Origin of the sequence: Amycolatopsis kentuckyensis (assembly GCF_041679295.1) — a bacterium.
Lineage (GTDB): Bacteria > Actinomycetota > Actinomycetes > Mycobacteriales > Pseudonocardiaceae > Amycolatopsis > Amycolatopsis kentuckyensis_A.
Genome location: NZ_JBGDMD010000006.1, coordinates 672187 through 726860, shown reverse-complemented (window position 1 = coordinate 726860; position 54674 = coordinate 672187). Strand labels below are relative to the sequence as shown.

58 protein-coding genes and 2 tRNA genes (1 of these 60 running past the window's edge) are annotated in these 54674 nt (G+C 71.2%); 36 read left to right on the top strand and 24 right to left on the bottom strand.

Annotated features, from left to right (window positions below; translation table 11 throughout):
• Both ACERZO_RS28690 and ACERZO_RS28685 read left to right on the top strand, forming a co-directional pair.
• Nucleotides 1-933 carry the 3' portion of an MFS transporter gene (locus ACERZO_RS28690; RefSeq protein WP_372667854.1) on the top strand. 267 nt of this gene lie to the left of the window's left edge, so the window shows 933 of its 1200 coding nt (coding positions 268-1200); the start codon falls outside the window, past its left edge; the stop codon is at nt 931-933.
• A gap of 9 nt (nt 934-942) precedes the next feature.
• A complete protein-coding gene (locus ACERZO_RS28685; protein ID WP_372667853.1) occupies nt 943-2259 on the top strand; it encodes a LuxR C-terminal-related transcriptional regulator in 1317 nt (438 codons plus the stop codon).
• Here ACERZO_RS28685 and ACERZO_RS28680 read toward each other — a convergent pair.
• The gene (locus ACERZO_RS28680; RefSeq protein WP_372667852.1) at nt 2233-2793 is read right to left on the bottom strand and encodes a TetR/AcrR family transcriptional regulator; all 561 of its coding nucleotides are present in this window, start codon (nt 2791-2793) and stop codon (nt 2233-2235) included. The genes ACERZO_RS28685 and ACERZO_RS28680 overlap by 27 nt on opposite strands.
• Nucleotides 2794-2889: 96 nt before the next feature.
• On the opposite strand from ACERZO_RS28680, the gene ACERZO_RS28675 reads away from it, so the two are divergent.
• The gene (locus ACERZO_RS28675) at nt 2890-3321 is read left to right on the top strand and encodes a nuclear transport factor 2 family protein (protein WP_372667851.1); all 432 of its coding nucleotides are present in this window, start codon (nt 2890-2892) and stop codon (nt 3319-3321) included.
• Here the strand turns inward: ACERZO_RS28675 and ACERZO_RS28670 are convergent.
• The 3 genes from ACERZO_RS28670 to ACERZO_RS28660 all read right to left on the bottom strand — a co-directional run bounded on the left by ACERZO_RS28670 (nt 3284) and on the right by ACERZO_RS28660 (nt 4999).
• The gene (locus ACERZO_RS28670) at nt 3284-4072 is read right to left on the bottom strand and encodes a metal-dependent hydrolase (RefSeq protein ID WP_372667912.1); all 789 of its coding nucleotides are present in this window, start codon (nt 4070-4072) and stop codon (nt 3284-3286) included. The genes ACERZO_RS28675 and ACERZO_RS28670 overlap by 38 nt on opposite strands.
• Before the next feature lie 58 nt (nt 4073-4130).
• Complete coding sequence (locus ACERZO_RS28665) at nt 4131-4484, bottom strand: STAS domain-containing protein (protein ID WP_086673555.1); 354 nt, start codon at nt 4482-4484, stop codon at nt 4131-4133.
• 206 nt (nt 4485-4690) lie between these two features.
• Nucleotides 4691-4999: a WhiB family transcriptional regulator gene (locus ACERZO_RS28660; RefSeq protein ID WP_372667850.1), complete on the bottom strand. Its 309-nt coding sequence runs from the start codon at nt 4997-4999 to the stop codon at nt 4691-4693.
• Between the two features lie 163 nt (nt 5000-5162).
• On the opposite strand from ACERZO_RS28660, the gene ACERZO_RS28655 reads away from it, so the two are divergent.
• The 3 genes from ACERZO_RS28655 to ACERZO_RS28645 all read left to right on the top strand — a co-directional run bounded on the left by ACERZO_RS28655 (nt 5163) and on the right by ACERZO_RS28645 (nt 6831).
• Complete coding sequence (locus ACERZO_RS28655; protein WP_086673552.1) at nt 5163-5579, top strand: anti-sigma factor; 417 nt, start codon at nt 5163-5165, stop codon at nt 5577-5579.
• On the top strand, nt 5576-6349 hold the full coding sequence (locus ACERZO_RS28650) for a SigB/SigF/SigG family RNA polymerase sigma factor (RefSeq protein WP_372667849.1): 774 nt from the start codon (nt 5576-5578) through the stop codon (nt 6347-6349). Before ACERZO_RS28655 ends, ACERZO_RS28650 begins: the two co-directional genes overlap by 4 nt.
• Nucleotides 6350-6411: 62 nt before the next feature.
• Nucleotides 6412-6831, top strand: a complete 420-nt coding sequence (locus tag ACERZO_RS28645; RefSeq protein WP_372667848.1) for an ATP-binding protein — start codon at nt 6412-6414, stop codon at nt 6829-6831.
• On the opposite strand, the gene ACERZO_RS28640 is transcribed toward ACERZO_RS28645, so the two are convergent.
• Nucleotides 6832-7323 carry a MarR family winged helix-turn-helix transcriptional regulator gene (locus ACERZO_RS28640; protein WP_372667847.1) on the bottom strand — a complete coding sequence of 164 codons (492 nt, stop codon included), beginning with the start codon at nt 7321-7323 and terminating at the stop codon, nt 6832-6834. It lies immediately after the preceding gene.
• 33 nt (nt 7324-7356) lie between these two features.
• Between ACERZO_RS28640 and ACERZO_RS28635 the strand changes: the two genes are divergently transcribed.
• Nucleotides 7357-8334 (top strand): aldo/keto reductase, encoded by a 978-nt coding sequence (locus tag ACERZO_RS28635; protein ID WP_372667846.1) that lies wholly within the window; start codon nt 7357-7359, stop codon nt 8332-8334.
• An 18-nt stretch (nt 8335-8352) separates the two neighbouring features.
• Complete coding sequence (locus tag ACERZO_RS28630) at nt 8353-8991, top strand: nitroreductase family protein (RefSeq protein ID WP_372667845.1); 639 nt, start codon at nt 8353-8355, stop codon at nt 8989-8991.
• 69 nt (nt 8992-9060) lie between these two features.
• On the opposite strand, the gene ACERZO_RS28625 is transcribed toward ACERZO_RS28630, so the two are convergent.
• The 3 genes from ACERZO_RS28625 to ACERZO_RS28615 form a co-directional block, all read right to left on the bottom strand.
• Nucleotides 9061-9804, bottom strand: coding sequence for a 3D domain-containing protein (locus ACERZO_RS28625; protein ID WP_372667844.1), 744 nt, complete (start codon nt 9802-9804; stop codon nt 9061-9063).
• 149 nt (nt 9805-9953) lie between these two features.
• Complete coding sequence (locus tag ACERZO_RS28620; RefSeq protein ID WP_372667843.1) at nt 9954-10592, bottom strand: alpha/beta fold hydrolase; 639 nt, start codon at nt 10590-10592, stop codon at nt 9954-9956.
• Between the two features lie 10 nt (nt 10593-10602).
• Nucleotides 10603-11283: an HNH endonuclease family protein gene (locus tag ACERZO_RS28615; RefSeq protein ID WP_372667842.1), complete on the bottom strand. Its 681-nt coding sequence runs from the start codon at nt 11281-11283 to the stop codon at nt 10603-10605.
• 178 nt (nt 11284-11461) lie between these two features.
• Here ACERZO_RS28615 and ACERZO_RS28610 point away from each other — a divergent pair, with 178 nt between their 5' ends.
• The 16 genes from ACERZO_RS28610 (at nt 11462) to hypB (ending at nt 23801) form a co-directional block, all read left to right on the top strand.
• Nucleotides 11462-12505, top strand: a complete 1044-nt coding sequence (locus tag ACERZO_RS28610; protein ID WP_372667841.1) for an SEL1-like repeat protein — start codon at nt 11462-11464, stop codon at nt 12503-12505.
• Nucleotides 12506-12584: 79 nt separating this feature from the next.
• The gene (locus tag ACERZO_RS28605; protein ID WP_372667840.1) at nt 12585-13205 is read left to right on the top strand and encodes a D-sedoheptulose-7-phosphate isomerase; all 621 of its coding nucleotides are present in this window, start codon (nt 12585-12587) and stop codon (nt 13203-13205) included.
• A gap of 47 nt (nt 13206-13252) precedes the next feature.
• Nucleotides 13253-13438 (top strand): HypC/HybG/HupF family hydrogenase formation chaperone, encoded by a 186-nt coding sequence (locus ACERZO_RS28600; protein WP_013225649.1) that lies wholly within the window; start codon nt 13253-13255, stop codon nt 13436-13438.
• A 16-nt stretch (nt 13439-13454) separates the two neighbouring features.
• Entirely contained in the window at nt 13455-14141 is a 687-nt protein-coding gene (locus ACERZO_RS28595; protein ID WP_372667839.1) for a D-sedoheptulose-7-phosphate isomerase, read from the top strand.
• Nucleotides 14138-15193, top strand: a complete 1056-nt coding sequence (locus tag ACERZO_RS28590; RefSeq protein WP_372667838.1) for a hydrogenase expression protein HypE — start codon at nt 14138-14140, stop codon at nt 15191-15193. The genes ACERZO_RS28595 and ACERZO_RS28590 overlap by 4 nt, the downstream gene beginning before the upstream one ends.
• A complete protein-coding gene (locus ACERZO_RS28585) occupies nt 15190-16962 on the top strand; it encodes a nickel-dependent hydrogenase large subunit (protein ID WP_372667837.1) in 1773 nt (590 codons plus the stop codon). The genes ACERZO_RS28590 and ACERZO_RS28585 overlap by 4 nt, the downstream gene beginning before the upstream one ends.
• Nucleotides 16959-17474: a NifU family protein gene (locus tag ACERZO_RS28580; protein ID WP_372667836.1), complete on the top strand. Its 516-nt coding sequence runs from the start codon at nt 16959-16961 to the stop codon at nt 17472-17474. The genes ACERZO_RS28585 and ACERZO_RS28580 overlap by 4 nt, the downstream gene beginning before the upstream one ends.
• Nucleotides 17471-18058 (top strand): DUF5947 family protein, encoded by a 588-nt coding sequence (locus ACERZO_RS28575; RefSeq protein ID WP_372667835.1) that lies wholly within the window; start codon nt 17471-17473, stop codon nt 18056-18058. Before ACERZO_RS28580 ends, ACERZO_RS28575 begins: the two co-directional genes overlap by 4 nt.
• Nucleotides 18051-18680 (top strand): DUF6084 family protein, encoded by a 630-nt coding sequence (locus ACERZO_RS28570; protein ID WP_372667834.1) that lies wholly within the window; start codon nt 18051-18053, stop codon nt 18678-18680. Before ACERZO_RS28575 ends, ACERZO_RS28570 begins: the two co-directional genes overlap by 8 nt.
• A complete protein-coding gene (locus tag ACERZO_RS28565; protein WP_372667833.1) occupies nt 18677-19810 on the top strand; it encodes a hypothetical protein in 1134 nt (377 codons plus the stop codon). The genes ACERZO_RS28570 and ACERZO_RS28565 overlap by 4 nt, the downstream gene beginning before the upstream one ends.
• Nucleotides 19807-20292 carry a hydrogenase maturation protease gene (locus ACERZO_RS28560; protein ID WP_372667832.1) on the top strand — a complete coding sequence of 162 codons (486 nt, stop codon included), beginning with the start codon at nt 19807-19809 and terminating at the stop codon, nt 20290-20292. The genes ACERZO_RS28565 and ACERZO_RS28560 overlap by 4 nt, the downstream gene beginning before the upstream one ends.
• 4 nt (nt 20293-20296) lie before the next feature.
• Nucleotides 20297-20569, top strand: a complete 273-nt coding sequence (locus ACERZO_RS28555) for a HypC/HybG/HupF family hydrogenase formation chaperone (RefSeq protein WP_372667831.1) — start codon at nt 20297-20299, stop codon at nt 20567-20569.
• 8 nt (nt 20570-20577) lie between these two features.
• Nucleotides 20578-21705: a hydrogenase formation protein HypD gene (gene hypD, locus ACERZO_RS28550; RefSeq protein ID WP_086684747.1), complete on the top strand. Its 1128-nt coding sequence runs from the start codon at nt 20578-20580 to the stop codon at nt 21703-21705.
• Nucleotides 21702-22778: a hydrogenase expression/formation protein HypE gene (hypE, locus tag ACERZO_RS28545; RefSeq protein WP_372667830.1), complete on the top strand. Its 1077-nt coding sequence runs from the start codon at nt 21702-21704 to the stop codon at nt 22776-22778. The genes hypD and hypE overlap by 4 nt, the downstream gene beginning before the upstream one ends.
• On the top strand, nt 22778-23113 hold the full coding sequence (locus tag ACERZO_RS28540) for a hydrogenase maturation nickel metallochaperone HypA/HybF (RefSeq protein ID WP_372667829.1): 336 nt from the start codon (nt 22778-22780) through the stop codon (nt 23111-23113). The genes hypE and ACERZO_RS28540 overlap by 1 nt, the downstream gene beginning before the upstream one ends.
• The gene (gene hypB, locus ACERZO_RS28535; protein ID WP_372667828.1) at nt 23106-23801 is read left to right on the top strand and encodes a hydrogenase nickel incorporation protein HypB; all 696 of its coding nucleotides are present in this window, start codon (nt 23106-23108) and stop codon (nt 23799-23801) included. The genes ACERZO_RS28540 and hypB overlap by 8 nt, the downstream gene beginning before the upstream one ends.
• Here hypB and hypF read toward each other — a convergent pair.
• Complete coding sequence (gene hypF, locus ACERZO_RS28530) at nt 23758-25908, bottom strand: carbamoyltransferase HypF (protein WP_372667911.1); 2151 nt, start codon at nt 25906-25908, stop codon at nt 23758-23760. The two genes, hypB and hypF, sit on opposite strands and share 44 nt — an antisense overlap.
• Before the next feature lie 155 nt (nt 25909-26063).
• On the opposite strand from hypF, the gene ACERZO_RS28525 reads away from it, so the two are divergent.
• The 3 genes from ACERZO_RS28525 to ACERZO_RS28515 are packed head-to-tail and all read left to right on the top strand — an operon-like array spanning nt 26064 to nt 32346.
• On the top strand, nt 26064-27968 hold the full coding sequence (locus ACERZO_RS28525; RefSeq protein ID WP_372667827.1) for a hypothetical protein: 1905 nt from the start codon (nt 26064-26066) through the stop codon (nt 27966-27968).
• Nucleotides 27968-30793, top strand: coding sequence for an ATP-binding protein (locus tag ACERZO_RS28520; protein ID WP_372667826.1), 2826 nt, complete (start codon nt 27968-27970; stop codon nt 30791-30793). The genes ACERZO_RS28525 and ACERZO_RS28520 overlap by 1 nt, the downstream gene beginning before the upstream one ends.
• On the top strand, nt 30790-32346 hold the full coding sequence (locus tag ACERZO_RS28515) for a hypothetical protein (RefSeq protein ID WP_372667825.1): 1557 nt from the start codon (nt 30790-30792) through the stop codon (nt 32344-32346). The genes ACERZO_RS28520 and ACERZO_RS28515 overlap by 4 nt, the downstream gene beginning before the upstream one ends.
• On the opposite strand, the gene ACERZO_RS28510 is transcribed toward ACERZO_RS28515, so the two are convergent.
• Complete coding sequence (locus tag ACERZO_RS28510; protein ID WP_372667824.1) at nt 32343-33257, bottom strand: LysR family transcriptional regulator; 915 nt, start codon at nt 33255-33257, stop codon at nt 32343-32345. The two genes, ACERZO_RS28515 and ACERZO_RS28510, sit on opposite strands and share 4 nt — an antisense overlap.
• 87 nt (nt 33258-33344) lie before the next feature.
• On the opposite strand from ACERZO_RS28510, the gene ACERZO_RS28505 reads away from it, so the two are divergent.
• From ACERZO_RS28505 to ACERZO_RS28490, 4 genes are all read left to right on the top strand, one after another.
• Complete coding sequence (locus tag ACERZO_RS28505; RefSeq protein ID WP_372667823.1) at nt 33345-34670, top strand: aspartate aminotransferase family protein; 1326 nt, start codon at nt 33345-33347, stop codon at nt 34668-34670.
• A 74-nt stretch (nt 34671-34744) separates the two neighbouring features.
• Nucleotides 34745-35314, top strand: coding sequence for a hypothetical protein (locus tag ACERZO_RS28500; RefSeq protein WP_372667822.1), 570 nt, complete (start codon nt 34745-34747; stop codon nt 35312-35314).
• Nucleotides 35311-35514, top strand: coding sequence for a DUF6186 family protein (locus ACERZO_RS28495; protein ID WP_364463248.1), 204 nt, complete (start codon nt 35311-35313; stop codon nt 35512-35514). Before ACERZO_RS28500 ends, ACERZO_RS28495 begins: the two co-directional genes overlap by 4 nt.
• Nucleotides 35515-35518: 4 nt before the next feature.
• A complete protein-coding gene (locus ACERZO_RS28490) occupies nt 35519-35974 on the top strand; it encodes a hypothetical protein (RefSeq protein WP_372667821.1) in 456 nt (151 codons plus the stop codon).
• Here the strand turns inward: ACERZO_RS28490 and ACERZO_RS28485 are convergent.
• The 8 genes from ACERZO_RS28485 to ACERZO_RS28450 form a co-directional block, all read right to left on the bottom strand.
• Entirely contained in the window at nt 35949-37298 is a 1350-nt protein-coding gene (locus tag ACERZO_RS28485; protein ID WP_372667820.1) for a cellulose binding domain-containing protein, read from the bottom strand. The genes ACERZO_RS28490 and ACERZO_RS28485 overlap by 26 nt on opposite strands.
• Nucleotides 37295-38926: a glycosyl hydrolase family 18 protein gene (locus ACERZO_RS28480; protein ID WP_372667819.1), complete on the bottom strand. Its 1632-nt coding sequence runs from the start codon at nt 38924-38926 to the stop codon at nt 37295-37297. The genes ACERZO_RS28485 and ACERZO_RS28480 overlap by 4 nt, the downstream gene beginning before the upstream one ends.
• Before the next feature lie 101 nt (nt 38927-39027).
• Nucleotides 39028-40512: a T3SS effector HopA1 family protein gene (locus tag ACERZO_RS28475; protein WP_372667818.1), complete on the bottom strand. Its 1485-nt coding sequence runs from the start codon at nt 40510-40512 to the stop codon at nt 39028-39030.
• A 265-nt stretch (nt 40513-40777) separates the two neighbouring features.
• Nucleotides 40778-40851 (bottom strand) — tRNA-Arg (locus ACERZO_RS28470).
• 41 nt (nt 40852-40892) lie between these two features.
• Nucleotides 40893-40982, bottom strand: a tRNA-Ser gene (locus ACERZO_RS28465).
• Between the two features lie 65 nt (nt 40983-41047).
• Complete coding sequence (locus ACERZO_RS28460; RefSeq protein ID WP_372667817.1) at nt 41048-42763, bottom strand: phosphatidylglycerol lysyltransferase domain-containing protein; 1716 nt, start codon at nt 42761-42763, stop codon at nt 41048-41050.
• Nucleotides 42764-42800: 37 nt separating this feature from the next.
• Nucleotides 42801-44780: an acetoacetate--CoA ligase gene (locus ACERZO_RS28455; RefSeq protein ID WP_372667816.1), complete on the bottom strand. Its 1980-nt coding sequence runs from the start codon at nt 44778-44780 to the stop codon at nt 42801-42803.
• Between the two features lie 19 nt (nt 44781-44799).
• Nucleotides 44800-45429, bottom strand: coding sequence for a dienelactone hydrolase family protein (locus ACERZO_RS28450; protein ID WP_372667815.1), 630 nt, complete (start codon nt 45427-45429; stop codon nt 44800-44802).
• 146 nt (nt 45430-45575) lie between these two features.
• On the opposite strand from ACERZO_RS28450, the gene hisC reads away from it, so the two are divergent.
• Nucleotides 45576-46631 carry a histidinol-phosphate transaminase gene (gene hisC / locus ACERZO_RS28445; RefSeq protein ID WP_372667814.1) on the top strand — a complete coding sequence of 352 codons (1056 nt, stop codon included), beginning with the start codon at nt 45576-45578 and terminating at the stop codon, nt 46629-46631.
• Here the strand turns inward: hisC and ACERZO_RS28440 are convergent.
• The 3 genes from ACERZO_RS28440 to ACERZO_RS28430 all read right to left on the bottom strand — a co-directional run bounded on the left by ACERZO_RS28440 (nt 46621) and on the right by ACERZO_RS28430 (nt 48447).
• Complete coding sequence (locus ACERZO_RS28440; protein WP_372667813.1) at nt 46621-47394, bottom strand: sulfite exporter TauE/SafE family protein; 774 nt, start codon at nt 47392-47394, stop codon at nt 46621-46623. The genes hisC and ACERZO_RS28440 overlap by 11 nt on opposite strands.
• Nucleotides 47395-47473: 79 nt before the next feature.
• A complete protein-coding gene (locus tag ACERZO_RS28435) occupies nt 47474-47827 on the bottom strand; it encodes a VOC family protein (RefSeq protein WP_372667812.1) in 354 nt (117 codons plus the stop codon).
• Nucleotides 47824-48447, bottom strand: coding sequence for a GNAT family N-acetyltransferase (locus ACERZO_RS28430; RefSeq protein ID WP_372667811.1), 624 nt, complete (start codon nt 48445-48447; stop codon nt 47824-47826). Before ACERZO_RS28430 ends, ACERZO_RS28435 begins: the two co-directional genes overlap by 4 nt.
• 44 nt (nt 48448-48491) lie before the next feature.
• On the opposite strand from ACERZO_RS28430, the gene ACERZO_RS28425 reads away from it, so the two are divergent.
• From ACERZO_RS28425 to ACERZO_RS28415, 3 genes are read left to right on the top strand one after another with little or no spacing between them, the layout of a single operon-like run.
• Nucleotides 48492-49175: a FadR/GntR family transcriptional regulator gene (locus tag ACERZO_RS28425; RefSeq protein WP_372667810.1), complete on the top strand. Its 684-nt coding sequence runs from the start codon at nt 48492-48494 to the stop codon at nt 49173-49175.
• Complete coding sequence (locus ACERZO_RS28420; RefSeq protein WP_372667809.1) at nt 49175-49987, top strand: class I SAM-dependent methyltransferase; 813 nt, start codon at nt 49175-49177, stop codon at nt 49985-49987. The genes ACERZO_RS28425 and ACERZO_RS28420 overlap by 1 nt, the downstream gene beginning before the upstream one ends.
• Before the next feature lie 28 nt (nt 49988-50015).
• Nucleotides 50016-51515: an adenylate/guanylate cyclase domain-containing protein gene (locus ACERZO_RS28415; RefSeq protein WP_372667808.1), complete on the top strand. Its 1500-nt coding sequence runs from the start codon at nt 50016-50018 to the stop codon at nt 51513-51515.
• Here the strand turns inward: ACERZO_RS28415 and ACERZO_RS28410 are convergent.
• Entirely contained in the window at nt 51503-52492 is a 990-nt protein-coding gene (locus ACERZO_RS28410; protein WP_372667807.1) for a beta-ketoacyl-ACP synthase III, read from the bottom strand. The genes ACERZO_RS28415 and ACERZO_RS28410 overlap by 13 nt on opposite strands.
• 213 nt (nt 52493-52705) lie before the next feature.
• Here ACERZO_RS28410 and ACERZO_RS28405 point away from each other — a divergent pair, with 213 nt between their 5' ends.
• On the top strand, nt 52706-53179 hold the full coding sequence (locus ACERZO_RS28405; RefSeq protein ID WP_372667806.1) for an Lrp/AsnC family transcriptional regulator: 474 nt from the start codon (nt 52706-52708) through the stop codon (nt 53177-53179).
• Here the strand turns inward: ACERZO_RS28405 and ACERZO_RS28400 are convergent.
• Nucleotides 53157-54236: an FAD-dependent monooxygenase gene (locus tag ACERZO_RS28400; RefSeq protein ID WP_372667805.1), complete on the bottom strand. Its 1080-nt coding sequence runs from the start codon at nt 54234-54236 to the stop codon at nt 53157-53159. The two genes, ACERZO_RS28405 and ACERZO_RS28400, sit on opposite strands and share 23 nt — an antisense overlap.
• Nucleotides 54233-54661 (bottom strand): GbsR/MarR family transcriptional regulator, encoded by a 429-nt coding sequence (locus ACERZO_RS28395; protein WP_372667804.1) that lies wholly within the window; start codon nt 54659-54661, stop codon nt 54233-54235. The genes ACERZO_RS28400 and ACERZO_RS28395 overlap by 4 nt, the downstream gene beginning before the upstream one ends.
• Between the last annotated feature and the right edge of the window lie 13 nt (nt 54662-54674).

Below are 54674 nucleotides of genomic sequence, written 5' to 3'. Positions count from 1 at the left end.
GGACAGCTCGGCGCGTCGGTCTTCGAGGTCGCGCTCTTGCTGAAGGGGAGAACCGGCCGTACCTGGTGCTCGGCCTGCAGGTCGGCGCGCGGATGCCCGGATGCGCCATCGCCCGGTGCTGATCGCCGCCGACATCGGCCGCCGCTGCTGCTCGCGCCGATCCCGGTCGCCGGGCTGGTGGTGCAGGCGCTCGGTATCGCCGCGGCCCTGGCCGTCGACGCCGTCAGCTACCTGTGGTCCGCCCTGTGGCTGCGCCGGATCGAAACGCCCGACCTGCGGCCCGAACCCCGGCCACGGCGGCTGCTCCGCGAGATCGGCGACGGCCTCCGGGTCGTCCGCGGCGACCGGATCCTGCTGGCCGTCAGCGTGCACGGTGCCGTGTCGAGCTTCTTCCAGTCGGTGCACCTGGCCATCGTCGTCGTGTTCCTCGCCCGCGACGTCGGCCTGTCGGCGTGGGCGATCGGGCTGCTCGGCACGGTCACGCTGGCCGGCGCCCTCACCGCCGGGCTCACCGCGCGGCGGATCGGCGCGCGCATCGGCGGCGCGCGGGCGCTCTGGGGCGCGGCCGTGCTGTACGGCCTGGCCTACCAGCTCTACCCGTTCACCGGGCCCGGCTGGGGGCTCACCTGCTACGTCGTCGCCGGGTTCTTCGCCTGCTTCGGCGTCATCGTGCTGAACGTGTTCGGCATGAGCTACCAGCAAGCCGCCGCGCCGCCGGAGCTGCTGGGCCGGGTCAACTCGATCACGCACACGCTGGTCTTCGGCGCCGTCCCGCTCGGCAGCCTGCTCGGCGGCGCGCTGGCGAGCGCGTTCGGGATGCGGGTGACCCTGCACATCGCGGCGGCCGGGGTGCTCGCGTCGGCCGCGATCCTGCTCTGGTCGCCGCTGCGGCAGCTGCGGGACCTGAACGGCGTCTCAGCCGGGCACCCCTAGCTTCGAAGCATGGACGAGACCGCGCGGGCCCACGGCCTTTGCGAAGCCGCCCACACCGCGTGGAAAGCCGGTGATCCCGCGCGGGCCCGGCGGCTGCTCGAAGTCATGGCCGCGGAGGTGCGCGAGCCCGTCGCGCGGCCGTTCACCGGGCGGCTGCGCGGGCTCATCGAGCTCTACAGCGGGAACCTCGCCGCCGCGCAGGAGCACCTGACCGCCGTCGCCGGCCAGACCGATCCCAGCCACGCCGCCCGGCTGCTGTTCCTCGCCATCGACGCCGCCCACCACCGCGACCGCTGGGACGACGTCGTCGCGCTGGCGGGGCGGATCCGCACGCTGCCGTGCGAACCCGGCTTCCACGTCCTGGCCGAACTGCTCGTCGGCGAGGGGGAGACGCCGGACCCGTGGCAGATCGTCGACGCCGTGCCGGAGACGCTCACCGAGCGGCACGCGCACCGCTGGCTCGTCACGATGGCGATCAGCCGCCGCGGCCCGCACCGGCAGGCGACGCGGGAGTTCGGGCTCGTCGCCGCGGAGCGTTTGCGCGCCAACGGAATCCTCGCCCTCTACGCAGTCCTGCTGGTCTGGCTGGCCGAGCTCGAACTGGACCTGGGCCGCTGGGCCGACGCCCAGGCGCACGCGGAAGAAGCGCTGCGAACCGCGGCCGAACAGCGCGTGACGGTGGCCGACGCCCACGCCGTTTTGGCGCGTCTCGCGGCTCTGCGCGGCGACGGCCCCGAGTGTCGCCGGTACGCGGGCCTCGTGCTGCGCGACGCGCCCGCCCAGGACAACGCGCTCGCGGCGGCCCACGCCCGGTGGGCCTTGGGCGCGCTGCACCTCTCGCGCGGCGAGCTCACCGAAGCGGCGGAACGGCTTTCGGCGCTCGGCCACCGGGACGTCGACGCGGCGGCCACGCTCGACCGCGCCGAAGCGGTGTCGGAGTGGGTGACCGTTCCCGATCTGCCGTTCGAGCAGGCGCGGGGCCGGCTTCGGCTGGGCCGGCGGCTGCGGCGGGAGCGGCGGATCACCGAGGCGAAGGTCGAGCTGCGGGCGGCGTTGGAGACGTTCGAAAGCCTCGGCGCGGCCGAGTGGGCCGCCACTGCCGGCGGGGAACTGCGCGCGGCCGGGTCGTCCGCGCCGGGCACCGGGCAGCTGACCGCGCAGGAGCGTCAGGTCGCGGAGCTGGCCGCGGCCGGGCTGTCCAACCGCGAGATCGGCGCGCGGCTGTTCCTCAGCCCGCGGACCGTCGGGTACCACCTGTACAAGCTGTTCCCGAAGCTCGGCGTCGCCAGCCGGGCGCAGCTACGCGACGTCGCTCTCCCCGGCTGACGCCCGCAGCCCGTCGACGACGATCCGGACGAGGTGCCGGCTGCCCGGCGAGTACCGCTCGACGGCGAGGCAGCCGACGATGAGCGCGCGCAGGTCGTCGCCGTCGATGTCGCGCCGGACGGTCCCGGCGTCCTGCGCCCGCTTCAGCAGTGTGCCGAGCGCGGAGCGGAAGTCGTCGCCGGCGCCGGCCTTGAAGGCGTGCCCGCCGGACTCGGCGAGGGCGTCGCAGATGGCCCGGTTGAGCGACGCCTGCTTGATGACCCGGACGAAGTAGTCGAGGAAGACCTCACCGGGGTCGTCGGCGGCGGCGAGCCCGCGGGCCTCCTCGGCGAACTGCTCGATCCGCTCGAGGACGACGGCCTGGAAAAGCGCCTCCTTGCTGGGGAAGTGCCGGTAGACGGTGCCGGCGCCGACACCGGCCAGCCGCGCGATGTCGTCGAGCGGCACGGCGAGCCCGTCGGCGGCGAACGCCTCTTCGGCGGCAGCCAGGACCTTGGCCCGGTTGCGCCGCGCGTCCGCGCGCATCTTCTCCATGTTCGTCTCCTCGTTGACAACCGGAACGCAGGCTCCGTATCGTCGTAAGCGGGTGCACCGTTCCGATTCAACGTCCAGTGTTCCAGGAGAATTCCGATGCCCAGCACCGTGTCCCCGGCGCGTTCCGTCTTCGATCGCTTCCTGGCCGCCTCCGTCGAGAACCGCTGGGACGACCTCGCCGACTGCTACGCCGAAGACGTCACCCTCGAAATGCCGTTCACCCTGCCCGGCGCGCCGCGGGTGTCCCACGGCCGCGAGGAACTGCGCCGCCGGTTCCGCCGCGCGGGCGAGGCACGCCGGATCACGAAAGCCGCCAACGTGGTGGTCCACGAGACCGCCGACCCCGCGGTGCTGGTCGCCGAGTTCGACCTCCACCAGGAAATGGGCGGCGAGAGCTTCGTCGCCACGTACGTGATGGTGATGACGATCAAAGACGGCCTGATCGCGCACACCCGCGACTACACCGACACCGCCGCGGCGGCGGAACGCATCAAGGCGTGGTCGCCTGCTGGCTCGCCGGCGGGATGAACAGCCGCTCGAACGTGCTCACCGACCAATCCCACACGCCGGGCACCAGTAGCACGCCGACCACCACGAACACCGGGAAGATGAGCCGCTTCTCGACCTTCTTGCCCGTTTTGAACCGCAGCGCCTTCGGGGGTCCCAGCTCGTACCAGGTCTCGCCGGCGATCGGGATCGGGAAGAGGAACGGGCAGCCGGACTCGGTCAGCGCGTCGCCCAGGCAGTGGGTCAGGCAGCCCGCGGCCACCGCGATCCCCAGCCAGCCGGTGATGGCCTCGAGCTCGCCGGCCCGGTCGGGCGGCGCGGTGAAGAACCACCAGGCCACCGCGGAACCGCTCACCGGCAGCAGCCAGTCGCCCAGCGCGCCTTCCGCCAGCATCAAGCCGAAGATCACCACGCCGACGACCGCCCAGGGACCGCCGGCCTCGGTACCCCACGACGTCAGCGCGCCCACGCCGGCCGCGAACAGGACCGTGTGGGACAGGTGGCGGTGCTGGCCCGTCACCTTCTCGTCGCGAGGCCCTTTCGTCAGCGCGTAGAACGCCGCCGAGACGCGGCGAAGCAGCCACGACAACGCGCCCGTCAGCCAGCCGAGCAGCCGGGACGCGCTCGCTCCGGGGTGGTCGAGGTCGGGCAGCAGGGCGAACCCCGCCGTGGTGGCCGCGAAGACCACCGCCTGGTGCACCGAACCGGCCCCGACCGCGGGCGCCAGGGCCAAGCCCGCGCACCAGCCGGTCAGGGCGTGCGTCCGCCCCATCATCGTGCCGCCCCCAGGTCACCGCGGAAAAATCACTCCGCGGAACCGTAGCGGGCGGTCAGGCTTGGGGGTCCTCCGACACGCTCAGGTGTTCGGCCACGCCGGTGAGCTCGATCACGCGGCTCACGGCGGGACTCGGGACGACCTCGAGCTCGACTTCCTGCTCGCCGGCCTGGCGTTGTGCGCGGAGCACCACGTTCAGCGCGGAGGAATCGAAGAAGGTCACCCCGGTCAGATCGGCCACGACCCGCTGCGCGCGCTTGTCCGCGATCAGCCCCGCCAGGGCCTCCTGCAGCTGCGGGCTGGTGAGCAGATCGAGCTCGCCGGTGACCACCACCCGGGGCTCCGTCGCGTCGGTGTCCAGCGTGATGCCGAACCCGGGCGGGGTGGCGTTCTGGTCGGCTGCGGGCATGCAGTTTCTCCTCGTCAGGCGCTGCTCCTGCGCCGGGTACGCGCCTGCTGTCTCAAGCGGCAACCGTGTCACCGTGCCTTCCTGAAGCTCGCGCCGGCACGGTCAAAGGCAACTCCGGGGCCAACCCTAACCCAGGATGCGACCGAGCCCGCCACGGCCGCCGCCCTTTCGCTCGCACTGTTCACGTGTGATCGGATCCTGCCTGGTCAGTGCGCGCCGACGGCCTTGCGCGCCGCCCTGCGCTGGCGGAGGAACAGCTGCCGCCGTTCGATCTCGCCGAGGCCACCCCAGATGCCGTACGGCTCCTGCACGGTCATCGCGTGCTGGCGGCACTGCGCCAGCACCGGGCAGGTCTGGCAGATGGCCTTGGCCCGGGACTCGCGCCGCTCGCGCGCGGAACCCCGCTCGTTGTCCGTGTGGAAGAACAGGCTGCTGTCCGCACCGCGGCAAGAACCGCGCAGCTGCCACTCCCACTCTTCAGCAACCACGTTGGGCAGCCGGCTGACGTCAGCCATCTCGTCCCTGCCTTTCCCCGGAAGAGCATGTCGACCGCTACATGCCCGCCGGTGGAGCGGATCAAACGCGGGTTTGGTTTGCTCACCCCACGGGCATCTCGCGACCGGGCGTGAAGAGGACACCGCGACCCGTTGGAGCGCGAGTGCGGAGAAAGGAACAAACGTGGAGGACAACGCCCCGCTCGTCCCGGAAGGCGCGCAGGTCATCGAGGTGCGGACGGCCGCGATCCCGCACGTCGTGCCGACGCTGCGCACGATCGTGGCGGACATCGCCATGCGCCAGGACTTCGACCTCGACGCCGTCGAGGACCTCCGGATGGCGGTGGACGAAGCCTGCTCACTGCTGCTCCCCGCCGCCTCGGACGGCCGGCTCACCTGTGTCTTCTCGTGGAGCGGGCCGCGCATCGAGGTCTCGGTGTCGGTGCTTTCGGACACGCCCGACCACGAAGACGACTCGGGTCTGTCGTGGCAGCTGCTGACCGCGCTCGCGACGTCGGCCGAGCGCACGGTGACCCCGGAGGACGGGCGCTACCTGTCCCGGGTCGACCTCGTCCGGGAGAGCCAGGCGGCGGACTCGTGACCGATCCCGCCGGGGGCAGCGGGGACGACGTCGCCGCGCTGTTCACCCAACTCGCCGGGCTGCCGGCGGACTCCCCGGAGCGGGAGCGCATCCGCGACACGCTGGTGCGCACGCACCTGGAGCTCGCGCGCAACCTCGCCCGGAAGTTCCGCAACCGCGACGAGGCGATGGAGGACCTGGTCCAGATCGCCACGGTCGGGCTGATCCACGCCGTCGACCGGTTCGACCCCGAGCAGGGGACGGACTTCCTGGCCTTCGCCGTCCCCACGATCTCCGGGGAGCTGCGCCACCACTTCCGCGACAACAGCTGGTCGGTGCGGGTGCCGCGGCGGCTCAAGGAGCTGAACGCGAACATCTCCGCCGCGCGTGAGGAGCTCACGGTGCAGCTTTCGCGCGCGCCGAAGCCCAGTGAAATCGCGTCGCGGCTCGGTGTGCCGATCGAGGACGTCTACGAGGGCCTTCGCGCCGGTCAGGGCCGGTACGGCGCTTCGCTGGACCACCTGCTGGAGAACGCCGCGCACACGCGGTTCGGGGCGCCGGACGCCGAGCTCGGCCAGGCCGAGCTGCGCGAGGCCCTGCGGCCGATGCTGGAGAGCTTGCCCGAGCGGGAGCGCAAGATCGTCGCGCTGCGGTTCGGGTCCGGGATGAGCCAGTCGGACATCGCCCGCCGCGTCGGGGTCTCCCAGATGCAGGTGTCGCGGTTGCTCGCCGCGACCTTGAAGAAGCTGCGTTCGGGCCTGGACGAATCCGAGCTGGCCGACGGCACCTGATTAGCCGCTCAGCCGCTTGGGTACCAAGCGGACGGTACCGGAACTCACTGGGAGGGGGACCGATGACGACGTCGAGGCTGCCGCAGCGCCCGGCTGTTCAGGCCGCGCCGCTGACGGTGCCCCTCCCGGACGACGTGACGGCCCCGGCCCGGGCGCGGCACGAGGTGCGCTCGGCCCTGCTCGCGGCCGGCCTGCGCGAGGCGCAGCTGGACGACGTCCTGCTGGCCACGTCCGAGCTGGTCACCAACGCGTTCGAGCACGGTGAACGGCCGCGATGCCTGGAGTTCGACTACGCCGACGGGCGGTTGGCCCTGCGCGTGTACGACGCCGGGCAGCTGCTGCCGGAGCTGCGGGCCCCGTCGCCGGCCGAGGCGCGCAGCCGCGGGCTCGTGTTGGTCCAGGCGCTGTCGGAGGACTGGGGCTTCGAGCGCTGCCCCGGCGGCAAGCTCGTCTGGGCCGTCTTCCGCATCCCCGGTGTCTGATCAGGGCTTCAGGAGCTCCCGCCCGGCGGCGGTCTCCGCGATCCGCTGCCGGAACGGCTTCCGGTCCAGCGCCTCGACGATCGCCGCGAGCACCCCGCGCAACGGGTAGGGCAGCTCGGCTTCCAGCGCCTCCGACGCCTCGGTCGTCGCCGTCCACTCCGCCTCGATGAGCGGCAGCAGGCCGCGCGTCTTCTCGGTGAGCGACACGATGCGCTGGCGGGCGTCCGCGCCCGGTTCGAGGCTGACGAGCCCGGCGCGGTTCATCTGCGCGACGGTCTGGCTGGCCGCCGAGTGCGTCACGCCCATTTCGGCGGCGAGGTCGCGGATGGCCAGCGGGCCGCGCGCGAGCAGCGCCCGCACCACCCCCGAGTACCGCGGGCGGTAGTCGTCGAGGCCGATGTCGGCGAGGAACCGGGCGACGTCGCCCTCGAGGATTTCGAGGACGTGCCGCATCCGGGTCCCGAGCCCGTCCGGACCCGATGTCATGGCCATGACCGCCGATCATAGGTGTGCTTGGATCGCGGCATGGAGAACCGGAAGATCGCCCGGCTGGGCCGCGAGGTGTCCGTCGTCGGGCTCGGCTGCTGGCAGCTCGGCGCGGACTGGGGCGAAGTCGACGAAACGGACGCACTGGCGGTGCTGCACGCGGCGGCCGACGCCGGCGTCACCTTCTTCGACACCGCGGACGTCTACGGCGACGGGCGCAGCGAGCGGCTGGTGGGCCGGTTCGCCGCTTCGCGTTCCGGTGTGTTCGTGGCGACCAAGATGGGCCGCCGGGTCGAACAGGTGCCGGAGAACTACGTCGCCGCGAACTTCCGCGAGTGGAACGACCGCTCGCGCCGCAACCTCGGCGTCGACACGATCGACCTGGTCCAGCTGCACTGCCCGCCGACCGCGGTGTACTCGTCCGACGCGGTGTACGACGCGCTCGACTCGATGGTCGACGAAGGCCGGATCAAGGCGTACGGCGTGAGCGTCGAGACGTGTGAAGAAGCCCTGACGGCGTTGGCGCGGCCGAACGTCGCTTCGGTGCAGATCATCCTGAACTGCCTGCGGCTGAAGCCCTTGGAGCGGGTGCTGCCCGCGGCGGCCGAGGCGGGCGCGGGGATCATCGCGCGGGTGCCGCTGGCGTCGGGCCTGCTGTCCGGGCGCTACACGGCCTCGACGACGTTCGCCGCGGACGACCACCGGAACTTCAACCGCCACGGCGAGGCGTTCGACGTCGGCGAGACGTTCTCGGGCGTGCCGTACGAGGTCGGGCTGGAGGCGGTCGAGCGGCTGCGCGGGCTGGTGCCCGAGGGGCAGACGGTGGCGCAGTTCGCGCTGCGCTGGATCATCGACCAGCCGGGCGTGAGCACGGTGATCCCGGGCGCGCGCAACGCTTCCCAGGCCACGGCGAACACCGCGGCGGCTTCGCTTCCGGCGTTGTCTTCGGACGCGTTGGCGGGCGTGCGGGAGACGTACGACGAGCTGGTGCGTCCGCTCGTGCACGATCGCTGGTAGTCCCGGCATGATGGGCCGATGATGACGCCCGAAGAGCTCCTGACGACCACCAGGACCGTCCGCAAGCGGCTCGACCTCGACCGGCCCGTGCCGCTCGACCTGGTGAAACACTGCGTACAGGTGGCGCTGCAGGCGCCGAGCGGCTCGAACACCCAGCGCTGGCAGTGGCTGGTGGTCACGGACGCGGACCAGCGCGCGGCGCTCGGGAGCATCTACGGCCGGGCGTGCCGCGAGTACCTGGCTTCCGACCGCGCGGCCGGGAAGCTGTTCGCGGACGACCCGGCGCGGGCCGCGGTGCAGCAGCGGGTCGGCAGCAGCGTCGAGTACCTGGCCGACCGGATGGGTGACGTGCCGGTGCTGGTGGTGCCGTGCCTGGAGACGCCGTCGGCTGAGCTCCCGGCGGGCAACCAGGCGGGCCTGTGGGCATCGTTGTTGCCGGCGGTGTGGAGCTACATGCTGGCGGCCCGGTCGGTGACGCTGGGGACGGCGTGGACGACGTTGCACCTGGCGTACGAGCAGGAGGCGGCGGAGGTGCTGGGGCTGCCGAAGAACGTCCACCAGGCGGCGCTGATCCCGACGGCGTTCTACACGGGCGAGACGTTCAAGCCGGCCGCGCGGCAGCCCCTCGAGGAGGTCCTGCACCTCGAGCGCTGGTAAGGGGCGGCCTCCTTGCCGGGGCGTTGGGGACGTCGGCAAGGAGGCCCGGCCTTCCGGCCGTCGGGGAGCTCAGCGCACCGTCAGCGTGAGCCGCTGGATGCCCCAGGCGTCGGCCTGTGAGCCGGGCAGCCAGACGTCGACGATGTCGTCCTTGATCCAGCTGCCGATGTCCGCCGCGTAGCACTCGCCGTAGCCCGGGACGGAGAACCTCGTGCCCCACGGGATGATCCGGGCGTCGACCGCGCAGAAGCCCGGCCCGGCGTTGTAGCCCAGCGCGGTCTGGGCGACGTCGTTGTAGGACGTGACGCGGTAGTTCAGCGTGGTGCCGGCCGGGATGCGGTAGGCGGCGAGCCGGCTGGTGCCGTCGAGGCGGTACGCGGTGGAGATCTGGCCGAGCGAGCCGGGCGAGTTGTCCTCCGCCGTCATCGCGTAGAGCTGGTAGTTCGCGTTCTGGCACGGGCTCGCGTCGGTGACGGTGAGCGTCGGCTGGCCCCAGTCGCTGATCCACTGCAGGGCCTGGCCGTTGCGGAACGCGCGGTAGGCCTTCGCGCCGGAGACGCGGGCGAAGGTGAAGGTGACCTTGCCGTCCGCGCCGAGGCCGCCGCTGACCGAGCCGGGCGCGGGCAGGCGGTTGGTGACGTCGACGGCGCCGACGAGCGTGCCGGGGCCGTGGCCGCCGGTGACCGGGCGATCCGGGATGGTGCCGGTGTAGAAGTGCTGGCAGGCGGGCAAAGTGGCCGCGGAAGCGGCGGGAGCGACGAGCAGGCTGCCGGCGGCGAAGGCCGCCAGCGCGAGGACCCTGGCGAAGCGCATGACGAGGAGACCTCCATGGTGGGGACCGGGGTGGAGGTGACGCAGGTGGGGAGGTGCGGGTTCGCCGCGCAACCGACGTTAAGTGGCCTGGACCACCCAGTCAATAGGTCTAGACCTTTAAGGTTTGACGCTCCCCCGAACGGCGCAGGCTAGAGGTAGCCGACCAAGCGGTCGGCGATCTGCGCGGGGTGGCTCAGCGGGGCGCAGTGCGGCCCGTCGACTTCGTCCGGCGTCAAGCCCAGGCGTTCCCGGGCCACCCGCCGCTGGAAGTCCGGCGTGAAGAACCGGTCGTCCCGGCACAGCAGCACCCGCGTCGGGACGTCCGGGTGCGCCGGCAACGGCCACGGCTCGTCCCACTCCTTGCTCACCTGGTCGCGCCCGTGCGCCTGGCACTCCGCGGCCAGCTCCGGCGAGACGCCGTTGAAGAACTGCTCGGTCTCGCTCAAGCCCTCGGGCGACGAAAAGCCCGTGTTGCCCCACCACTGCCCGGGCGGCTCCCCCGGCGCCGGGATCATCCCGGCCAGGTAGACCAGCAGCCGCGCCCGCACCTTGGCCGCGACCAGCGAGGCCGTGAACCCGCCGTAGGAATGCCCGACGACGGCGACGTCCGAAGCGTCACCCAGCGCCGCCAAGACGGTGTCCACGAACGAAGACAGCCCCGCCGCAGGGTCCGTGATCGGCAGGTCCGGCGCGACGAAGCGGTGGCCGCGCGCCTCCAGCTCCGGGCCGAGCAGGTGGAAGTCCCACCCGCTGCCGCCGCCCCCGTGGATCAGCGCGAAGGTCGTCATGCCGGCCAGCTCAGCAGCGGCGCAGCATGTCCGTCAAGGCGGTTTTCTCGCCTTCGGTGATCGTCAGGCCGTAGTAGTGCTTCACGACGATCCAGTCGGTCGCGTAGGTGCACCAGAACGCCACGAGCGGCGGCTTCCACTGGTCCGGCGCCTTGTCGCTCTTCTGCTGGTTGAGGTTGTCGGTGACGGCGAACAGCTGCGGCCGGGTCAGGTCGTTGGCGAACTGCTCGCGCTTCTCGGTCGTCCACGTCTTCGCGCCGCTGGCCCACGCCTGCCCGAGCGGGACCATGTGGTCGATGTCGAGGTCGGTCGCCTTGGTCCACGTCTCGTCGTCGTAGACGCTCGTCCACGTCCCGGACGTCGCCTTGCAGTCCTTGTCGGTCTTGACGTCCTTGCCGGCCCGCTTGAGGACGACTTCGCGGGTGTCACAACCTGACCCTTGGCTGTCCCAGTGCGGGAACTTCTCACGCGAGTAGCCGTCCATGGACGTCCGCGCGGCGATCGTCAGCTCGCCGAGCTGCTTCTGCGCGTCGGCCGCGGTGGCCGGAACCGGTGCCGATGACGTCGACGGTGCCGCCGGGGTCGCGCCGGAGCTTCTCGTCGCCCAGTACCCGAAGAAGGCGATCGCGAGGATCGCGACTACCAGCAGAGATCGTTGGGTCACGCTGAGCCGAAAGCCGCGGGCCGCCACGAATTTCTCCTCTCGAATTCACCTGAGCGCGGCGTAGTCTCACCCCTGCCGGCCTGGGAAAACCGCGCCGACACGACGACCTGGCGCGAATGTGACCTCGCCCACCCACGGCAGGGGTGTCACACCGAGCCGATCATCTGCGACTACCGGAGCAGGACCCATCCGGAGGGAGCAGCCGATGCCCGGCCGGCTCAAGAAGTTCGACGAGTTCTTCCAGCGCAAAGCCGCGGAAGGCGGCAACGTCATCGCCATGGCGAGGATGGGCTCCGCCATGCGCGAGCAGGGGAACCTCGCCGAGGCCGAGTCGTGGTTCCGCAAGGCGGCGATGGGCGGCGACCGCGTCTCGATGACGTCGCTGGCACACCTGCTCGCCGAACGCGGGGCGCAGGAAGAAGCCGAGCGCTGGTACCACGAGGCCGCCCTGGCCGGCGAGCCGCACGGGATGCTGAACCTCGCCCGCTCCTACGAGCGGCGCGGCAAGCGCGAAGACGCCCAGCACTGGTACAGCGAAGCCGCCCGCACCGGCGACCTGCCCTCGATCGCCGCGCTCGGGCACATGCTGCGTGAGCAGGGGCGGACCGACGAGGCCGAGACGTGGCTGAGGCAGGCCGCCGACGCCGGGATCACGAGCGCGATGATCGACCTCGGGGTCGTGCTGCGCGACCGCGGCCAGGCCGCCGAAGCCTCCCGCTGGTGGCGCTCGGCCGTGCAGGCCGGCGACCTCGCCGCCACCTGCCAGCTGGGCCGGCAGGCCGAACGGCTCGGCCGGCCCGCCGACGCCGAGAACTGGTACCGCCAGGGTGCGACCGGCGGGCACGTCGAGGCGGTCGTCCGGCTCGGGCTGCTGCTGCACCGCCGCGGCGACCTCGAAGAAGCCGAGAACTGGTACCTCGACGCGGCCGAGCGCGGCGACCCGGCCGCGATGACCAACCTCGGCGTGCTGGCCCGCAACCGCGGCGACGAGGGCGAGGCGGCGGCCTGGTACCGCAAGGCCGCCGAGCACGGCAGCGTCCCCGCGCTCACCAACCTCGGGCACCTCGCCGAGCACCGGGAGGACTTCGGCGAGGCCGAGCGGTGGTTCCGCCGGGCCGCCGACACCGGCGACGTCCAGGGCATGCTCAGCCTGGCCCGGATGCTGCGGTCGCGCGGTGCCGCCCATGAGGCGGAGCAGTGGCTCGCCCGTGCGGAGCAGTTCCAAGACGACCGGGAGCACCACTTCTGACCGTTCGATCTATTGTGTGATCCAACTCACAGTTCTAACCTGGTGTGCGGCTCACTCCACTGAGCGAGGAAGTGCCGCGATGCCGTGGTCACCGAATCAGCCGGCCTCCGTCGACGCGCTCTTCGAGCGCCGCGAGGCCCCGGTGCTCGCCCTGGCCGACGACGCCGGGACGGTGGCCGAGGCGTGCCACGGCATGGCCCGGCGCTTCCACCGCGGCGGCAAGCTCGTGGTGTTCGGCAACGGCGGCCCCAGCACCGACGCCCAGCACGTGGCGGTCGAGTTCGTCCACCCGGTGATCGTCGGCAAGCGCGCGCTGCCCGCGCTCTCGCTGACCGCCGACGTCGCGACGGTCACCGGCGTCGCCAACCGCGTGGGCCTCGAGGACGTCTTCGCCCACCAGCTGCGGATCATCGGCGAGCCGGCCGACATCGCGCTCGGCATCTCCACCGACGGCGAGTGCGCGAACGTCCGCCGCGCCCTCGAGACCGCCCGCGACCTCGGCATGCTCACCGTCGCGCTGACCGGCGGCGACGGCGGCGCGCTCGCGCGGACGCCCGGCCTCGACCACGTCCTGGTCGCCCGGTCGAGCGACCCGCGGGTCGTCAAGGAGGTCCACGTGACCACCTACCACGTGCTGTGGGAGCTGGTGCACGTCTTCTTCGAGCAACCCGGCGTGCTGACCCCGGAGGTGGCGTCGTGAACGCCGATGGCGCCGACAGACCAGCCGGCCCCGTCTGCCACGACGGGGTGTGCATCACCTGCTCCGACACCGCGGTCGAGGTGACCGTGGTCGAGCTCCTCGAAGACGAGCTCGCTGTCGTGGACACCGGATCCACCCGGGAAGAGGTCAGTGTCGCGCTGGTCGAGGCCGGCGTCGGCGACCGGATCCTGGTGCACGCCGGAGAAGCCATCGCACGCTTGGAGAACTCCTAGCCGCGGGAGAACCGCAATGACGCGGGAACGCCCCGTCACCGACGGCCTCGAAGCGCTGTACCCGTTCCTGTACTCGGGTGAAAGCGACCTCGACGCCGTCCTCCGCCAGGTCGAGCAGTCCACTGTGGACAAGGTGCGCGAGATCGTCGCCCTGCGCGCCGACGTCCTCGCGGCCGACCGCGACCGCCTGTTCGCGTGCGCGCAGGACCTGGCGCGCGCGTTCCGCGGTGGCGGCCGGTTGCTCGCCTTCGGCAACGGCGGCAGCTCGACCGACGCCCAGGACCTCGCCAGCCTGTTCCTCAGCCCGGCGGGCGACGCGGAACCGTTGCCCGCCTTCGGGTTGACGAACGACATCGCGGTGGTGACCGCCCTGTCCAACGACATCGGGTTCGACGTCGTGTTCGCCCGGCAGATCGGCGCGTTCGGGCGGCCCGGCGACATCGCGGTGGGCCTGTCCACCAGCGGGAACTCCGCGAACCTGCTGCGCGCCTTCGACGAAGCCGCCCGGCGCGGCCTGGTGACCGTCGGCATCGCCGGCTACAACGGCGGGAAGATGGCCGAGCTCGACAGCATCGACCACCTCTTCGTCGTCCCGTCCCCGTCCGTGCACCGCATCCAGGAAGCCCAGACGACCCTCTACCACGCGCTGTGGGAGCTGACCCTCGGCGCGCTCGACGACCTCGCCAAGGGTGATCAGCCGTGACGCACGCTGAAGAGACCGAAGAGCAGCCCATCCACATCCTCTGGATCAACGCCGGCCTGTCCTGCGACGGCGACTCCGTCGCGCTCACGGCCGCCACCCAGCCGAGCATCGAGGAAATCGTCCTCGGGGCGCTGCCCGGCCTGCCCAAGATCGCGGTCCACTGGCCGCTGATCGACTTCGAATGCGGCCCCGACAAGGGGGCCGACACGTTCATCGAGTGGTTCTACAAGGCCGACCGCGGCGAGCTGGAGCCGTTCGTGCTGGTCGTCGAGGGCTCGATCCCGAACGAGGCGATCAAGGAAGAGGGTTACTGGTGCGGGTTCGGGAACAACCCCGAGACCGGCCAGCCGATGACGACCAGCGAGTGGCTGGACCGCTTGACGCCCAAGGCATTGGCGGTCATGGCGGTCGGGACGTGTGCCACCTACGGCGGCATCCACGCGATGGAGGGCAACCCGACCGGCGCCATGGGCGTGCCGGACTACCTGGGCTGGGACTGGAAGTCCGGCGCCGGCATCCCGATCGTCTGCGTGCCCGGCTGCCCGACCCACCCGGACAACCTGTCCGAGACCATCACCTACCTGCTCTACCAGGCCGCCGGGCAGGCGCCGATGATCCCGCTCGACGACCACCTGCGGCCGCAGTGGCTCTTCGGCGCGACCGTCCACGAAGGCTGCGACCGCGGCGGCTACTACGAGCAAGGCCAGTTCGCCGACGAGTACGGCTCCCCGAAGTGCCTGGTCAAGCTGGGCTGCTGGGGGCCGGTCGTGAAGTGCAACGTGCCCAAGCGCGGCTGGATCAACGGCGTCGGCGGCTGCCCGAACGTCGGCGGGATCTGCATCGGCTGCACCATGCCGGGCTTCCCGGACAAGTTCATGCCGTTCATGGACGAGCCGCCGGGCGCGCAGGTGTCGTCGCTGGCCAGCGGCGCGTACGGCTCGGTGATCCGCCGGCTGCGGAAGATCACCGAACGCAAGGCCGACAAGGAACCGAAGTGGCGGCACAAGGGCAGCAAGCTCGACACCGGCTACCAGGCGGGGGCGCGGTCATGACCGAGATGAAGGAAAAGACCGACCTCGTCGAGATGGCGTGGGACCCGATCACCCGGATCGTCGGCAGCCTCGGGATCTACACGAAGATCGACTGGGCGCAGAAGAAGGTCGTGGAGTGCCACAGCACGTCGTCGGTCTTCCGCGGCTACAGCATCTTCATGAAGGGCAAGGACCCGCGCGACGCGCACTTCATCACCAGCCGGATCTGCGGGATCTGCGGTGACAACCACGCGACGTGCTCGGTCTACAACCAGAACATGGCCTACGGCGTCCGCCCGCCGCACCTCGGCGAGTGGATCATCAACCTCGGCGAGGCCGCCGAGTACATGTTCGACCACAACATCTTCCAGGAGAACCTGGTCGGGGTCGACTACTGCGAGAAGATGGTCGCCGAGACCAACCCCGGCGTCCTCGAGCTGGCGAACCGCACCGAGGCGCCGCACGCGGGCGACCACGGCTACCGCACCATCGGCGACATCATGCGCTCGCTGAACCCGCTGGAGGGCGAGTTCTACCGCGAGGCCCTGCAGGTTTCCCGCAGTACGCGCGAGATGTTCTGCCTGATGGAAGGCCGGCACGTCCATCCGTCCACTTTGTACCCCGGCGGCGTCGGCACGGTCGCCACCGTGCAGCTCTTCACCGACTACCTGACCCGGCTGATGCGCTACGTCGAGTTCATGAAGCGCTGCCTGCCGATGCACGACGACCTCTTCGACTTCTTCTACGAGGCCATCCCCGGCTACGAAGAGGTCGGGCGCCGGCGGATCCTGCTCGGCTGCTGGGGCAGCCTCAACGACCCCGAGCACTGCGACTTCACCTACGAGAACATGGAGGCCTGGGGCCGCAAGATGTTCGTGACACCCGGCGTGGTCGTCGACGGCAAGCTCGTCACGACCAGCCTGCTCGACATCAACCTCGGCATCCGGATCCTGCTCGGCAGCTCGTTCTACGAAGACTGGGCCGACCAGCCGATGTTCGTCACGCAGGACCCGCTGGGCAACCCGGTCGACCAGCGCCACCCGTGGAACCAGCACACCATCCCGCGCCCGGCCAAGCGCGACTTCGACAGCAAGTACTCGTGGACGATGTCGCCGCGCTGGTTCGACGGCAAGGACCACCTCGCCCTCGACACCGGCGGCGGCCCGATCGCCCGGCTGTGGGTGACCGCGCTGGCCGGGCTCGTCGACACGCCGTACCTGAAGTCGACCGGCCACAGCGTCAAGATCACGCTGCCGCGCACGGCGACCAAGCCCGAGGTCGAGTTCGAGTGGAAGATTCCACAGTGGAGCAATGCGCTCGAACGCAACCGCGCGCGGACGTACTTCCAGGCGTACTCGGCCGCGCTGGCGCTGCACTTCGCCGACCAGGCACTCGGTGAGGTCCGCAAGGGCAACACCAAGACGTGGGAGCCGTTCAAGGTCCCGGACGAAGGCGTGAGCTGCGGCTTCACCGAAGCGGTCCGCGGCGTGCTCTCGCACCACATGGTGATCAGGGGCGGCAAGATCGCGAACTACCACCCGTACCCGCCGACGCCGTGGAACGGCAGCGTCCGCGACAGCTTCGGCACGCCGGGGCCGTACGAGGACGCCGTGCAGAACACGCCGATCTTCGAGGAGAACAGCCAGGAGAACTTCAAGGGCATCGACATCATGCGCGCGGTCCGCAGCTTCGACCCGTGCCTGCCCTGCGGCGTCCACATGTACACCGGGTCCGGGAAGGTCCTGGAGCGCCTGCACACCCCGCACGCGTTCGGCGGGGAGCTGGGATGACGGAGGTCGACCGGGTCGGCGAGCGCATCGAGCGGCTGCTGGGCGAGTTCTCCGGCGCGGACGCCGAGCTCGCCGAGGAGCTCGTCCACACGCTGCTCGAGTTCTACGGCGCCGGCCTGACCCGGATCGTCGAAGCCGTCGACCGGCCGTTGCTGGAACGCCTCGCCGAGGACGACCACATCCGCGGCCTGCTCGTGCTGCACGACCTGCACCCGCGGTCGACGCACGAGCGCGTCACCGAGGCGCTCGACAAGGTCCGGCCGTACCTCGGTTCGCACGCCGGCGACGTCGAGTTCGTCGGCATCGACGACGGTGTCCTGCGGCTCCGGCTCCAGGGCACCTGCGACGGCTGCCCGTCCTCGACGGTCACCGCGAAGTACGCGATCGAGCGGGTGGTGCGGGAGGCGGCGCCGGAGATCTCGGACGTCGTCGTCGAGGGCGTGGTCGAAGACGCCGGTCCAGGCGGCCGCCCGCTGCTCCCGCTGGTCCCGTGTCCCGTGGAGGTCCCATGACGGGCGGCCTGCGCAGGTTCCGCACGCCCGCGCCGCGCGCCGCACCCGGCGAGCGGTGCGAGATGTGCGCGGAGCCGATCGGCGCGGAGCACGGGCACGTCATCGACCTCGAGTCCCGGACGATCCTGTGCACCTGCCGGGGCTGTTACCTGCTCTTCACCCACGCCGGCGCGGGTGGGAAGCGGCACCGGGCGGTGCCGGACCGCGTCCGGCACTTCCCGCGCTTCGAGCCGGGCGCCGCGCTGTGGGAGTCCGCCGGGATCCCGGTCCGGACGGCGTTCCTGTTCCGGAACTCGGTGCAGGACCGCGTCGTCGCGTTCTACCCGAGCCCCGCGGGTGCGACGGAGTCCCTGCTCCCGCTGGGCACGGGCGACGACCTGCTCGCCGACGTCACCGACGACGTCGAAGCACTCCTGGTGAACCAGCTCGACGCCGGCTTCGAGGCGTTCCTGGTACCGATCGACGTCTGCTACGAGCTGGTCGGGCTCGTCCGGTCGACCTGGCGCGGCTTCGACGGCGGCACCGAAGCCCACGAGGCCATCGACGGGTTCTTCGCCCGGTTGCGGGAGCGCGGCGATGGCTGAGCTGACCTTCGACTGCATCGACGTCCGGCCGCTGAAGTACGCCGCGTCCCCGACGCTCGCGTTCCGGCTGCGGATCTCCGAGCTGACCGGGCAGCCCGTGCACGCGATGGTGCTGCGCGTCCAGATCCGCATCGAGCCGCAGCGGCGCCGGTACCGCGACGACGAGTCGGAGCTGCTCACCCACCTCTTCGGCGAGCGCGCCCGGTGGGGCGAGACGCTCAAGCCGTTCCAGTTCACGACGGTGGCGGTGACCGTGCCGGGGTTCTCCGGCGCCACCGAGGTCGACGCCGAGGTGCCGTGCACCTACGACCTCGAAGTCGCGGCGGGCAAGTACTTCCACGCGCTGGCCGAGGGTGTCGTGCCGATGGTGCTGCTGTTCAGCGGGACGGTGTTCGGCAAGGGCGGCCCGGGGTTCTGGGTCGAGCAGGTGCCGTGGCACACGCAGGCCGAGTGCCGGATGCCGGTGGCGGTCTGGGACGAGCTGATGGCCCGCTACTTCCCGGACGTCGCGTGGATCAAGCTGCCGCGGGAATCGGTGGACGCGCTGCTCAAGTACAAGGCGCGGCACGCGATCCCGACCTGGGAAGCGGCGGTCGAGCGGCTGCTGGCGGGTGGGCCGTGAACGCCCTCGACCAGGCCCGCGCGGTCGGCGACGCCGTGCTCTACGAGGGCTACCTGCTCTACCCGTACCGGGCGTCGGCGGGGAAGAACCGGGTGCGCTGGCAGTGGGGCGTGCTGGTGCCGCCGTCGTACGCCTCGGCGGAGATCGGCGAGCACTCCTCCGCCCGCGTCGAGTGCGTGCTCGAGCCCCGGGAACGCACGATCCTGCGCGTCAAGCTGCGGTTCCTGGGGGCGCGGACGCGGCCCGGCACCGCGTGGGACGAAGGCGTCGAGCACGAGGTCGACTTCGAACTGCCGCTGTCGGAACTCCCGGCCGAGGAGCCGTTCCACGTGGACGAACTGTCCGGCGTCCTCACCGCCCGCGTCGACCCGCTCGACGGGCCGTTCGGCGGCGCCCGGCTGCGCGTCGACCTGCACAACACGACGTCGTGGCCCTCGGACGGCGTCCGCGAGCACGCCCTGCGCCACGCGCTGCTCGCCGCCCACCTGGTGCTCGGCGTCGACACCGGGCACTTCCTGTCCATGCTCGACCCGCCGGAGTGGGCGAAACCGGCCGTCGAAGCCTGCCGGCAGGAACGGCTCTGGCCGGTGCTGATCGGCGACACCTCGCGCAGCACGGTCATGCTGGCGTCGCCGATCATCCTCTACGACGACCCGGCGATCGCGCCGGAAAGCCCGGGCGACCTCTTCGACGGCACCGAGATCGACGAAATCCTGACCCTGCGCACGATGGCGCTGACCGACGAGGAGAAACGCGAGGCCCGGGCCACCGACCCGCGCGCGGCGGCGATCGTCGACCGCGTCGACGCGATGCCACCCGAGCTGCTCGAACGGCTGCACGGCGCGGTCCGGTCCGTCCGGCCGGTCCCGCCCTCGGTGGTCGTCGCCGGGGTCCGCGTCGCCGAAGGGTCCCGCGTCCGGCTGCGGCCGAACCTGGGCGGGACCGACGCCCAGGACATGTTCCTCGTCGGCAAGACGGCCACCGTGCGGGTCGTGTTGTCCGATGTGGACGGTGTCTCGTACCTGGCGGTGACCCTCGACGACGACCCGGCCGCGGACCTGCAGCACGCCCACGGGCGGTACCGGTACTTCTCCCCTGACGAGATCGAGCCCCTGGAGGTGGCGGAATGAGGCCACGAGTCCTGGTCGCCGGCATCGGGAACATCTTCCTGAGCGACGACGGCTTCGGCGTGGAGGTCATCAAGGAGCTGGCAGGCACCGACCTGCCGCCCTGGGTGCAGATCGCCGACTACGGCATCGCCGGGATGCACCTCGCCTACGACCTGATGGGCGGGTACGACACGACGATCCTGCTCGACGCCACCCCGCACGGCCGCCCGCCGGGGACGCTCTCGCTCATCGAAGCTGACACCGACGACCTCGCGACGGCGTCGATCGACGCGCACGGCATGCAGCCGGACGCGGTGTTCCGGCTGCTCCGGTTGCTCGGCGGCGACGCCGGGCGCGTCCTGCTCGTCGGCTGCGAACCCGCCTGCCTCGACGAAGGGATCGGGTTGTCGCCCCAGGTCGAAGCCGCGATCCCGGCCGCGGTGCGCGCCGTCACCGAACTCGCCTGGGGAACGAGCCCGCGGCTGCAGACCACGGAGGTTTGACCCCATGTGCCTAGGCATCCCGGGTGAGGTCATCGAAATCAGCGAGGACCGCCCGGACCTCGCGAAGGTCTCGGTCAGCGGCGTCAAGCGGACCATCAACATCGGCCTGCTCGAGGACGACCCGCCGGCGCCGGGCGAGTGGGTCCTCATCCACGTCGGCTTCGCACTGTCCAAAATAGACGAACAGGAGGCCGCGGCCGCGCTCGACTTCCTCGAAAGCATCGGCAAGGCGTACGAGGACGAAATGGCCGCGCTCTTGGAATCCCGGATCGAATAGGAGTCGTCATGCGTTTCGTCGACGAGTTCCGCGACGCGGAGAAGGCGCGGGCGCTGTCCGCGAAGATCACGTCGTTGTGCGAGCCGGGCCGCCACTACAAGTTCATGGAGGTCTGCGGCGGGCACACGCACACCATCTACAAGCACGGCCTCGAGGACTACCTCCCGGAGAGCATCACGCTGGTGCACGGGCCGGGCTGCCCGGTGTGCGTGATCCCGATGGGCCGCATCGACGACGCCATCCACATCGCCCGGCAGCCGGGCGTGCTCATGACGTCGTTCGGCGACATGATGCGCGTGCCGGGGTCCGGCGGGAACTTCTTCGACTCCAACGCCGAAGGCACGAACATCCGGATGGTCTACTCGCCGCTGGACTCACTCAAGATCGCGCGGCAGAACCCGGACCTGCGAGTCGTGTTCATGGCGATCGGGTTCGAGACGACCACGCCGTCCACGGCGATGACCCTGCTGCGCGCGGCCGCCGAAGGCATCGAGAACTTCTCGGTGTTCGGCAACCACGTCACCATCATCCCGGCGATCAAGGCCATCCTCGACTCCCCCGACCTGCGGCTCGACGGCTTCATCGGCCCGGGGCACGTCTCGACGGTGATCGGCTGCCGGCCGTACGAGTTCATCGCGCGCGACTACGGCAAGCCCGTGGTCGTCGCCGGGTTCGAGCCCCTGGACATCCTGCAGTCGATCTACATGTTGATGCTGCAGCTCTCTTCGGGACGCTCCGAGGTCGAGAACCAGTACTCGCGGGTCGTGCCCTGGAACGGGAACATCGTCGCGTTGAAGGCCATCAACGAGGTCATGGAGCTGCGGCCCTACTTCGAGTGGCGCGGCCTCGGGTTCATCACGCACTCGGCGATGGCGATCCGCGCGAAGTACGCGAAGTTCGACGCCGAACGCATCTTCGAGATCCCGGGTCTGCGCGTCGCCGACCCGAAGGCGTGCCAGTGCGGCGAGGTCCTCAAGGGCGTGCTGAAGCCGTGGGAGTGCAAGGTGTTCGGCACCGCGTGCACCCCGGAGACGCCGATCGGGACGTGCATGGTCTCGCCCGAAGGCGCCTGCGCGGCGTACTACAACTTCGGCCGGTTCAGCCGGCAGCGCGTCCGGGAGGCGAGCCGCGCATGACGACCACCGAACGCGAGCAGCAGGTCCTCGACCGCATCGAACGAGCCCGGCGCAGGCGCGCGAAGGTGCGCGAAGAGCGCATCACGCTCTCGCACGGCGCGGGCGGCAAGTCGACGCACACGCTGATCGAGGCCGTCTTCCTCGACGCGTTCCGCAACCCGATGCTGGAACCCCTGGAGGACGCGGCGTCGCTGGTGGTCGGCGACGCCCGGCTCGCGTTGACCACGGACTCCTACGTCGTCTCGCCGCTGTTCTTCCCCGGCGGGAACATCGGCGACCTGGCCGTGAACGGCACGGTCAACGACCTCGCCGTCTCGGGCGCGCGCCCGCTGTACCTGACCGCGGGGTTCATCCTCGAAGAGGGCTTCCCGGTCGAGGACCTGCTGAAGATCGTCGAGTCGATGAAGGACGCGGCGGCCGCGGCGGGCGTCCGGATCGTCACCGGGGACACCAAAGTCGTCCAGCGCGGCAAAGCCGACGGCGTGTACGTCAACACGGCCGGGGTCGGGGTGCTCACCCGCACGGGCCTCGGCGTGGCCACCGTGAAGCCCGGAGACGCCGTCCTCGTTTCCGGGCCGATCGGTGACCACGGCGTCACGATCATGCTGGCCCGCGGCGAGCTGGACATCGACGCCGACCTCGCGTCCGACACCGCGCCGGTGCACGACCTGGTGGCCGGGCTGCTGGCCGCGGTGCCCGGCGTGCGCGCGATGCGCGACGCGACCCGCGGCGGCGTCGCGACGATCCTCAACGAGATCGCGAAGGCCGCGGAGGTCGCCGTGGTCGTCGACGAGAAGGCCGTCCCGGTCCGCGACGAGGTCCGCGGCGCGTCCGAGCTGCTCGGCATCGACCCGCTGTACGTCGCCTGCGAAGGCCGGATCGTGGTCGTCGTGGACGGCGCTCAGGCATCCGACGCGCTGGCCGCGTTGCGCGCGCACCCGCTCGGCGCCGAGGCCGCGGTGATCGGGCGGATCGCGGACGACCCGCCCGGGATCGTGCTGCTGAACACCGCGTTCGGCGGCACCCGGATCGTGGACCTGCTGGTCGGGGACCCGCTGCCGAGGATCTGCTAGTGCACGAGATGGCGATCACGCAGTCGGTCGTCGACGCGATCGTCGCCCGCCTCGGCGACGCGGCGGTGTCGTGCGTCCGGCTCGAGATCGGGCGGTTGTCGGGGGTGGTGCCGGACAGCGTCCGGTTCTGCTTCGACGTCCTGTGCACGGGGACGTCCCTGGAAGGCGCGCGGCTGGACATCGCCGAGCCGCCGGGCCGGGCGCGCTGCCACGACTGCGGCGCGGAGTTCGGCCTCGACGACTTCATCGTGCTGTGCCCCTGCGGCAGCGCCAACGCGGCGGTGCTGGCGGGCCGGGAACTGCGGATCACCTCGGTGGAGGTCAGTCATGTGTGACACCTGCGGCTGCTCGGACTCGGAAGTCCGGATCACCGACCACACCCACACGGTGGTCCTGGAGCAGGACATCCTGGCGAAGAACGACGAACTCGCGTCGCACAACCGCTCGCACCTGCGTTCCGCCGGTGTCTTCGCGATCAACCTGATGAGTTCGCCGGGCGCGGGCAAGACGACGTTGCTGGAGCGGACGATCCGGGTCCTGGACACGCCGTGCGCGGTGATCGAGGGCGACCAGGAGACGTTGCTCGACGCCGAGCGCATCAAGGCGACGGGCGCGCCGGTCGTCCAGATCAACACCGGCGCCGGCTGCCACCTGGACGCGTCGATGCTGCACCGGGCGCTGCATTCGCTGGCGCCCGCGGCGGGCTCGACGTTGTTCATCGAGAACGTCGGCAACCTGGTCTGCCCGGCGTTGTTCGACCTCGGCGAGGCGGCGCGGGTGGTGATCCTGTCGGTGACCGAAGGGCCCGGGAAGCCGGTGAAGTACCCGCACATGTTCGCCGCGACGGACCTGGTGCTGCTCAACAAGGTCGACCTGCTGCCGTACGTCGACTTCGACGTCGCCGAGTTCGAGCGGGACGTCCGGCGGGTGAACCCGTCAGCGGCGTTGCTGCAGGTCAGCGCCACGCGCGGGGATGGGCTCAGCGAGTGGTACGACTGGCTACGGCGACCTGGCCGAAGCTGATCCCGCCGTCATTGGTGGGGATGTTCCGGTGGGTCAGGACGCGGAACCCCCGGTTTTCGAGGCCTTCGACGGTCCGGTCGAGCAGCAGGACGTTCTGGAACACGCCGCCGGACAGCGCGACGGTCGTGCTGTGGTCACGCAGCCGGTCACAGGTGTCCACGATCGCGGCGGCGACCCCGTTGTGGAACCGCGCGGCCCGCTTGTTCCTGGGCGCGTTGTCGTCCAGGAGCGCGGCGATGAGGTCTTCGCCGTGGACCACGTCGTCGATCCGCGCCCGGTAGCTCCCTTTTTCGCCGGGGTCGGCCAGCTGCTCCAGCTCGATGGCGGCCTGGCCCTCGTAGTTGATGCTGTCGCGGACGCCGAGCAGCGCGGCGGCGGCGTCGAAGAGACGGCCGGCGCTGGACGTCAGCGGTGAGTTGAGACCGCTGCGCTTGAGCTTGACGACGTCCTCGCGCGCCGGCCGGCCGAGTTCGTCCACATAGGACGCGGCCATCCGCCACGGCTGCCGGATCGCGCTGGCGCCGCCCGGCATCGCGACCGGTTTCAGGTGCGTGAGCCGCCGGTAGGACGTCAGGTCGGCGAGGAGGAACTCGCCACCCCAGATGGTGCCGTCGGGCCCGAACCCGGTGCCGTCGAAGGCGACGCCGAGCACCGGGCCGTCCTCGCCGTTGTCGGCCAGGCAGGCGGCGATGTGGGCGTGGTGGTGCTGCACGCCCAGCCGGTCGACGTCCTGGTCCAGGGCGTATTTGGTGGACAGGTACTCAGGGTGGAGGTCGTGGGCGACGAGCACGGGGTCGATGGCGAAGAGGCGCTTGAAGTGCTCGATGCCTTCGGTGAACGCCGTGAACGTCTCGTAGTTCTCCAGGTCGCCGATGTGGTGGGAGACGAAGGCGTGGTGACCTTTGGCGAGGCAGAAGGTGTTCTTGAGTTCGGCGCCGCACCCGAGCAGGTGTTTCTTCGTTTCGAGCCGGACCGGCTCGGGCGCGTAGCCGCGCGAGCGCCGTTGCAGCTGCGGATACCGGCCGACCATGCGCACCACGGAATCATCGGTCCGGATGTGGATCGGCCGGTCGTGCGTGAGGTACACGTCGGCGATGTCCTTGAGCCGGCCGAGGTCTTCGTCGCGGTGGACGATGGGCTCGTCGGAGACGTTGGCGCTGGTCAGCACGATGGGCCCGGTCTGGGCCAGCAGCAGGTGGTGGAGCGGCGTGTACGGCAGCATGAGCCCGATCCGCCGGTTCCCGGGCGCGACGGCCTCGGCGAGGGTTCCCCTGGCGGGCAGCAGCACGATGGGCCGCCGCCGTCCTTGGAGGACCCGCGCGGCTTCGTCGCCGACGTGAGCGATCTCCCGCGCTTGCGCTAGATCGGCCACCATGACGGCGAAGGGCTTGTCCTCGCGGTGTTTCCTCTCCCGAAGGCGCTTCGCCGCTTCTTCATGCCGGGCTCCAACGGCGAGGTGGTAGCCGCCAAGGCCTTTCACCGCGACTACGGCCCCTTCTCGCAGCGCTTCGGCGGCCGCCTGGATCGGATCGCCGCCGCCGGGCTCGAACCTGAGCGTGGGCCCGCAGGCGGGGCAGCAGACGGGCTGGGCGTGGAACCGCCGGTCGGCCGGGTCCTCGTACTCCTGCTTGCAGCCGGCGCACATCGCGAACCCGGCCATGGTGGTGAGCGGCCGGTCGTAGGGGACGCCGGTGACGATGGTGAACCGCGGGCCGCAGTTCGTGCAGTTGACGAAGGGGTACTCATAACGCCGATCGGCGGGGTCGCGCAGCTCCCGCAGGCAGTCGTCGCAGGTGGCGGAGTCGGCCGAGACGAGCGTGTCGGCGACGCCGGGGCCGACGCTGGCGAGGATCGCGAACCCGGTGTCCCCGATCGGGGGAATTTCGCGGGTCTCGACGTGCTCGACAACGGCCAGCGGCGGCGCCTCGGCGGTCAAGGCGGCGACGAAAGCGGCCACCCGATCCGGCGCGCCTTCGGCCTCGGCGAAGACCCCGCGCACGTCGTTGCCGACGAACCCGGAGACGTCGATCCGCAGGCCCAGGCCGTGGACGAAGGGCCGGAACCCGACGCCCTGCACGACCCCGCCGACCCGGATCGCCACGCGCACGCGCCGGTCCACGCACCGAGTGTCCGCCCCCGGCCAGGTGCCGTCCAGCGGACAGTGGCCGGAAGTGGACGATCGGGGGAACAGTGTCACTTTTGTCGGTGGTCCGGGGCACAATCGTGCGGCAACCGGGCGAATGGCGGACTCCGGAGGGGCCAGTGCAGGGGCGGGACGTTGCGGTCGGCGGCACGACCGAGATGTGGGAGCGGCTGTTCGGCGCGCGCGAAACCTGGGGCTGGGAGTACACCCCGCCGGCCCCGGTCGCCGTGAGCCCGGAGTCGGCGACCCCACCGGTCGCCGAGCAGGTGTACGCGCCGCACGACTACCAGCTGCGGGAGAAGCGCAGCAAGCGCGCCTGGCTGGGGCTGCTCGGCTGGCTCGCGCTGACCGTCGTCGTGGTCGTGATGGTCGGCGGCATGATGGACGCCGTCTCGAAGCAGGTTCCGCTGGCCGCCGAGATCACCACCAGCGCCGTGCTCGGCGTCGGCGTCATCCTCGCGATCGTGCACTTCTTCCGGACGCGGCGGCGGTTCACGGTGCTGAAGCGCGGCTACGAGTCCCACTACAACCGCGCGCTCGAGTCGTACACGCAAGCCCACTTCGCCTGGCAGCAGCGCGTCGCCGAGCACGACCGCCGCGAACGCGAGCGCGTCGGCTCCGCGATGCTCTGGCAGCCGGTGAAACTGGGCACCCGGCCGAACCGCGTCGACGTCTTCGGCGGGACCGAGGACGGCTGGGCGAGCCTGCTCGCCACCAGCGGCGCCGCCCAGCTGGCCGGCGGCGCGTCGATGCTGCTGCTGGACCTGACCGACATGGCCGTCGCCGACGACCTGGCGATCGCCGCGGCCGGCAAGGGCTACGAGGTCGCCGTGCACGAGCTGCCGCGCGACCTCGGCGCGTTCGGCCTGCTCGCCGACCTCGACCCGCACGAGCTGGCCGAGGTCGTCGCCGAGGCGATGCACAACCTGAACCGCACGGCGATGGGCGCCGACCTGCGCGGCCTGCACGCCGACCTGCTCACCACCGTGGCCGAGCGGCTGACCGGGCCGGTCACGTTCACCAAGCTCGTCGCCGGGCTGCAGGTCCTGCGCCGGGTGTACGACCCGGGTTCCGACGAGACGCTGTCGGCCGACGAGCTGCGCAAGCTCAACTCCTATGTGGACACCGTCGGCAACACCGAGCAGGTGCGCAACGAGCTCATCGCGCTCGAAGGCGAGATCCGCGGGCTGGCGCGGGCCGAGCAAACCGCCGACGGCACGCCCACCGGGTTCCGCGCGAGCTGGCCTTCGCGCGGCCTCTCCGTCGTCGCGACCCGGACCAAGATCGGGCGGCACAAGCGGTTCCTCGACCACGTCGTCTTCCACCGCGCGCTGCAGGAGCTGCATTCCCGCGAGACGACCGGCCGCGAGGTGCTGATCGTCGCCGGCGCCGACCAGATCGGGCTCGAAGCCCTCGAATCCATGGCGCAGCAGGCCCGGCGCGCCGGGGTCCGGCTCGTCTTCCTGCTCCGGCACCTGCGTGACGACCTGCAGAAGCTGCTCGGCGGGTCCGGCAGCGTCAGCCTGCTGATGCAGCTGGGCAACGCGAACGAAGCGGCCAACGCGGCGGAGTTCATCGGGCGCGGCTTCAAGTTCGTCCTGTCGCAGCTGACCGCGGAGATGGGCAAGACGTTCACCGAAGGCAACTCGTCCAGCACCGGCGGCTCCACGGGGTCGTCCAGCAGCCGCGGTTACAGCTTCGGCGGCAGCAGCAGCTTCAGCAGCGGGAGCGGTGGCAGCGGCGGGTCGTGGTCGTCCGGCTCGAACTGGAGCCGGAACTTCAGCTCGTCGACCTCGCGCGAGAGCAACTGGCAGGACACCGTCAACCAGTCCGAGGCCATCTCGCGCAGCGAAGGCGAGACGCGCGCACGCGTGTACGAGTTCCAGGTCGAGCCGACGGCCCTGCAGTCGCTCGCGCCGACGGCGTTCGTGCTGGTCGAGGCGGGTCCGAGCGGGCGGCGGGTGGTCATGGGCGACTGCAACCCCGGCATCGTCCTGCTCGACCGGGTCGCGCTCCCCCGCTGATGTCCCCGCTCGCCGGCTTCGGCTTCCACCGCCTGCTGTCGGTGCCACGCGGCGACGACCTCGCCACGGACGCCGACCGGCCCGACGAGACCGGCGGCCGCGCCCCGGCCCAGCTGTTCGCCGCGCTCACCGCGGCCCACGCCGACCTGCGGTTCCGCGGCCCGGACGCGGCGTTCGCGGTCGCCTGGGACCGCACGGGCGGGGCGCGGGCCCTGCGCGTGCTGGTCGGCGGGCGCCCGCACTCGCCGGTCGCGCGCCCGGCCGACGGGCCGGTGCCGATCCTCTACCCGCCGGGCAGCCTCGGCGCGCCCGTCGCCGGGCCCGAGGTCGCGGACCGGTGGGCCGCGCTGCCGGCGTGGACGCGGTGCACGGGCGACCACGATCCACTGTGGACACCCCAGGCCGGCTCGGCCGCGCCGGGCCGCGGCGGCTTCGACGACTACGTCGCCCACCTGCCCGGCGAGTTCGTCTGGCTGGTCGTCGCCGAGCCGCTCGGCGCCGAGGCCGTCGAACGCGAGCTCGTCGTCCTCGAGACGACGATCCCCCGGCTGCGGCAGCGGGAGAACTCCGAGCCGGACCGGATCGCGCTGCTGCGGGCCGAGGGCCGGTACCGGGAGCTGTCGCGGGCGAAGTCCGCGGGCCTGTGGACGGTGCACGTCCTGGTCGGCGGCCCGGACGAGCCGAGCACACGCGCGGCGGCCGCGTTGCTGTGCAGCGCCAGCGACCTCGACGCGCTGCCGTACGTGCTGACGCCGGGCACCGACTGCGTCCCGCTGGCGTCGGCGTGGAAGAGCGAGGGCGCGTTCGCGGCGCCCGGCGAGTTCGTCGCGGCGGTCGCGCGCCCGCCGCGGCGCGAGCTGCCGGGGATCCGGATGACCGAGCCGCCGCTGTTCGACGTCACCCCGGAGGCCGACGGCGAGATCCCGCTCGGCACGGTCCTCGACGACGCGGACCAGCGGGTGGGCGAGTTCCGCGTCGCGCTCGACACGCTCAACCGGCACACGTTCGTCGCGGGTGCCACCGGTTCGGGCAAGTCGCAGACCGTCCGGCACCTGCTGGAGGGGCTGCACGCCGCGGGCGTCCCGTGGCTGGTCATCGAGCCGGCGAAGGCCGAGTACGCGGCGATGGCGGGCCGGCTCGGCCCGTCCGGCGGCGTCACGGTGATCCGGCCGGGCGACCCGGACGCGTACCCGGCCGGGCTCAACCCCCTGGAACCGGCGGCGGGCTTCCCGCTGCAGACGCACCTGGACCTGACGCGCGCGCTGTTCCTGGCGGCGTTCGACGCGGACGAGCCGTTCCCGCAGGTGCTCGCCCAGGCGCTGACCCGGTGCTACACGGAGCAGGGCTGGGACCCGGTGACCGGCGGGGTCCGCGGCCGCGTCGGGCGGGTGAAGTACCCGAGCCTGGGCGACCTGCAGACGACGGCGATCGAGGTGGTCAAGGGCATCGGCTACGGCAAGGAGGTCGCCGACAACGTCCGCGGCTTCGTCGACGTCCGCATCGGGTCCCTGAGGCTGGGCACGCCGGGCCGCTTCTTCGAGGGTGGCCACCCGCTGGACGTCGCGGCGCTGCTGCGCGGCAACGTCGTGCTGGAGATCGAGGACATCGGCTCCGACATGGACAAGGCGTTCTTCATCGGCGCGGTGCTGATCCGGCTGTTCGAGCACCTGCGCGTCCACCACGTGGCCGGTTCGTCCGGGCTGAAGCACGTGCTGGTGCTGGAAGAGGCACACCGGCTGCTGAAGCGGGCGGAGCCGGGGAGCCCGACCGAGCACGCGGTGGAGCTGTTCACGTCGCTGCTGGCCGAGATCCGCGCGTACGGCGAAGGGATCGTGGTGGCCGAGCAGATCCCGGGCAAGATCGTCCCGGACGTCATCAAGAACACGGCGTGCAAGATCCTCCACCGCCTACCGGCCGCGGACGACCGCGAGGCGGTCGGGGCGACGATGAACCTGAGCGAAGCCCAGTCCCGGCACGTGGTGACGCTGCCCCCGGGCCGGGCGGCGGTGTTCACGGACGGGATGGACCGGCCGTTGCGCCTCGCGATGCCGTTGGGCGCGGCACTGGAGGACGCTTCTCTCGTTTCCAGATCGCCTGCTCTGGACGCCCGCCGAAGTGTCGCGTGTGGACAATTGTGCACTTCCCGGCCTTGCACGTTGCGAGAGCTGGGCGATGCGCTGTACCGCGCGGACGAGGACCCGGAACTGGTGCTGTGGCTGGAGTTGCTGACGGTCGCGCACATCGCCGGCCGGCCGGCGCCATCGCCGGCCGCATCCTGGATCGCCTCACTGCACGCGGCGTACGACCCACGAACGCTGGAATGCGCGGTGGCCCACCGGATCCAGACCGCGGTGGACGCCCGGTACGCGGGGATAACCCGCCACAACCCGGCGGCCGAGTTCATCTCCCACCTGGCGGACAGCGCCCGGCGGACGTTGGCGGGTGCGCCGGGGTGCGAGGGGCCGGAGGTCCGCTGGCAGGCGGGGAGTTACCGCTGGTTCGACGTCCTGCTGGCGTTGAAGGCCGACGAACCGGACACCGGACCCCATCCGTCGACGTCCTCGTGGGCAGACCGCGGCCTGACCCTCGAAGGGGCGACGCGTGAGGAGCAGCTGGCGGCTTTGCGCCGACGTCCGGAGCACTGGTCCGACGACACGGCAACGGTCCTCGGCACCACCCGGCCGACGCTGATCCTGCAGGCGGCGGCCCGGCTCAGCAACGCGAAGACGGAGGTCGCCCGCTTCCACGCGGCGACGAAGTTCCTGGACATCGCGTTCCGCGCTGACCGCGTGCTGCGGTTGGACGCCGAGGGGGCCAAACGATGAACGAGACCAGCGACGGAGCGCCGGAAGCACCGGAGCCCCCACCGGAACCGGCGGACACGGGATCGGACCACCCGGAAGGCCCGGCAGAGGACGACACCCCGGACACAGGCGACGCCCCGGCCACCGAGCCGGCGGAGATCGCCCCACCGGATTCGGCACCGGACGAGACAGGCCCACCCGACGACGGGACCGACAACGAAGACCCACCGGACGACTCCCCGGATCCGGCTCCCGACGACAACCCCACGGAACCCGCGCCGGACAACCCCGACGAGCCGGACTCCCCTGCTGCCGATGAACCCGACCCGGGGACCGAAGACCGGGCCGACAACCCCGAGCCGGCTGAGCCCGACTACGAAGACCCGCCGGACGACGCACCGGAGCCGGCATCCGAGAACCCGGACGAGGTCCCGGACGACCCGCCCGACGACGAGCCCACCCCGGAAGCCGAAGACCGCGCGGACAACCCCGACCCGGCCGCGGACGAGGCGAACGACCCACCGGACGACGACCCGGATCCCCCGGACGACACCGGCGCCGACGACCCCGACAACACCGAGCGGGAACGCGAACTGAAGCCCGACGATCCACGCTGGGACGGTTCATGGAACTCCGAGGCGCAAGCCGAGCAGCCGGAAACCACGGAATCCCCGCAGGAAAACGAGCCGGCAGAACGTCCGGAACCGGAGCGCGAAACCGAAGCGCAACCCCAGGACCCGGACAGCGATCCCCGCAACTACGAAGCCGTCTGGGACAGCGAGTCCGGCCAGCTGGAGCTGCAACGGACGGACCAGGACCCGACCCCACCCACCCCGCGCGAGCACCTGCCCGGCGACACCACCGGCGGCGCGTGGCAGGAGCAGTTCTCCCCGGAGGGCGACAGCGCGGCGACGTACGAAGAGGGCGAAGGCTGGACCGTCTCGGAACAACCCGAACCAGCAGCCGACGACACACCCGGCCGGCCCCACGAAGAGACCGGCGAGGAACGCAAGACCGAACGAGCCGACGACATCGAGCCCGAGGAAACGGCGGCCAAGAAGTCCGCTGAGGACGCCGGCGACCTGGGCGAAACCGTCTCGACCCTCATCGAGGGCGCGGAGGCGGCCTCCGAGAAGCACGACGAGACGCACACGGTCACCAGCCAGCAGCACGAGCGCATCGACCCGGTCACCCCGGAAGCACCCGCCGGGCCGGCCGACCCGATCGGCTCGCTCGTCGCCACCGGCGTCGCGCTCGCCGCGGCCATCAAGCAGAAGCTCTCCGAACGCGGAAGCGAAACTCCGGACACCGGCCAGGAGGTCCCCGACCAGCCCGAAGACCGGTCCCCGGAGACCGCGGCAACCGAGGAGGACACCGCGGACGAGCGCGAGGCCGAGAAAGAGGCCAAGCGGGACGTCCGCATCGACGTCGCGGAAGAAGCGGTGAAGCAGCTCGGACCCGCAGGCGAAATCGTCGCTCCGCCGCTCGCGCAGTTCGCCAAGGACGGTGGTTTCGAATACCTCCGCTACGCCAAGGACGCGAGGGACTACCGGCGCAAGGGCCGGACCGACTAGGAGGGACGCCCGGCCCATTCCGTCAAGGCAGGCAGATCCGGCGGCTGCCGCAACGCATCCAGCACGACGTTCACCCCCGCGCGCAACGGCGTCCCCCTGCGCACCACCGCCGCGATCGTGCGCGTCACCGGGGTCGCCAGCTCGCGCGTCGTCACCCGGTACCGCCGGTCCACCGCCAGCAGGGGCAGCAGCGCGATCGACAACCCCGCCTCGACGTGCTGCAACGTCATCAGATAATTGCTGAACCGGCACACCACCCGCGGCTCGAAGCCCGACTCGCGGCACAACCGCAGCGTCAGGTCCGCCATGTACGACTGCGGCACGTCCAACGCCCACGCCGAGTCCGCGTACGCCGACAGATCCGCCGGGCCGCGAGCCCCTTCCGAAGACGTCACCAGCACGATCGGGTCCGTCGCCAGCGGGACGATGTCGAGGTCGGGGCCCAGGGGCAGCTGGACGAAGTCGGTCGTCGTGATGATCACGTCCGCGTCGCCGCCGCGCAGGGCCGGGATGCTCGCGTGCGGCTCCAGCTCCAGCAGCTCGACCTCCAGGTGCGGGTACGCGGCGGCCAGCCGCGTCACCGCCGGGACCGCCATCGTGTGGATCGCGCTCTGGAAGGCGCCGAGCCGCACCAGGCCGACCGGCTCGTCGCCGAGGCTGCGCAGCTCCGCCTCGACCGTGTCCATGTGGTCGAGGATCGCCCGCGCGCGCCGCGCCAGCATCAGCCCCGCCGGCGTCAGCCGGACCCGGCGGCCGGTGCGTTCCAGCAGCTGGGTGCGGGTTTCCGCTTCGAGCACGGCCAGCTGCTGCGACACGCTCGACGCGCTCAGGTTCGCGTCCTGCGCCACCGCGCGGACCGTCCCCAGCGTGTCGAGCCGGCTCAGCAGCCGCAGGCGCCACGGGTTCAGCATCACCCCATTCTTGTGCGGACTAACCGAACAAGAAAGCCGGAATCGTGAGATGGACGTGTCGCTCGGTGACGTCTTACCGTCGACGGCATGGCTGCCCCGACCTCCGAAACCACCGCAGAAGCGTTCTGGACCGACGCCGACCGCCACCTCGTGCGCTACGGCGGCGCCTTCACCCACGAAATCATCGACCACGCCGAAGGCAGCTTCGTCTTCACCGAAGACGGCCGCCGCATCCTCGACTTCACGTCCGGCCAGATGAGCGCGATCCTCGGGCACTCGCACCCGGAGATCGTCGACACCGTCCAGCGCCAGGTCGCGAAGCTCGACCACCTGTTCAGCGGCATGCTGAGCCGCCCGGTCGTCGACCTCGCGCGACGCCTCGCCGAGACGCTCCCGGCGCCGCTCGAAAAGGCGTTGCTGCTGACCACGGGCGCGGAGTCCAACGAAGCCGCGATCCGGATGGCGAAGCTCGTGACGGGCAAGCACGAGATCGTCTCGTTCGCCCGCTCGTGGCACGGCATGACGCAGGCCGCGGCGAGCGCGACGTACAGCGCCGGCCGCAAGGGGTACGGGCCGGCCGCGCCCGGCAACTTCGCCATCCCCGCGCCGAACGCGTACCGCCCGGACTTCACCGACGCCGACGGCGGCCTCGACTGGCGGCGCCAGCTCGACTTCGGCTTCGACCTGATCGACGCGCAGTCGGTCGGCAGCCTCGCGGCGTGCATCGTCGAGCCGATCTTGAGCTCGGGCGGCATCATCGAGCCGCCGCCCGGCTACTTCGCGGCGTTGCAGCAGAAGTGCCGTGAACGCGGCATGCTGCTGATCCTCGACGAGGCCCAGACGGGCCTGTGCCGCACGGGGAACTGGTACGCGTTCGAGCGCGACGGCGTCGTCCCGGACATCCTGACGCTGTCGAAGACGCTCGGCGCCGGCCTGCCCCTGGCGGCGGTGCTGACGAGCGCGGAGATCGAGCAGGAGGCGCACGACCGCGGCTTCCTGTTCTTCACTACGCACGTGGCGGACCCGCTGCCGGCGGCGGTGGGCAACACGGTCCTGGACGTCCTGCACCGCGACCGCCTCGACGAGCGCGCGCTGCAGCTCGGTTCGTTGCTGCGCCACGGCCTCGAGCAGATCGCGTACCGCCACGAGGTGGTCGGCGACATCCGCGGCCGCGGCCTGCTGGCGGGGCTCGAGCTGGTGGTCGACCGCGAGACGAAGCGCAGCTCGGACGAGCTGGGCGCGCGCGTGACGCGGCGCTGCCTCGAACTGGGGCTGCACATGAACATCGTGCAGCTGCCGGGAATGGGCGGGGTGTTCCGCATCGCACCGCCGCTGACGGCGTCGGAGGAGGAGATCTCGCTGGGGCTGTCGATCCTGGACGAAGCGATCGGGGACGCCGCCAAGACGCTCTGAGGGGCGGAATGCGCTGGCCGGGCGCCGGGTTTTTTGTTAGCAATGACAAGGACCTGTCGCGAAGGAGCTAGGCCATGGCTCTCGGCTTCCGCAGTCATTCGCTCACCGTCGACCTCCCGGTCATCGCGCTCGCCCTCGCGGCGATCGCGCACTGGATCCGCGGCGCGCCCGCGGACGCGCTGATCTTCCTGGCGGTCCTGCTGGTCCTCCTGATCACCGAACGGCCGCGAACGGAACCCGCGGAACTCGGAGAACCGTTCCGGGTGCCGGGCTTCGCGGTGGTCGCGGCCGGGCTGCTGGTGCTGGCCTTCGGCCGCGACAGCGCCCCGGTGGCGGTCGCGATCTCGGTGATCGGCCTGGTGGCGCTGCGCGCCGAGTGGCGCGACCCGTCGCTGCCGGTGGACCGCCCGGTGCCACAGCGGGCGTGGCTGTGGTCGGCGGTGGCGCTCTCGTGGTGCGCGTGGGAACTGCTGTCGTTCGGCTACGAGCAGGCGGCGGGCGGGCTGTCCCTGACCCACCCGACGATGAGCGACCTGGTCGACCCACTGCTGACGCACCGGTGGGTCCAGGCACTGGCGATCACGGGCTGGCTGGCGGCGGGCCTGGCGATGCTCCGCGCGGCGGCCACGGCGAGGCGGTCGTGAGCACCCGGGTGCTCACCGAGCTGGGGTTCGGCCTGATCGTCCTGGTGGCGATCGGGCTGGGCGTGGCAAGCCACGTATGGCCGAAGCGCGTGCCGAAGCTGACCAGCGTCCTGGCGGTGGTGATGCGGCGACGAAGCGCGCGGATCGCGTTCGTGCTGGCCTGGTGGTGGGTGGGCTGGCACTTCTTCGTGGGACATTGAACCGATGGACCGCGACCCGGTGATCGACGAATGGCTGCGCTCGACCCGCTTCGGCGCGGAAGGACCGCACCTGACCTGCGACCAGCTGACCGGATTGTTCCTGGCCGCCCACGCCGGCGAGGCACCTCCGAAACCCGTGCTGGAGCGGTGGTACCTGGCGCTCACCCGCCAACGGCGGGTCGCCGACCAGTCCGAGCCGGAGTTCATCCGCGCGGCCCGCGCTCAGGGCTGGAGCTGGGAGACGATCGCTTCGGTGCTCGGGTTGCCGGACGCCGACGCGGCGGAACAGCGGGAAGCCGCCTTGGCCGCGGAACTCGCGCGCACCGACCCGCGTGCGAACCCGCAACCGTGGCTGCCGCTCGGCAAACCCGAGCTGAAGAAGGCCTCCTTGCCGGCCCGGGGAGCCGGCAAGGAGGCCTTCGTTCACGACGACGTCAGAAGCCCGCCGTCACCTTGGTGAAGTCCCAGTCGTTCTGGGCGATGCCGCTGCACGCCGACTGGACGCCGCCGCCCGGGCAGCCTCGGTCGCGGTTGACCGACCAGAACGCCAGGCGGGCGATCTTGTTCGTCTTGGACCAGTTCGTGATCTGGGTCCACGTCGACAAGTCCGTCAGCTCCTGCTGGTCCGACAGCCCGTTCATGCCCGAGATGCCGAGGTGCGCGTACGCCGTGGCGTCGCTCCAGCCGAACGTCGACTTCAGCTTGTCCCGCAAGCCGTTCGCCGCGCTGACCGTGCTGTTGTACATGTTCGCGCCGCCGCCGAAGTCGAACGGCATGATCGTGAACACGTCCACGTTCGCGCCCAGCGCCTTCGACTGGTCGATGAGCCGGTTGCCGTAGTAGTTCGGGCCGGTCGTCGACGTGCCGAACGTCAGGATCGTCTGCACGCCCGGGTTGTTCTGCTTGACGATCTTCAGCGCGCCCAGGATGCGGTCCTGCACGGCCTCGTTCTCGAACTCGTCGGAGTTCTCGATGTCGATGTCGATCGCCTTCAGCCCGTACGCGTTGATCACCTGCTGGTAGGCGCCGGCCAGTGCCGCCGGCGTCGAGCAGTTCGGGCCGAGCTTGTTGCCGCTCCAGCCACCGAACGACGGGACGACCTGGCCGCCCGCCGCCTTGATCTGGGAGATCGCGGTGGCGTCGGCGCTGCCGGAGAGCGGACGGCTGCTGTCCCACGCCGGGTTGCAGCCACCGGAGGCGTTGATGAACGCCATGGTGAACCACTTGACCCCGGTCGCGTTCATCACCGTCTGCGGGTTCGGCGGGCTGCCCCAGCCCATGTACAGGTAGGGCGCGCCCCGGCCACCTGCCGGCGGCGGCGTGGTGGTGGTCGGCGGGGTCGTCGTCGTAGGAGGCGTCGTGGTCGTGGGGGGTGTGCCCCCGGCCGCACACGACCCACCGTTGAGCTTGCAGTTCGACGGCGCGACGTACGAACCCGAGTACGCCACGTTGAAGCCGAAGCTCGCGCTACCGCCGTTGGCGACGTTGCCGTTCCACGTGTTCTTCACCGTGACGTGCTGGCCGGACGCCGTGTAGCTGCCGTCCCACAGCGACGAGATCTTCGCGCCGCTCGGCAGGTCGAACTCGACGGTCCAGGTGGCGAGCGTCGAGCCCGAGCCGTTGGCGATCGTGTACTTGCCTTCGTACCCGGTGCCCCAGTCGGAGCCCTTCGAGAAGGTCGCGGACACGCCGCCCGCCGCGTTCGCCGGGGCGATCACGAACATCGCGCCGATCGTGGCGGCCGCGGCCGCCAGCCCGAGTGCGGGCAACCACCGGCGCTTCACGACAGGCCGTTCTTCATCGCGGTGATGAGCTCGCCGCCCGTGGTGTCGCCGGTCAGCTCCCAGAAGAACGCGCCGCCGAGACCCTGCTGCTTGGCGTAGGACATCTTCCCGCCGATGGTCGCCGGGGTGTCGTAGCTCCACCAGTTGCTGCCGCACTTGGCGTACGCGGTGCCGGCGAACGTGCCGGTCGACGGGCAGGAGTTCTTCAGCACCTTGTAGTCCTCGATGCCCTGCTCGTACGTGCCCGGCGCGGGGCCGGTCGCGGTGCCGCCCGGGGTCGACTGCGTGACGCCGGTCCAGCCGCGGCCGTAGAACCCGATGCCCAGCAACAGCTTGCTCGACGGGACGCCCTTGCTCTTCAGCTTCTGGATCGCCGCGTCGGAGTAGAAGCCCGGCGTCGGGATGCCGGTGAAGTTCGTCAGCGGCGAGTGCGGGGCCGTCGGACCCTGCGCCGCCCAGGCGCCGAAGTAGTCGTAGGTCATGACGTTGTACCAGTCGACGTACTGCGCGGCGCCGCCGTAGTCGGCGACGTCGAGCTTGCCGCCGTTGCTGCCGTCGGCCGTGATCGCCGAGGTGATCAGGAACGACGAACCGAACTTCGCCCGCAGCGCGCCCATCAGGTTCTTGTAGGCCGCGGCACCGCTGGTGTCACAGGAAAGGCCGCACGCGTTGGGGTACTCCCAGTCGATGTCGATGCCGTCCCAGATGTCCGCCCAGCGCGGGTCCTTCAGCAGGTTGTAGCAGGACTGCGCGAACGCGGCGGCGTTCTGCGACGCCTGGCCGAAGCCGCCGGAGTAGGTCCAGCCGCCGAACGACCAGATCACCTTGAGGCCCGGGTGCAGCTTCTTCAGCTTGCGCAGCTGGTTGAAGTTGCCCGCGACCGGCTGGTCCCAGGTGTCGGCGACGCCGTCGACGCTGCCCGCGGCGTCGTAGGTCTTCTGGTAGTCGGCGTACGGGTCGTCGTTCGCCGTGCACTGGCCGTTCGTCACGTTGCCGAAGGCGTAGTTGATGTGGGTCAGTTTGCTGGCCGAGCCCGACGTCTCGATGTTCTTGACGTGGTAGTTGCGGCCGTAGACGCCCCACTGCACGAAGTAGCCGACGTTCTTCAGCGCGCCGGTCTGCGGCGGCGTGGTCGTCGTCGGCGGGGTGGTCGGCGTGGTCGGGGTCGTGGGGGTCGTGGTGGGCTGCGTCGGGGTGGTCGGCGTGGTGGTCGGGGTGCCGCCGCCGGCGTCGCAGGACCCGCCGTTCAGCTTGCAGTTCGCCGGCGCCGAGTAGGTGCCGGAGTAGGCGACGTTGAAGCCGAAGCTGGCGGTAGAGCCGTTGGCGACGTTGCCGTTCCAGGTGTTCTTGACGGTGACGTGCTGGCCGGCCGCGGTGTAGCTGCCGTCCCAGAGGGAGGAGATCTTCGCGCCGGACGGGAGGTCGAACTCGACCGTCCAGGCGGCCAGCGTCGAACCGGAACCGTTGTTGATCGTGTACTTGCCTTCGTAGCCGGTGCCCCAGTCGGAGCCCTTGGTGAAGCTGGCGCCGACGCCGCCGGCGGCGCTGGCCGGCACGGTCACGAGACCGACCGCGAGCGCGCCGACCGCGGTGAACAAACCGAGGAGGTGCCATCTCTTTCTGGACATCGCTCTCCCTTGAGCCAGGTACGGGAACGGCACGGCACCGCGGGGGGACCGAGGCGGTGTTTTTCGCACCGTTTGCGAAGACGTTACGTGGTCCAGACCAATTAGGGAAGAACAACCACGGAGAGTGGTGAACGATGGGTGACCAGCCGAGACGTTCGCGTGTTCACTGGTCCAGTCCAGTTACGGAAAGCAGTGATCGCCACCGTCAGGAGTGTTCCTTTTCCTTCTCTTCCGCATCCTCTTCCCGGGCCCGCGGCCGGAGCATGCCCAGTACCGGGAAAGCGCTCGGATCGGGCGGCCCCTGCCGGGCCGGGTCGGTGAGGTCGATGCCCGCGGGCGAAGTACTCCGCGACGAGCGACTGGAACACGTCCTCCCGGCCGCCGATGCCGCCCGCGTCCTCGATCGCTCGCACGACCAGCGTGGAGCGGTAGGTGGAGAACGAGAACCAGCCGAAGTCGAAGTCGTGCCGGCTCCGTTCCTCGTGGCCCATCGCCTCGGACTGCTTGTTGAGCATGCTCACCAGGCCGCTGTTGGGCGGTTCGTCGCCGACGCCGACACCGGGGAGCAGGCCCCGCGTCAAGCGGGGCACCTCGTTGAGGAAGTGGCCGCCGTGGCTGGATTGGTAGTTCCGGAGGACGTCGACCACCGCCCGCTCGGCGCCGGGGTGCTCGGCCGAGAGGTAGATGACGATGACGTCCCGCACCGTCATCGCCCGCGCGTGGTCGGCGAGCTTGACCCAGATGACGCCGGGGATCGGGTCGACGTGGTCCTTGACGAACCGGTAGACGTCCGCGACGTGCCGCGGGTGCGGGTTGAGGTAGAGCCGGCTCTGCGGCAAACCCCCCTTGTTGCGGAGCATGATCGGGTAACCGCTGCTCGAGTCCGTGGCTTGCTTCTTCGACGTGGAACCGAGGACGTCCTGCGCGGCGAGCGCGGCGACGTACTGGTCGGCGGACGGGACGTTCATCGCCCGCTTCGCATCGGACTGCTTGTAGAAGTCGTCGTAGAAGCTCGCCGCGTCGGTTTCCCCCCGCTGCCACTTGTCCCACATTTGCGTCAGCTGTTTCCGGACGCCCTCCGGAAAAGCGGACCACGACGCGGGTGGCTTCTTCTCCTCGTGCTTGACGAGCTTTTCGCGGGTCCCTTTGACCTCGTCGAGCGAGGGGGCGAAGCCGACACCACCCGACGGGACGAAGTGCGGCGGCAGCTCCTTTTTGCCGGGCCTGTCCGGCCGCGCCGGGACTTCGTACTTCCGGTCCAGGAGAGTCCGAAGCTGGGTGAGCGCGTCCAGCGGCAGGCCATCGCCGAGCGCGCGGTACAACTCGGCGAGGTAACCCTCCCGCTCCGGCCCCGGGACTTTCGAACCGACCGCGAAGGTGATCAGGCGGTTCCACAGTTCGCCCTCGGTGGCGGAGAAGGCTTTGATCCGCTTCTTGGCGGTGGCGGCCGGCTTCTTGTCCAGGGCTTTGATCCGCTGCTTGTCCCCGTCGGAAAGCCGAACCCGCTGCACGACGAGCGACACCACGGCCGCGTTGCCGGCGAGGCGGTTGAGCCGCAGCAGCTGCTCGGCTTCGGGGCGGCGCACGGGCGCGACCGGACGACCACGGGAAGCGCGCTCACGGTCGTCGGGCCGGTGGGCTTTCACGAAGACCCGCCCTCCCGTCACTAGCCCGGGTCCACGGTTTTCGCGTCGGCACCGAACCCGGTGATCGTTCAACGGTGGCACGAGCCGAGCGCACGGACCACCGGCGCACGGGCGACCCCACGGGCAGCGCCGGCTGCCCTCGCAAGCGGGAACGAGAAAGGCCCCTCCGGCGAACCGGAGGGGCCTTTGCTGTCTCAACCAGACGTGCGCCCGAAGGGATTCGAACCCCTGACCTTCTGATCCGTAGTCAGATGCTCTATCCAGCTGAGCTACGGGCGCGTGTTCAGTTGTAACCTAGCACCCGGCGAACCGGGCACCAGCGGAGGCTCCGGGATTTGAACCCGGGAGGGGGGGTTACCCCCAACCGCATTAGCAGTGCGGCGCCATAGACCAGACTAGGCGAAGCCTCCTGGGCCCAACGACCACTGCTCAGATAGGTTACACACCCCCGGATCACCCCTGAACAGGACCCCCCTCACGCGCGTTGCAGCAGCCTGAGCAGGCGCGGGGACCGCCCGCCCAGGCCCTCCGCCTCGAACGTCGCGATGCCCACGCGGGGCAGCTCGCGGACGCCCGGGTAAACCAGGTACCTGGGCACCCAGCGGGGCTGGAACTTCGCGTTGAACTTGTAGAGCGTCTCGATCTGGATCCAGCGCGAAAAGAAGTGCAGGACCTTCGCCGACATGCGCGCCACCGGGCCGGCGCCGATGCGCCGGCCCTGTTCCATCAGCGAGCGGAACGCCGCGAAGTTGAGCGACACCTGCGAAATCCCGTGGCGGCCCGCCGCCAGGAGGAGCTCCGAGATCATCAGCTCGTTGACGCCGTTGTCGGCCGACCGGTCGCGGCGCATCACGTCCAGGGACAGGCCCGTCGAACCCCACGGGACGAACTGGAGCACGCCCCGTACGCGGCCGCCCTGCTCGGCCGTCACCAGGACCGAGCCCGGGTCGCCCATGCGGCCGAGTGCCATCGAGAAGCCGCGCTCGGTGTCCGTGCCGCGCCAGTTGGCCGCCAGGACCTCCAGCTCCGCCAGCTCACCCGGCCGCAGGTCCTCCGTGCGGCGCACCAGCACCTTGTAGCCCGCGCGCTTCGTGCGGGCGGCGGCCTGGCGGACGCCGCGCATCACGCGTCCGTCCACCGTGAACCCGTCGGCGTCGACGACCGCCTCGTCGCCGATCTCCAGGACCTCCAGGCCGAACCTGGCCCAGACCGTCGCGCCCAGCTCCGAGACGCCCATCGCCGCCGGGACCCAGCCGTTGCGGCGGCACACCTCGAGGTACTCCTCGATCGCGCCCGGCCACGCCTCGTGGTCGCCGAGCGGGTCGGCCGAGCACAGTGCCACCCCGGCGATCACGCGGTAGGTGACTGCGGCCTTGCCCGTCTTGGAGAACACCGCGAACTTGTCTCGCCGCAGCGCGAAGTAGCCGAGGGAGTCACGCTCGCCGTGCTCGTCGAGCAGCTTGCGCAGGCGGGCGACCTCGTCGTCGGTCAACCGCGGCGCCGGCTCGGCCGAGCGCAGCAGGAAGTACGCCGACACCAGGACCGCGGCGAGGCCGAACAGCAGCCCGACCGCCGCCGTCATGTCCTCCAGCCACATCTGGTGGAACACCGCCGGCCCGCTGGCCCCGACCAGCGCGAGCGCGGACTCCGCCAGGCGGTCCGGGAAGCTCATCGGCGCCAGCACCGCGCGCGAGGCCACCGACAGCAGGATGACGTTGATCACGAACCCGGCCAGCGCCAGCTGCAGGAACACGCGCACCGCGCGCCAGCGCCCGACCACCGGATCCGGCTTCGCGACGAAGTAGCGCCGGCTCGCGATCAGGCCCACCAGCAGCACGACGGACACCATCCCGGCGCCGAAGACATGCCGCAGCCCGATGTGCGACACCGTGAGCAGCACCGTCGCGCCGACCGCCAGCTGCCAGGCCCGGCGCTTGCGGCGGCGCAGGCCGGCGGCCAGCAGCACCAGCAGCACGCCGGTGACCAGCGCGACGGTCGCCGCCGCGACCGTCGCCTCCTGCGGCAGCTCCAGCCACTCCGACAGGTGCCCGCGCAGGTTGCGCCGCCCGGCGGGCACCAGGACCGACACGAGCGTCATCAGTCCGGCCAGCCGGGTCACCCAGGTGATCACCCCCACGGTGGTGGCTCCCGCCACCCGCCAGGTGGTCTGCGCGCGGGTCCCCGTCACCACCCGTACAACCCGTTGCGGACGATCATGCTTCCCCCATCTACCTCCCGGCGAGCTCCACGAACGGCGTCAACGCCGCCGGGTTGGCCAGCGCGTCGCGGCTGACGGCCCGGTCGGGAGCCACACCGGCGAGGATCTTCTTCACCGGTACCTCACACTTCTTACCGTTCAAGGTACGAGGAATCTCCTGAACCACGACGAACCGATCGGGTACATGCCGCGGTGACAGCGCGCGACGGAGCTCCTTCTTCAGCCGCGGCTCGACGTCTTCGAGCGAAGCGCCGCCGGCGAGCACCACGAAACAGATCAGCTGCCCGTCCTCGTTGCCGGCCGCCGAGGTGTCCACGACCAGGGAATCCGCGATCTCGTCGTAGCCCTCGACGACCCGGTAGAACTCCGCCGTGCCCATCCGGACGCCGCCGCGGTTGAGCGTCGAGTCGCTGCGGCCGTAGATCACCGCCGAGCCGCGGTTCGTGACCCGGATCCAGTCGCCGTGGCGCCACAACCCCGGGTACATCTCGAAGTACGCCTCACGCAGGCGCGAGCCGTCGGGGTCGTTCCAGAAGAACACCGGCATCGACGGCATCGGCTTCGTGATGACCAGCTCGCCGACCTCCTCGACGACGGCGTTGCCCGCCTCGTCGAACGCGTTGACCGCGGCGCCCAGCGCCGGGCAGGACAGCTCCCCCAGCCACACCGGGACGTCGGGTGCCGACGCGACGAACGCCGCGCACAGGTCGGTGCCGCCGGAGACCGAGCAGATCTGGACCCCCTTCCCGACCTCGTTCACGATCCAGCGGAAGCCCTCGACGCTCAGCGGCGCGCCGGTCGAGCCGAGCGCGCGCAACGCCGTGAGGTCGTAGCGCTCGGCTGGCTTGATGCCCGCCTTCAGGCAGCTCTGGATGAACGGCGCCGACGTCCCGAAGTACGTGACGCGGTGCTGCTCGGCCAGGTGCCAGAGCGCGTTGAGGTCCGGGTGGCCCGGGCTGCCGTCGTAGAGGACGATCGTCGTGCCGACGAGCAGGCCCGAGATGAGGAAGTTCCACATCATCCAGCCGGTGGTGCTGAACCAGAAGAACCGGTCGCCCGGCCCGAGGTCCGTCTGCAGCGCGAGGGCCTTGAGGTGTTCGAGGGTGATGCCGCCGTGGCCGTGCACGATGCCCTTCGGCAGGCCGGTGGTCCCCGACGAGTAGAGCACCCACAGCGGGTGCGCGAACCCGACCGGCTCGAACAGCAGGGGCGCGCCCTCGTGCTTCGCGAGCAGCTCGGTCCAGTCGAGTGCGCCGTCCATCCGGCCTTCGCCGACGTACTGGACGAGCACGGTCGCGGCCAGCGACGGCAGCTTCGCCTGCAGGTCGGTGACGGTCCCCCGGATGTCGAACTGGCGGCCGTTGTACGCGTAGGCGTTGACCGCGAAGAGCACCTTCGGCTCGATCTGCACGAACCGGTCCGCGATCGCGCGGACGCCGAAGTCCGGCGAGCACGACGACCAGATCGCCCCGATGCTCGCCGTGGCGAGGAACGCGACCAGCGTCTGCGGGCAGTTCGGGGCCAGCGCGACGACGCGGTCGCCCTTGCCGACGCCCAGTTCGAGCAGCGCGGCCCGCGCGGCGCCGACCTGGGCGCGAAGCTCGCCGTACGTGAGGTGGTCCGCGAAGCCGTCTTCGCGGTGGAAGATCACCGCGAGCTCGTCGTCGCCCTTCGGCGCGCCCGCGACGCCGGGGGTGAGCGCGTGCTCGGCGTAGTTCAGCGTGGCGCCGTCGAACCAGACCGCGTTCGGCATCTCGCCCGAGAGCACTTCGCCCGGCTGGTCGTGCCAGCGGACGCCGAGGAAGTCCGCGACCGCCGTCCAGAAGTCCGGGCCGCGCTCGACGGAGAACTCCCAGAGCGAGCGGTAGTCGTCCACCTCGACGCCGCGTTCGGCACGCAGCCACTGGCGGAAGGCTTCGATCTTGGTGTCGGCAACGTGGCTCGGCTCAGGGCGCCAGAGCACTTCGGGGGCGTCGGCGGTGTGCGTCACGTCACGACTGTAATCCCGCCTACCGCAGGTGCGCGTCGAACCAGTTCAGGGTGCGCTGCCACGCCTCGGCGGCCGCGCCGGGGTCGGCGTCGAAGCGGTGGTTCGCGCCCGGGTAGTGCACGACGTTGGTGGCGACCTTCGCCGACGCCGCCGCGTCGCGCAGCCGCTCGACCTCGGCGCCGCCCGCCTCGTCGCCGGCGTCGCCGTACATGCCGAGCCACGGGCTGGTGAGCTTGCCGGCGATCTCCACCAGCGCGGGCAGCTCGGCGGCCTGCTGCCCGCCGACGCTGACGGCGGCGCCCAGCCGGCGGTGCGAGGCGACGACGAGCGCCGCGGTGCCACCCAGGTCGAAGCCCATCACGCCGAGCAGGTCGGCCTGGACCCCGCGGTCGACGAGCCAGGCGAGTGTGATGTCCGTCGCGTCGAGCAGGTCCTGCTGCGTCAGCTCCGCGTTCTCCAGGTGCGGCGTGACGGTCAGCCAGCCTTCGAGGGCGAGGCTGGCGAGCAGCAGTTTCACACCGTCGGTGACGCCGTCCGCCTCGTGCAGGACCACCAAACCGCCGCGTAGCGACCCTTCCGGTTCCGAGAAGGTCAGGGTCAGGGCCCGGCCGTCGGTGCGCTGGTAGTCCACGGTGCTGGTCGACGTCATTGCGTCACTCAATCACTTGGAGGTGAACGGAAGGAACCCATCTAAGCAGCTCTCCCGGTCACATACCGCCTGAAGGGAGTCGCGGTGCGGCGGGCGGAAAAGATACGGTGACGGGGTTGTCCCGTTCAATCGGAGGAGCGCCGAAGATGTCGTCCGTGTCCCCCCGTGCCGACCTCGAATCGTTGCCGAAGTACATCCCCGGCCGGACGATCGAAGGCGCGATCAAGCTGGCGAGCAACGAGGTGCCCGGCGGTGCGCTGCCGAGCGTCGCGCAGGCCATCGCCGAGGCCGCGGCCGGCATCAACCGCTACCCCGACACCGGCTCGCAGGCCCTGCGCGAGCGGCTGGCGCGCGAGCTGGACGTGCCGGTGGAGCGCGTCGCGATCGGCTGCGGCTCGGTGTCGCTGTGCCAGCAGACGATCCAGGCCGCCTGCGCCCCCGGTGACGAGGTGCTCTTCGGCTGGCGGTCGTTCGAGGCCTACCCGATCGTGACGCAGGTGGCGCACGCGAAGCCGGTAATGGTCCCGATCACCGAGGGCCAGGAGCTGGACCTCGACGCGATGCTCGCGGCGATCACCGACCGGACGCGCGTGGTCTTCGTCTGCAACCCCAACAACCCGACCGGCACAGCGATCCGGCGCGCCGAGCTGGAGCGGTTCATCGACGCCGTCCCGCAGCGCGTGCTGGTGGTGCTGGACGAGGCGTACAAGGAGTTCGTCACCGACCCCGAGGTTCCCGACGGCGTCGAGTACACGCGGACGCGCTCGAACGTCATGGTGCTTCGCACGTTCTCGAAGGCGTACGGCCTCGCGGGCCTGCGCGTGGGTTACGCCGTCGCGCCGGAGCCGATCGCGGACGCGCTTCGCCAGGTGTACGTCGCCTTCTCGGTGAACATGCTGGCCCAGGTGGCCGCACTGGCGTCGCTCGACGCCGCCGACGAGCTGCTCGCGCGCTGCCAGGAGATCGTCGCCGAACGCGGGCGGGTGCGCGACGAGCTGCTCGCGGCCGGCTACCAGGTACCCGAGACGCAGGCGAACTTCGTCTGGCTGCCGCTGGGTGACCAGGCCGTTCCGTTCGCCGAGCACGCGCTCGACCGCAAGCTGGTGGTGCGCCCGTTCGCCGGCGACGGCGTGCGCGTCACCATCGGGACCCGCGAGGAGAACGACCTCTTCCTGGCCGCGGCGCGCGAATTCAGTCGCTGAACTGCTTGACGACCAGCTGGATCACGGCGGCGACGCCGATCACGACGATCACGCCGCGCAGCACCGCCGGCGGCAGCTTCCGGCCGATCTTCGCGCCGAGGAAGCCGCCGGCGGTCGAGCCGACGGCCAGCCACAGCACGACGGGCCAGCTGATCGGCGCGACGAACGCGTAGATCACGCCGGCCACGACGTTCACCACGGCGGCGAGGACGTTCTTGACGCCGTTGAGCTTCTGCAGCGGTTCGGACAGCAGCATGCCCATGACCGCCATCAGCATCACGCCCTGCGCGGCGGTGAAGTAACCGCCGTAGATGCCGATGAGGAAGATGAAGAACATCAGCAGCGGGCCGGCTTTGTGCTCTTCGCCGTTCTCCTCGCGGCGCGTCGCGACCCACTTCGACACGCGCGGCTGCACGATCACGAGGATCACGGCGAGGCCGACGAGCACCGGGACGACGGCCTCGAAGGCGTCCTTCGGCAGCGACAGCAGCAGGATCGTGCCGCAGATCGCGCCGAGGAACGACGCGACCGCGAACTTCGCGGTCTGCCGCCAGTAGCCGGTGAGCTCGTGCCGGTAGCCCCAGGCGCCGCTGAGGGTGCCGGGCGCGAGGCCGATGGCGTTGGACGTCGTCGCGGTCACGGGCGAGTAGCCCAGCGCCACGAGGACGGGGAAGGTCACGAGCGTCCCCGACCCGACGACGGCGTTGATGGTGCCCGCCCAGATCCCGGCGACCACCACGATCACCGCGTGCCACCACGTCATTTAGCACTCACGTGCGGAGCCTAAGCATCTCCCGGGGCCGCCGCGATGCGGACGGGCGTAGATGTGGCAGGCGAGACAGTCATCGTGGGGTGAAGACGCAGAATTCGTTCCCTTCCGGGTCGGCCAGCACGTCCCATTCGATGTCGTCGTCGCGTTCCCGGACCAGGGTCGCGCCGAGCGCCAGCAGCTCGGCCTTGTCGCCGAAGACGTCCAGGTGCATGCGGTTCTTGACCGTCTTCGGCTCCGGGACCGGGTTGAGCCAGATCAGCGGCCCGTCGCCGGCCGGGTCGACGATCGGGACCGGCCAGCCGGCCGGGCGTTCGTCGCCGGTCAGGGAGTCCCGGCGGACGTACCCCATCGCCCGGCACCACCAGTCGGCCAGGGCCTGGTGGTCGGCCGCGTCGAGGGCGAGGTCCTTGAACCGTGCGGTCATCGCGCTCCTTCCGGTATGTGAGCGGGCACCACTTCGGAGGCCACCCGCCAGCCGAGCGCGCCGTAGAGCCCGCGCCCGTCTTCCGAAGCCAGCAACGCACTCGTTCGCGCGCCGGCCGCGACGCCCAGCTGGTGCATCACCACCCGGCCGAGCCCACGGCGGCGGTGGGCGGGCTCGGTGCTGATCCGGTCGAACACCGCGACTCCGCCGGCCACCGCCACCCAGCCGTGGGCCGCCTCCTCGCCGCCGGAGGTCACCGACACCGACCACACCGGCCCGTCGCCGCGCACCGCCACCTCGTACCCCGCCGGCACCTCGGCGGGCGGGATGCCACCGTCGAACGTCATCAGGTACTCCGTCGCCCTCGCCTCCCACTCGGGTGTCAGGCCCGCCAGCACCGCGGGCCGCGCGCCGCACGTCTTCAGCCACGTGCCCGGCTCGGCCGCCGTCCGCGCCCGCGTGGCCGCGGCCGGCGGCGACCGCAGCAGGTAGCGGACGCGGTGGCCGGGCAGGCCGACGTCGACGCGGAAGCCGTCCGGCTCCTCGACCGGCGCCGATACCGCCCGCGAGACCGCCCAGCCCCGCACCCACGCCCCCAGGATGTCCATGTCCGCGATCATGACAGGCACCCCCGACAGTTTCCGCGAGCTGAGAGGATGGCGGCGTGGACACCGAGCAGGTCTGGAGCGCGACCGTCGACCGGCTGCGGTCGTTGATCGACTCCGGGAAGCTGCCGCCGGGTTCGCGGCTGCCCGCCGAACGCGTGCTGTGCGAGGACCTCGGCATCAGCCGCGGGTCACTGCGGCAGGCCCTGCGCGTCCTCGACTCGATCGGGTACGTCCGGATCCGCGCCGGCTCCGGCACGTACGTCCGCGAGCAGCAGGAACAGCCCCTGCGGACGTGGTTCACCGAGCACGACCAGCTCGTCGAAAAGCTCTTCGACCTGCGCGCGACCGTCGAGCCGACGCTCGCCGAACGGCTCGCCGGGCAGGCGAGCGCGAAGACCGTGAGCCGCCTCGAGGACAACGTCGCCGAGATGGCGCAGGCGGCCGAGGACGGCGACATGCTGCACGTCATCGCCGCCGACGCCGAGTTCCACCGGGTGATCGCGCAGAACGCGGGCAACGACGACGTCGCCGGGCTGCTGCGGTCGGTCCTCGCCCTGGTCGGCGAGGAGCGCCGGGCGGCACTGCGGCTGCCGGGCCAGATCCGCAAGGCGGTCGACGACCACCGCGCGATCCTCGACGCGATCCGCCGCGCCGACCCGGCCGCGGCCCGCGAGCTGACGCTGAAGCACCTGGTGGACGCCAAGACGTACGCGCACGACTTCGCCGCGGAGGAACGCTGATGGAGAAGGTGCACTTCACCGAGGAGAAGGCCACCAACCTGGCCACGCTCTACGGCCGCGCGCTCGACTACCGCAGCGCCCACCCGATCCTCGGCGACCAGGCCGCCGACGACGCCGTCCGCCGGATCGATTACGACTTCGCCGGGCTCGGCATCAACCGCGACTCCGCGGTGAGCATCGTCCTGCGCGCGAAGCCGATCGACGAGTGGGCCGCGGAATACCTGGCGGAGCACCCGGACGCGATCGTGCTGCACCTGGGCTGCGGCATGGACACGCGCTTCCAGCGCCTCGCGCCGCCGCCGTCGGTGCACTGGTACGACGTCGACTACCCGGAGGTGGTGGCGCTGCGCGAGAAGCTGTACGCGGCGGCGCCGAACCACACGAACATCGGCACGTCGGTGACCGATTTCGAGTGGCTGGACCAGGTGCCCCCGGACCGTCCGGCGCTGATCGTCGCCGAGGGTTTGACGATGTACCTGACGCCGGCGGACGGCACCGAGCTCGTACGGCGGCTGGTCGCGAAGTTCCCTTCGGGCGCGGTGATCTGCGACGTGTTCAGCAAGCTGGGCATCAAGGCGCAGAAGCTGAACACCCCGGTCCGGCGCGCGAAGGCGACGCTGAAGTGGGGCATCGACGACCCGCACGAGCTGGAGCGGTACGGCCTGACGCTGGTGTCCTCTTTGGACGCGGCCCACTGGTCGACGCCGGAGGTGCTGGCCCGGCTGCGGCCGGTCACGCGGTTCCAGCTGCGGACGTTGAAGTACTTCCCGCCGCTGGCGCGGATGGCGCACATCGTGCGGTACCGCTTCTGACCTGCCTTCGAGCCGTACGATCAACGCCGTGCGCAAGATCGCCGTGAAGAACTTCCGGGTCGTGTTGCGCACCAGCCTGGGCTTTGCCGGGCTCGGGATCGGCTCCAGCGTTGCCGGCTCCGGGGTCGTCGCGCTGCTTCTCCTCCTGCAAGGCCTGCCCGGGGACGTCGGGGACCGCGGGTGGGTCCTCGGCCTGACCGCCGCCGCCATCGTGGCCGGGTCGCTGCTCGCCGGGACGCTCTGGACCGCCTGGCTGCAGCGGCGGACCGCCATCTGGTTCGTGCTCGGGCGCCCTCCGTCGGAAAGCGAAGCCCGCCGGGCCCTGCGGCTGCCCGTCGACATGGCCGTGGTCAGCGGCACCCTCTGGCTGATCGGAACCATCGTCCTCAGCGTGCTGGCCGGTGTGCTCGGCTCCAGCGAAGACGCCGTCGGCATGGCGACCGTCATCGGGCTCGGCGGGCTCACCACCGTCGGGCTCACCTACCTCGCCGCCGAGTGGGTCGCGCGGCCCGTGATGACCATCGCGCTCGACGTCCTGCCGCCGCGGGGGTCGCTGCCCGTCACCGTGCTCACCCGGCTCGTCGTCACCTGGGCGCTGGCCAGCGGCGTGCCCTTCGTCGGCGTCCTGCTCGTCGCCACGCCGCCCGACCTCGGCTCGGGCAACCACACCGCGAGCCTGATCATGCTGTCGGTCATCGGCCTCGCGGTCGGCGCCATCGGGACCGCGCTGCTGGCCAGGGCCGTCGCCGCGCCCCTGCACCGGCTGCGCGTGGCCCTCGACCGGATCGCCCGCGGCGACAACGACGTCTCGGTCGACGTCGACGACTCCAGCGAGATCGGCCTGCTCCAGACGTCGGTCAACCAGCTCGCCGCCGGGTTGCGCGAGCAGGCGCGAATGCGGGACCTCTTCGGCAGGCACGTCGGCGCCGACGTCGCCCGGCACGCCCTCGAGTACGGCGCCTCCCTGTCCGGCGACGTCCGCGAGGTGACGGCCTTGTTCGTCGACGTCGTCGACTCGACCGCGCTCGCCTACCGCACCCCGCCGGAAGAGCTGGTGCGGAAGCTGAACCGGCTGTTCGCCGCCGTCGTCTCCGCGGTCAACGCCCGCGGCGGGCTCGTCAACAAGTTCCAGGGCGACGCCGCGTTGTGCATCTTCGGCGCCCCGACGCGGCTCGCGGACGCCCCGACCGCCGCGCTCGCCGCGGCCCGCGCGATCCGGGACGAGGTGTGCGCGGACGGCGAGCTCGACCTCGGCATCGGCGTCTCCAGCGGCCCGGTCTTCGCCGGGCAGCTCGGCACCAGCAGCCGGCTCGAGTACACCGTGATCGGCGACGCCGTCAACGAGGCCGCGCGGCTGACCGAGCTGGCCAAGGCCGTGCCGTCACGGATCCTCGCGAGCGACGCCGTCGTTTCCGCCGCGCTGCCGAGCGAAGGCGCGCACTGGGAGAAGCACGGCGAGCTCGAGCTGCGCGGCCGCCAGGAGGCGACGCCGACCTGGACAGCCGGCCCGAAGCCTCAGGACGGCTGACCCAGATCCGGCCAGCGCAGCACCGTCGAGCCCCAGGTGAGGCCAGCACCGAACGCGCTGAGCAGGACACGGTTGCCGGGTGCGAGGGTGCCGTCGCGCCGGGCGTCGTCCAGCGCGAGCGGGATGGACGCGGCGCTCGTGTTGCCGACACGGTCGATGTTGGCGACGACGGCGTCGGCCGGCATGCCGAGCTGCTTCGCCGTCGCCTGGAGGATCCGGATGTTGGCCTGGTGCCCGACGAAGCGGTCGACGTCGCCGACCATCCAGCCCGCGCGGTCCAGCACCGTCCGCGACGACTCGGCCATCCGCGCGCAGGCGTGCCGGAACACCGCGGTGCCCTGCATCGCGAGGAAGCGGTCACTCGGCTGGTCGGACAGCCGCCGCCGCGCGCCGCCGGCCTCGACCCACAGCAGGTCGGCGTGCTCACCCTCGCTGTGCAGGTCGAACGGGCCGAACGCGCCGGGCTCGCCGGGGTCGCCCGCTCGCAGCAGGACCGCGCCCGCGCCGTCGCCGAAGATCGGGACGGTCGTGCGGTCCTCCGGGTCGATGAGCGTGGTGAAGGTGTCGGCGCCGATCACCAGGACGCGCTCGGCGATGCCGCCCGCGATGAAGCCGGCCGCGGTGGCCAGCGCGTAGACGAAGCCGCTGCAGACGGCGTTGACGTCGAAGGCCGCGGCCGTGCCGAGCCCGAGCCGGGCGGCGACCTGCGGCGCGCTGGCCGGGCAGGGCTGGTCGGGGGTCGACGTCGCGAGGACGACGGCGTCGGCGGAGGCGCCACTGAGTGCTTCGCGGCCCGCCCCGACCGCGAGATCCACAGTGGACTCCTCGGGCCCCGCGACGCGGCGCTCCCGGATGCCGGTGCGGGTCCGGATCCACTCGTCCGTGGTGTCGAGCCGGGCGGCGATCTCGTGGTTGTCCAGGACTTTCGACGGCAACCACGAGCCGAGGCCGGTCAGCACGGCGGCAGGTGCGGGCACGGGAGAGCCTCCCCACGCCGGCGGGTTGGCGGAGCGACCGGCTGGTCTTCCACTTCTATGGGCTACCCCCTGGTAGACCGGTCAGTTGTGTTCCAGGTCACGAAAAAAGTTGTTTCACTTTCCCCTCGGACGGAGTAGTGAGCGGCGTCACGGTGGAGTGAGCCGGCAGCGAACCCGCGGCAAATCGTCGGGGGTCCCGGTTAGCCTGCTGGAGTGCAGACACCCGACCTCGACCAGCTCGACATCGCCATCCTCGCCTGCCTCCAGGAGGACGCCCGCACGATCGCCGAGACGATCGGCGCGAAGGTGGGCCTGTCCGCCGCGGCGGTGCAACGGCGGATCAAGCGGCTGCGCGAGGCGGGCGTCATCGAGCGCGAGGTCGCGGTGCTGTCGCCGGAGGCGCTCGGGCTGAGCATGACGTTCGTGGTCATGGTCGAGCTGGAGCGGGAGAACCTCGCGGTGCTCGACGCGTTCCGCCGCCAGGTGCTGGCCGACGACTGCGTCCAGCAGTGCTACTACGTCACCGGCAACGCCGACTTCGTGCTGGTCGTGACCTGCCCGGACATGGCCGGCTTCGAGGCCTTCACCCGGCGGATGTTCTTCGACAACCCGAACGTCCGGCACTTCACCACGAGCGTGGCGATGGACCGGGTGAAGGTCGGGCTCACGCTCCCGCTCGGGCCGTAGGCGGGGTCCAGGACCACAGCTTCTCCGTCTGCTTCCGCACCACCGAAGCCGGCGCGCGCATGCCGAGCCGGTTGACCGCGTACCCGAGCCGTGACGTCGTCAGCGCCATCGCGCCCTTCTGCCGGGCCATCCGCACAATGCCGTGCGTCCGCGCGAGCCGGGCGCGGTCGTAGCCCTCGAGCCCAACAGCCGCGAGCGTCACCGCGTCCTCGATCGCCTGGCACGCGCCCTGGCCCAGGTCGGGCGTCATCGCGTGGGCCGCGTCGCCGAGCAGGGCCACCCGGCCGCGGACGTACGACGGCAGCGGCGGCAGGTCCGTGACGTCGTTGTGCAGCACCTTCGGCGTCACGTCGAGGAGCGGCTCGACGTGCCAGCCGCGCACCCGGCGCCGGACTTCGGCCAGATCGTCGGCACAACGGACGCCCGGCCGGTTCTCGTGCACCGCGAGCGCCCAGTACACCCGCCCGCCGCCGATCGGGTGGACCAGGAAGTACGCGCCGCGGCCGAAGGTGAACGTGCCGACGTTGTCGACGCCGGGTTCGGTCACGCCCCGCCAGACCGTGTACCGGAAGCGGGGTACGACGCCGGGCCACAGCGCCTCGCGGACCGCGCTGTGGATGCCGTCCGCACCGACCACCAGATCGGCCGTCACCCGTCCGGTGTCGTGGACGACTTCCCCGTCCGGGGTCACCTCGCGGACCGCGCAGCCGGTCCGGACGACGTCCCGCGGCAGCTCGGCGGCGAGCAGGCCGTGCAGGTCCGCGCGGTGGAAGCAGGACAACGGCGTGTCGTGCGCCGGGTCGAACCGCCGCAGGAACTCCCCCGACGGCAGGCACAGGTTGTACGCGGCTTGCGACGGCGTCGCGGCCGCACGGACCTTCTCCCCGACGCCCAGCGCGTCCAGCGCACGCAGGGCGTTCGGCGCGATCGAGAGCCCGGCGCCGACTTCGCCCAGCTCGGGTGCGCGTTCGAGCACTTCGACGTCACAGCCGGCCTCGAGCAGGGAGAGCGCCGCCGTGACGCCCCCGATGCCGGCCCCCGCCACCACTGCTTTCACTTCGGCCCCTCCAGAGCTTGCGCCAGCCAGGCGAACGTGTCCCGCGCCGCGCGGACGCGGGCGGCGCGCTCGTCGCCGGGTTCGAACAGCGCCAGGCCGTCGTCGGCGATGGCGACGAACGAGGCGAGCGTGGCGATGCGCTCGCGGACCACGCGCGGCCAGGCGTCGTCGTCGATGCGGAAGTAGGTCGTGCGGTCGCCGGGTACGCGCTGCTTGCGGACCAGCCGGGCCGCCGTCAGCAGATTCATGTTCGAGGTGAGCGACGCCCGGCTCGCGCCGATCGCCTCGGCGATCGCCGTCGCCGACTGGGCGGGTGGATCGCAGACCATCAGCCAGCCGAGGATGCGCCCGGCTATCGGCGGGATGCCGTACTGCTCGGCGAAGAAGGCCGCGGCGCGCTCGGCCCAGGCTGTTCGCTCGTCCATGCTAGTGGACACT

Coding starts and splice junctions, on each gene's coding strand:
- ACERZO_RS28605 (WP_372667840.1), top strand. CDS start 12,585: ATGCCGTGGTCACCGAATCAGCCGGCCTCCGTCGACGCGCTCTTCGAG.
- ACERZO_RS28645 (WP_372667848.1), top strand. CDS start 6,412: ATGACGACGTCGAGGCTGCCGCAGCGCCCGGCTGTTCAGGCCGCGCCG.
- ACERZO_RS28665 (WP_086673555.1), bottom strand. CDS start 4,484: ATGCCCGCAGCCGACCAGAACGCCACCCCGCCCGGGTTCGGCATCACG.
- ACERZO_RS28430 (WP_372667811.1), bottom strand. CDS start 48,447: ATGATCGCGGACATGGACATCCTGGGGGCGTGGGTGCGGGGCTGGGCG.
- ACERZO_RS28575 (WP_372667835.1), top strand. CDS start 17,471: ATGACGGGCGGCCTGCGCAGGTTCCGCACGCCCGCGCCGCGCGCCGCA.
- ACERZO_RS28435 (WP_372667812.1), bottom strand. CDS start 47,827: ATGACCGCACGGTTCAAGGACCTCGCCCTCGACGCGGCCGACCACCAG.
- ACERZO_RS28555 (WP_372667831.1), top strand. CDS start 20,297: ATGTGCCTAGGCATCCCGGGTGAGGTCATCGAAATCAGCGAGGACCGC.
- ACERZO_RS28685 (WP_372667853.1), top strand. CDS start 943: ATGGACGAGACCGCGCGGGCCCACGGCCTTTGCGAAGCCGCCCACACC.
- ACERZO_RS28620 (WP_372667843.1), bottom strand. CDS start 10,592: ATGACGACCTTCGCGCTGATCCACGGGGGCGGCGGCAGCGGGTGGGAC.
- ACERZO_RS28440 (WP_372667813.1), bottom strand. CDS start 47,394: ATGACGTGGTGGCACGCGGTGATCGTGGTGGTCGCCGGGATCTGGGCG.
- ACERZO_RS28490 (WP_372667821.1), top strand. CDS start 35,519: ATGGACCGCGACCCGGTGATCGACGAATGGCTGCGCTCGACCCGCTTC.
- ACERZO_RS28395 (WP_372667804.1), bottom strand. CDS start 54,661: ATGGACGAGCGAACAGCCTGGGCCGAGCGCGCCGCGGCCTTCTTCGCC.
- ACERZO_RS28505 (WP_372667823.1), top strand. CDS start 33,345: ATGGCTGCCCCGACCTCCGAAACCACCGCAGAAGCGTTCTGGACCGAC.
- hypD (WP_086684747.1), top strand. CDS start 20,578: ATGCGTTTCGTCGACGAGTTCCGCGACGCGGAGAAGGCGCGGGCGCTG.
- ACERZO_RS28610 (WP_372667841.1), top strand. CDS start 11,462: ATGCCCGGCCGGCTCAAGAAGTTCGACGAGTTCTTCCAGCGCAAAGCC.
- ACERZO_RS28675 (WP_372667851.1), top strand. CDS start 2,890: ATGCCCAGCACCGTGTCCCCGGCGCGTTCCGTCTTCGATCGCTTCCTG.
- ACERZO_RS28630 (WP_372667845.1), top strand. CDS start 8,353: ATGATGACGCCCGAAGAGCTCCTGACGACCACCAGGACCGTCCGCAAG.
- hypE (WP_372667830.1), top strand. CDS start 21,702: ATGACGACCACCGAACGCGAGCAGCAGGTCCTCGACCGCATCGAACGA.
- ACERZO_RS28570 (WP_372667834.1), top strand. CDS start 18,051: ATGGCTGAGCTGACCTTCGACTGCATCGACGTCCGGCCGCTGAAGTAC.
- ACERZO_RS28660 (WP_372667850.1), bottom strand. CDS start 4,999: ATGGCTGACGTCAGCCGGCTGCCCAACGTGGTTGCTGAAGAGTGGGAG.
- ACERZO_RS28480 (WP_372667819.1), bottom strand. CDS start 38,926: ATGTCCAGAAAGAGATGGCACCTCCTCGGTTTGTTCACCGCGGTCGGC.
- ACERZO_RS28585 (WP_372667837.1), top strand. CDS start 15,190: ATGACCGAGATGAAGGAAAAGACCGACCTCGTCGAGATGGCGTGGGAC.
- ACERZO_RS28420 (WP_372667809.1), top strand. CDS start 49,175: ATGGAGAAGGTGCACTTCACCGAGGAGAAGGCCACCAACCTGGCCACG.
- ACERZO_RS28625 (WP_372667844.1), bottom strand. CDS start 9,804: ATGCGCTTCGCCAGGGTCCTCGCGCTGGCGGCCTTCGCCGCCGGCAGC.
- ACERZO_RS28580 (WP_372667836.1), top strand. CDS start 16,959: ATGACGGAGGTCGACCGGGTCGGCGAGCGCATCGAGCGGCTGCTGGGC.
- ACERZO_RS28670 (WP_372667912.1), bottom strand. CDS start 4,072: ATGGGGCGGACGCACGCCCTGACCGGCTGGTGCGCGGGCTTGGCCCTG.
- ACERZO_RS28450 (WP_372667815.1), bottom strand. CDS start 45,429: ATGACGTCGACCAGCACCGTGGACTACCAGCGCACCGACGGCCGGGCC.
- ACERZO_RS28500 (WP_372667822.1), top strand. CDS start 34,745: ATGGCTCTCGGCTTCCGCAGTCATTCGCTCACCGTCGACCTCCCGGTC.
- ACERZO_RS28510 (WP_372667824.1), bottom strand. CDS start 33,257: ATGCTGAACCCGTGGCGCCTGCGGCTGCTGAGCCGGCTCGACACGCTG.
- hisC (WP_372667814.1), top strand. CDS start 45,576: ATGTCGTCCGTGTCCCCCCGTGCCGACCTCGAATCGTTGCCGAAGTAC.
- ACERZO_RS28515 (WP_372667825.1), top strand. CDS start 30,790: ATGAACGAGACCAGCGACGGAGCGCCGGAAGCACCGGAGCCCCCACCG.
- ACERZO_RS28560 (WP_372667832.1), top strand. CDS start 19,807: ATGAGGCCACGAGTCCTGGTCGCCGGCATCGGGAACATCTTCCTGAGC.
- ACERZO_RS28635 (WP_372667846.1), top strand. CDS start 7,357: ATGGAGAACCGGAAGATCGCCCGGCTGGGCCGCGAGGTGTCCGTCGTC.
- ACERZO_RS28640 (WP_372667847.1), bottom strand. CDS start 7,323: ATGGCCATGACATCGGGTCCGGACGGGCTCGGGACCCGGATGCGGCAC.
- ACERZO_RS28595 (WP_372667839.1), top strand. CDS start 13,455: ATGACGCGGGAACGCCCCGTCACCGACGGCCTCGAAGCGCTGTACCCG.
- ACERZO_RS28520 (WP_372667826.1), top strand. CDS start 27,968: ATGTCCCCGCTCGCCGGCTTCGGCTTCCACCGCCTGCTGTCGGTGCCA.
- hypB (WP_372667828.1), top strand. CDS start 23,106: ATGTGTGACACCTGCGGCTGCTCGGACTCGGAAGTCCGGATCACCGAC.
- ACERZO_RS28680 (WP_372667852.1), bottom strand. CDS start 2,793: ATGGAGAAGATGCGCGCGGACGCGCGGCGCAACCGGGCCAAGGTCCTG.